At 51.3% G+C, this 55,319-nt stretch carries 61 protein-coding genes and 1 tRNA gene (2 of these 62 cut by a window edge); 22 read left to right on the top strand and 40 right to left on the bottom strand.

The annotated features are described in order from the left end of the window. The 13 genes from GA565_RS19815 to GA565_RS19760 all read right to left on the bottom strand — a co-directional run. Positions 1-83, bottom strand: partial view of a GPW/gp25 family protein gene (locus GA565_RS19815; protein ID WP_226951002.1) — the start only. It extends 274 nt beyond the left edge of the window; 83 of the gene's 357 nt are visible here — the first part of the coding sequence; its start codon is at positions 81-83; its stop codon lies beyond the left edge, outside the window. Next, positions 80-634: a phage baseplate assembly protein V gene (locus GA565_RS19810; protein ID WP_152200291.1), complete on the bottom strand. Its 555-nt coding sequence runs from the start codon at positions 632-634 to the stop codon at positions 80-82. Before GA565_RS19810 ends, GA565_RS19815 begins: the two co-directional genes overlap by 4 nt. Continuing rightward, complete coding sequence (locus GA565_RS19805) at positions 631-1,275, bottom strand: phage virion morphogenesis protein (protein WP_152200289.1); 645 nt, start codon at positions 1,273-1,275, stop codon at positions 631-633. The genes GA565_RS19810 and GA565_RS19805 overlap by 4 nt, the downstream gene beginning before the upstream one ends. Next, the gene (locus GA565_RS19800; RefSeq protein ID WP_152200288.1) at positions 1,275-1,763 is read right to left on the bottom strand and encodes a phage tail protein; all 489 of its coding nucleotides are present in this window, start codon (positions 1,761-1,763) and stop codon (positions 1,275-1,277) included. Before GA565_RS19800 ends, GA565_RS19805 begins: the two co-directional genes overlap by 1 nt. After that, on the bottom strand, positions 1,750-1,914 hold the full coding sequence (locus GA565_RS24670) for a hypothetical protein (protein ID WP_193311940.1): 165 nt from the start codon (positions 1,912-1,914) through the stop codon (positions 1,750-1,752). Before GA565_RS24670 ends, GA565_RS19800 begins: the two co-directional genes overlap by 14 nt. Beyond that, a complete protein-coding gene (locus GA565_RS19795) occupies positions 1,889-2,311 on the bottom strand; it encodes a hypothetical protein (RefSeq protein WP_152200286.1) in 423 nt (140 codons plus the stop codon). Before GA565_RS19795 ends, GA565_RS24670 begins: the two co-directional genes overlap by 26 nt. Continuing rightward, entirely contained in the window at positions 2,308-2,847 is a 540-nt protein-coding gene (locus tag GA565_RS19790; protein ID WP_370518111.1) for a lysozyme, read from the bottom strand. Before GA565_RS19790 ends, GA565_RS19795 begins: the two co-directional genes overlap by 4 nt. Positions 2,848-2,849: 2 nt before the next feature. Then, a complete protein-coding gene (locus tag GA565_RS19785; protein WP_084982890.1) occupies positions 2,850-3,143 on the bottom strand; it encodes an HP1 family phage holin in 294 nt (97 codons plus the stop codon). Further along, complete coding sequence (locus tag GA565_RS19780; protein ID WP_152200282.1) at positions 3,134-3,343, bottom strand: tail protein X; 210 nt, start codon at positions 3,341-3,343, stop codon at positions 3,134-3,136. Before GA565_RS19780 ends, GA565_RS19785 begins: the two co-directional genes overlap by 10 nt. Further along, on the bottom strand, positions 3,343-3,831 hold the full coding sequence (locus GA565_RS19775; RefSeq protein WP_152201648.1) for a head completion/stabilization protein: 489 nt from the start codon (positions 3,829-3,831) through the stop codon (positions 3,343-3,345). Before GA565_RS19775 ends, GA565_RS19780 begins: the two co-directional genes overlap by 1 nt. Positions 3,832-3,930: 99 nt before the next feature. Then, a complete protein-coding gene (gene gpM / locus GA565_RS19770) occupies positions 3,931-4,740 on the bottom strand; it encodes a phage terminase small subunit (RefSeq protein ID WP_152200280.1) in 810 nt (269 codons plus the stop codon). A gap of 66 nt (positions 4,741-4,806) precedes the next feature. Beyond that, positions 4,807-5,841 carry a phage major capsid protein, P2 family gene (locus tag GA565_RS19765; protein WP_152200278.1) on the bottom strand — a complete coding sequence of 345 codons (1,035 nt, stop codon included), beginning with the start codon at positions 5,839-5,841 and terminating at the stop codon, positions 4,807-4,809. Between the two features lie 43 nt (positions 5,842-5,884). After that, complete coding sequence (locus tag GA565_RS19760) at positions 5,885-6,727, bottom strand: GPO family capsid scaffolding protein (RefSeq protein WP_152200276.1); 843 nt, start codon at positions 6,725-6,727, stop codon at positions 5,885-5,887. Positions 6,728-6,876: 149 nt separating this feature from the next. Here GA565_RS19760 and GA565_RS19755 point away from each other — a divergent pair, with 149 nt between their 5' ends. The 3 genes from GA565_RS19755 (at position 6,877) to GA565_RS19745 (ending at position 10,791) form a co-directional block, all read left to right on the top strand. Next, positions 6,877-8,589: a terminase large subunit domain-containing protein gene (locus GA565_RS19755; RefSeq protein ID WP_152200274.1), complete on the top strand. Its 1,713-nt coding sequence runs from the start codon at positions 6,877-6,879 to the stop codon at positions 8,587-8,589. A 2-nt stretch (positions 8,590-8,591) separates the two neighbouring features. Continuing rightward, positions 8,592-9,656 carry a phage portal protein gene (locus GA565_RS19750; protein ID WP_152200273.1) on the top strand — a complete coding sequence of 355 codons (1,065 nt, stop codon included), beginning with the start codon at positions 8,592-8,594 and terminating at the stop codon, positions 9,654-9,656. Positions 9,657-10,080: 424 nt separating this feature from the next. Further along, complete coding sequence (locus tag GA565_RS19745) at positions 10,081-10,791, top strand: hypothetical protein (protein WP_152200271.1); 711 nt, start codon at positions 10,081-10,083, stop codon at positions 10,789-10,791. A gap of 85 nt (positions 10,792-10,876) precedes the next feature. Here GA565_RS19745 and GA565_RS19740 read toward each other — a convergent pair whose 3' ends face one another. The 6 genes from GA565_RS19740 to GA565_RS19715 all read right to left on the bottom strand — a co-directional run bounded on the left by GA565_RS19740 (position 10,877) and on the right by GA565_RS19715 (position 15,879). Continuing rightward, entirely contained in the window at positions 10,877-13,198 is a 2,322-nt protein-coding gene (locus GA565_RS19740; protein WP_226951001.1) for a replication endonuclease, read from the bottom strand. Continuing rightward, complete coding sequence (locus GA565_RS24845; RefSeq protein WP_226951000.1) at positions 13,188-13,589, bottom strand: hypothetical protein; 402 nt, start codon at positions 13,587-13,589, stop codon at positions 13,188-13,190. The genes GA565_RS19740 and GA565_RS24845 overlap by 11 nt, the downstream gene beginning before the upstream one ends. Then, a complete protein-coding gene (locus GA565_RS19730; protein WP_152200269.1) occupies positions 13,586-14,404 on the bottom strand; it encodes a Dam family site-specific DNA-(adenine-N6)-methyltransferase in 819 nt (272 codons plus the stop codon). Before GA565_RS19730 ends, GA565_RS24845 begins: the two co-directional genes overlap by 4 nt. 198 nt (positions 14,405-14,602) lie before the next feature. Then, on the bottom strand, positions 14,603-14,953 hold the full coding sequence (locus GA565_RS19725; protein ID WP_152200267.1) for a hypothetical protein: 351 nt from the start codon (positions 14,951-14,953) through the stop codon (positions 14,603-14,605). A 219-nt stretch (positions 14,954-15,172) separates the two neighbouring features. Next, entirely contained in the window at positions 15,173-15,463 is a 291-nt protein-coding gene (locus tag GA565_RS19720) for a hypothetical protein (protein WP_152200265.1), read from the bottom strand. Then, positions 15,460-15,879 (bottom strand): hypothetical protein, encoded by a 420-nt coding sequence (locus GA565_RS19715; RefSeq protein WP_226950999.1) that lies wholly within the window; start codon positions 15,877-15,879, stop codon positions 15,460-15,462. The genes GA565_RS19720 and GA565_RS19715 overlap by 4 nt, the downstream gene beginning before the upstream one ends. Before the next feature lie 107 nt (positions 15,880-15,986). Here GA565_RS19715 and GA565_RS19710 point away from each other — a divergent pair, with 107 nt between their 5' ends. The 4 genes from GA565_RS19710 to GA565_RS19695 all read left to right on the top strand — a co-directional run bounded on the left by GA565_RS19710 (position 15,987) and on the right by GA565_RS19695 (position 19,083). Continuing rightward, positions 15,987-16,268, top strand: coding sequence for a helix-turn-helix transcriptional regulator (locus GA565_RS19710; protein WP_152200264.1), 282 nt, complete (start codon positions 15,987-15,989; stop codon positions 16,266-16,268). Between the two features lie 84 nt (positions 16,269-16,352). Then, positions 16,353-17,402, top strand: coding sequence for a tyrosine-type recombinase/integrase (locus GA565_RS19705; RefSeq protein WP_152200262.1), 1,050 nt, complete (start codon positions 16,353-16,355; stop codon positions 17,400-17,402). 89 nt (positions 17,403-17,491) lie between these two features. Further along, on the top strand, positions 17,492-17,890 hold the full coding sequence (cueR, locus tag GA565_RS19700; protein WP_152200260.1) for a Cu(I)-responsive transcriptional regulator: 399 nt from the start codon (positions 17,492-17,494) through the stop codon (positions 17,888-17,890). 185 nt (positions 17,891-18,075) lie between these two features. Further along, entirely contained in the window at positions 18,076-19,083 is a 1,008-nt protein-coding gene (locus GA565_RS19695) for an alpha/beta hydrolase (protein WP_152200258.1), read from the top strand. A gap of 77 nt (positions 19,084-19,160) precedes the next feature. On the opposite strand, the gene GA565_RS19690 is transcribed toward GA565_RS19695, so the two are convergent. From GA565_RS19690 to tesA, 5 genes are all read right to left on the bottom strand, one after another. Further along, a complete protein-coding gene (locus GA565_RS19690) occupies positions 19,161-19,613 on the bottom strand; it encodes an NfeD family protein (RefSeq protein WP_152200256.1) in 453 nt (150 codons plus the stop codon). After that, positions 19,613-20,521 carry an SPFH domain-containing protein gene (locus GA565_RS19685; protein ID WP_055776938.1) on the bottom strand — a complete coding sequence of 303 codons (909 nt, stop codon included), beginning with the start codon at positions 20,519-20,521 and terminating at the stop codon, positions 19,613-19,615. The genes GA565_RS19690 and GA565_RS19685 overlap by 1 nt, the downstream gene beginning before the upstream one ends. A 287-nt stretch (positions 20,522-20,808) precedes the next feature. Next, positions 20,809-21,666, bottom strand: a complete 858-nt coding sequence (locus GA565_RS19680; RefSeq protein ID WP_152200255.1) for a co-chaperone YbbN — start codon at positions 21,664-21,666, stop codon at positions 20,809-20,811. 73 nt (positions 21,667-21,739) lie between these two features. Next, entirely contained in the window at positions 21,740-22,516 is a 777-nt protein-coding gene (locus GA565_RS19675; RefSeq protein ID WP_152200253.1) for an SDR family oxidoreductase, read from the bottom strand. Between the two features lie 35 nt (positions 22,517-22,551). Then, positions 22,552-23,199 (bottom strand): multifunctional acyl-CoA thioesterase I/protease I/lysophospholipase L1, encoded by a 648-nt coding sequence (tesA, locus tag GA565_RS19670; protein ID WP_055778198.1) that lies wholly within the window; start codon positions 23,197-23,199, stop codon positions 22,552-22,554. Here tesA and ybbA point away from each other — a divergent pair. After that, positions 23,167-23,853, top strand: coding sequence for a putative ABC transporter ATP-binding protein YbbA (ybbA, locus tag GA565_RS19665; protein WP_152200251.1), 687 nt, complete (start codon positions 23,167-23,169; stop codon positions 23,851-23,853). The two genes, tesA and ybbA, sit on opposite strands and share 33 nt — an antisense overlap. Continuing rightward, positions 23,850-26,282, top strand: a complete 2,433-nt coding sequence (gene ybbP, locus GA565_RS19660; protein WP_152200249.1) for a putative ABC transporter permease subunit YbbP — start codon at positions 23,850-23,852, stop codon at positions 26,280-26,282. The genes ybbA and ybbP overlap by 4 nt, the downstream gene beginning before the upstream one ends. A 73-nt stretch (positions 26,283-26,355) precedes the next feature. Here ybbP and purK read toward each other — a convergent pair whose 3' ends face one another. From purK to ppiB, 4 genes are all read right to left on the bottom strand, one after another. Further along, a complete protein-coding gene (purK, locus tag GA565_RS19655) occupies positions 26,356-27,420 on the bottom strand; it encodes a 5-(carboxyamino)imidazole ribonucleotide synthase (RefSeq protein WP_152200248.1) in 1,065 nt (354 codons plus the stop codon). Then, positions 27,417-27,926 (bottom strand): 5-(carboxyamino)imidazole ribonucleotide mutase, encoded by a 510-nt coding sequence (purE, locus tag GA565_RS19650; protein ID WP_055776955.1) that lies wholly within the window; start codon positions 27,924-27,926, stop codon positions 27,417-27,419. The genes purK and purE overlap by 4 nt, the downstream gene beginning before the upstream one ends. A gap of 194 nt (positions 27,927-28,120) precedes the next feature. After that, entirely contained in the window at positions 28,121-28,843 is a 723-nt protein-coding gene (gene lpxH / locus GA565_RS19645) for a UDP-2,3-diacylglucosamine diphosphatase (RefSeq protein WP_152200246.1), read from the bottom strand. Between the two features lie 12 nt (positions 28,844-28,855). Beyond that, positions 28,856-29,350, bottom strand: a complete 495-nt coding sequence (ppiB, locus tag GA565_RS19640; RefSeq protein ID WP_055776963.1) for a peptidylprolyl isomerase B — start codon at positions 29,348-29,350, stop codon at positions 28,856-28,858. A gap of 303 nt (positions 29,351-29,653) precedes the next feature. Between ppiB and cysS the strand changes: the two genes are divergently transcribed. After that, positions 29,654-31,042 (top strand): cysteine--tRNA ligase, encoded by a 1,389-nt coding sequence (cysS, locus tag GA565_RS19635; protein ID WP_152200245.1) that lies wholly within the window; start codon positions 29,654-29,656, stop codon positions 31,040-31,042. Positions 31,043-31,130: 88 nt separating this feature from the next. Here cysS and ybcJ read toward each other — a convergent pair whose 3' ends face one another. Together ybcJ and folD are read right to left on the bottom strand one after the other, a co-directional pair. Next, positions 31,131-31,349 (bottom strand): ribosome-associated protein YbcJ, encoded by a 219-nt coding sequence (ybcJ, locus tag GA565_RS19630; RefSeq protein ID WP_009638470.1) that lies wholly within the window; start codon positions 31,347-31,349, stop codon positions 31,131-31,133. Positions 31,350-31,360: 11 nt separating this feature from the next. Further along, the gene (folD, locus tag GA565_RS19625; RefSeq protein ID WP_152200243.1) at positions 31,361-32,227 is read right to left on the bottom strand and encodes a bifunctional methylenetetrahydrofolate dehydrogenase/methenyltetrahydrofolate cyclohydrolase FolD; all 867 of its coding nucleotides are present in this window, start codon (positions 32,225-32,227) and stop codon (positions 31,361-31,363) included. 479 nt (positions 32,228-32,706) lie between these two features. Between folD and GA565_RS19620 the strand changes: the two genes are divergently transcribed. Next, positions 32,707-32,783: transfer RNA gene (locus tag GA565_RS19620), tRNA-Arg, on the top strand. Between the two features lie 143 nt (positions 32,784-32,926). Here GA565_RS19620 and GA565_RS19615 read toward each other — a convergent pair. From GA565_RS19615 to GA565_RS19605, 3 genes are all read right to left on the bottom strand, one after another. Beyond that, positions 32,927-33,277, bottom strand: a complete 351-nt coding sequence (locus tag GA565_RS19615) for a DUF1304 domain-containing protein (protein ID WP_152200241.1) — start codon at positions 33,275-33,277, stop codon at positions 32,927-32,929. Positions 33,278-33,439: 162 nt separating this feature from the next. Further along, the gene (gene tolA, locus GA565_RS19610; RefSeq protein WP_193311939.1) at positions 33,440-33,952 is read right to left on the bottom strand and encodes a cell envelope integrity protein TolA; all 513 of its coding nucleotides are present in this window, start codon (positions 33,950-33,952) and stop codon (positions 33,440-33,442) included. Positions 33,953-34,088: 136 nt separating this feature from the next. Then, positions 34,089-34,991, bottom strand: a complete 903-nt coding sequence (locus GA565_RS19605) for a LysR family transcriptional regulator (protein ID WP_152200237.1) — start codon at positions 34,989-34,991, stop codon at positions 34,089-34,091. Positions 34,992-35,119: 128 nt separating this feature from the next. Here GA565_RS19605 and GA565_RS19600 point away from each other — a divergent pair, with 128 nt between their 5' ends. From GA565_RS19600 to GA565_RS19585, 4 genes are all read left to right on the top strand, one after another. After that, on the top strand, positions 35,120-35,383 hold the full coding sequence (locus GA565_RS19600; RefSeq protein ID WP_226950998.1) for a DUF2798 domain-containing protein: 264 nt from the start codon (positions 35,120-35,122) through the stop codon (positions 35,381-35,383). Between the two features lie 629 nt (positions 35,384-36,012). Beyond that, complete coding sequence (locus GA565_RS19595; RefSeq protein WP_152200236.1) at positions 36,013-36,402, top strand: GtrA family protein; 390 nt, start codon at positions 36,013-36,015, stop codon at positions 36,400-36,402. Beyond that, positions 36,368-37,285 carry a glycosyltransferase family 2 protein gene (locus GA565_RS19590; RefSeq protein ID WP_152200234.1) on the top strand — a complete coding sequence of 306 codons (918 nt, stop codon included), beginning with the start codon at positions 36,368-36,370 and terminating at the stop codon, positions 37,283-37,285. The genes GA565_RS19595 and GA565_RS19590 overlap by 35 nt, the downstream gene beginning before the upstream one ends. After that, complete coding sequence (locus GA565_RS19585) at positions 37,282-38,757, top strand: glucosyltransferase domain-containing protein (RefSeq protein WP_152200232.1); 1,476 nt, start codon at positions 37,282-37,284, stop codon at positions 38,755-38,757. The genes GA565_RS19590 and GA565_RS19585 overlap by 4 nt, the downstream gene beginning before the upstream one ends. A gap of 40 nt (positions 38,758-38,797) precedes the next feature. Here GA565_RS19585 and GA565_RS19580 read toward each other — a convergent pair whose 3' ends face one another. The 5 genes from GA565_RS19580 to GA565_RS19560 form a co-directional block, all read right to left on the bottom strand. Continuing rightward, positions 38,798-39,664: a DeoR/GlpR family DNA-binding transcription regulator gene (locus tag GA565_RS19580; protein WP_152200230.1), complete on the bottom strand. Its 867-nt coding sequence runs from the start codon at positions 39,662-39,664 to the stop codon at positions 38,798-38,800. A gap of 130 nt (positions 39,665-39,794) precedes the next feature. Further along, positions 39,795-40,748 carry a D-ribose ABC transporter substrate-binding protein gene (locus tag GA565_RS19575; protein WP_152200228.1) on the bottom strand — a complete coding sequence of 318 codons (954 nt, stop codon included), beginning with the start codon at positions 40,746-40,748 and terminating at the stop codon, positions 39,795-39,797. A gap of 55 nt (positions 40,749-40,803) precedes the next feature. After that, on the bottom strand, positions 40,804-41,865 hold the full coding sequence (locus GA565_RS19570; protein WP_193311938.1) for an ABC transporter permease: 1,062 nt from the start codon (positions 41,863-41,865) through the stop codon (positions 40,804-40,806). A gap of 49 nt (positions 41,866-41,914) precedes the next feature. After that, positions 41,915-43,462, bottom strand: coding sequence for a sugar ABC transporter ATP-binding protein (locus GA565_RS19565; RefSeq protein WP_152200226.1), 1,548 nt, complete (start codon positions 43,460-43,462; stop codon positions 41,915-41,917). Next, positions 43,459-44,112 carry a DUF2291 family protein gene (locus tag GA565_RS19560; RefSeq protein ID WP_152200225.1) on the bottom strand — a complete coding sequence of 218 codons (654 nt, stop codon included), beginning with the start codon at positions 44,110-44,112 and terminating at the stop codon, positions 43,459-43,461. Before GA565_RS19560 ends, GA565_RS19565 begins: the two co-directional genes overlap by 4 nt. 559 nt (positions 44,113-44,671) lie before the next feature. Between GA565_RS19560 and GA565_RS19555 the strand changes: the two genes are divergently transcribed. From GA565_RS19555 to GA565_RS19535, 5 genes are all read left to right on the top strand, one after another. Beyond that, a complete protein-coding gene (locus tag GA565_RS19555; RefSeq protein ID WP_152200223.1) occupies positions 44,672-46,252 on the top strand; it encodes an FGGY-family carbohydrate kinase in 1,581 nt (526 codons plus the stop codon). After that, positions 46,245-47,783 carry a glycerol-3-phosphate dehydrogenase gene (locus tag GA565_RS19550; protein WP_152200221.1) on the top strand — a complete coding sequence of 513 codons (1,539 nt, stop codon included), beginning with the start codon at positions 46,245-46,247 and terminating at the stop codon, positions 47,781-47,783. The genes GA565_RS19555 and GA565_RS19550 overlap by 8 nt, the downstream gene beginning before the upstream one ends. 14 nt (positions 47,784-47,797) lie before the next feature. Next, the gene (locus GA565_RS19545) at positions 47,798-48,730 is read left to right on the top strand and encodes a sugar phosphate isomerase/epimerase (protein ID WP_152201632.1); all 933 of its coding nucleotides are present in this window, start codon (positions 47,798-47,800) and stop codon (positions 48,728-48,730) included. A 79-nt stretch (positions 48,731-48,809) separates the two neighbouring features. Continuing rightward, positions 48,810-49,244, top strand: coding sequence for a 6,7-dimethyl-8-ribityllumazine synthase (locus GA565_RS19540; RefSeq protein ID WP_084983012.1), 435 nt, complete (start codon positions 48,810-48,812; stop codon positions 49,242-49,244). A 23-nt stretch (positions 49,245-49,267) separates the two neighbouring features. After that, on the top strand, positions 49,268-50,224 hold the full coding sequence (locus tag GA565_RS19535; RefSeq protein ID WP_152200219.1) for a sugar-binding transcriptional regulator: 957 nt from the start codon (positions 49,268-49,270) through the stop codon (positions 50,222-50,224). Positions 50,225-50,235: 11 nt separating this feature from the next. Here the strand turns inward: GA565_RS19535 and GA565_RS19530 are convergent, their stop codons facing one another. Both GA565_RS19530 and GA565_RS19525 read right to left on the bottom strand, forming a co-directional pair. After that, a complete protein-coding gene (locus tag GA565_RS19530; RefSeq protein ID WP_152200217.1) occupies positions 50,236-50,634 on the bottom strand; it encodes a DUF4440 domain-containing protein in 399 nt (132 codons plus the stop codon). Positions 50,635-50,647: 13 nt separating this feature from the next. Further along, a complete protein-coding gene (locus GA565_RS19525) occupies positions 50,648-52,015 on the bottom strand; it encodes an MFS transporter (protein ID WP_152200216.1) in 1,368 nt (455 codons plus the stop codon). 104 nt (positions 52,016-52,119) lie between these two features. On the opposite strand from GA565_RS19525, the gene GA565_RS19520 reads away from it, so the two are divergent. Together GA565_RS19520 and pqqU are read left to right on the top strand one after the other, a co-directional pair. Continuing rightward, positions 52,120-53,013: a LysR family transcriptional regulator gene (locus tag GA565_RS19520; protein WP_152200214.1), complete on the top strand. Its 894-nt coding sequence runs from the start codon at positions 52,120-52,122 to the stop codon at positions 53,011-53,013. Between the two features lie 775 nt (positions 53,014-53,788). Continuing rightward, on the top strand, positions 53,789-55,319 hold the 5' portion of the coding sequence (pqqU, locus tag GA565_RS19515) for a TonB-dependent receptor PqqU (RefSeq protein WP_370518068.1). It continues 650 nt past the right edge of the window; the window shows 1,531 of its 2,181 coding nt (coding positions 1-1,531); the start codon lies at positions 53,789-53,791; its stop codon lies beyond the right edge, outside the window.

Below are 55,319 nucleotides of genomic sequence, written 5' to 3'. Positions count from 1 at the left end.
TCGGCAATCGACTGCCGCAGATGCGCTTCATCCTCGCAAGCTTTGCCGGTTGTGCTGTTCATGCCTTTCCAGTTACTGGTCATACCGGGCCCTCAGAAATGTCAGTGCCTTTTTTGACCCCTTTATGTGCGTGATCGTCAACTACGATGCCGTTGGAACTCATCGCGCCACCGCCCTGGATAACCTCGCCATTAATCACTACCTCGGCGGCATTGATGATCAGGCGCGCCAGTTCCAGGGTGAGCGTACCGCTGGCCGACAGCAGCGCGCCTTTAATGCCTTCGCACCGGCGCATGCCGCTGGCAGGGTCATAGCTTTCCCTGGCCCCGTCCGGGTACGTGGTGACGCGTGACGTCAGGCCCGAATCAGGAGGAAGCGCGTCGCTGGCGTACAGGCTGAACGCAATAAACGCGTTTTCCAGCTCCCCGCCAGGCGAAAGGATCACAACCTGTTCGCCCACAGAAGGTGCCCACCACGTCACGCCGTCGCCCGCGCGCTGTGCGCCCCAACGTATCCAGTCGGTTTCATTTGCACCCGTCTTTACCCGTGCAACGTATTTCACAGGGTCAACCTCACTGACCGTGCCGACGCGGATCAGGTTCATCAGTAATCTGTACAGCTCGGCGATTGTCATTGCGTTGCGCCTTCTAATGCGCTGAATACGGCGTCAGCGATGGATTCAATGTCTTGCTCCGTCAGGCCCAGTAACTGCCTGGCGGGATACTTGGCGCTCGCACGGTGAGCGACCTGGTCAGTCAGGCCATACTGGTGAACTCGGGCAATCTTGGCCGCACTCCCTTTAAAGCCCACCACGACCGCATCCGGGTAAGCGTCAGCCCGCAGGAATCGCGCGGCGCGCAGCTTGCGAAACATCGGATTCTTTGACGTTTTGGCTGTTGTTTTCCTGGCTAAATCAATACTCAGATAGCGCTCAATGTCGGCACGCAGAAAGGAGCGAATACCGCCCTTTTCTTCATCAAAGCCGGTGATCATTCTGTCCCCGTAGCGCCCCTTGCTGTGACGCCAGTTCCTTAAGCGCCTGACTTCACCGTCACGTATAAAGCTGACCCCGCCCTGGGTGCCCAGCGTCTTCTTTTTACGGGCTTCAAAGGCCGTGCCGTCGGGGTTTTTCTGCTGGCCGATGCGCTTTTGCTGGCTGCGGCGAAGGTCACCCGCGATACGGCGGGCCATGGCGCGGCGCGTAGTCGGTTTTGTCACCCCCACGACGTCACGCAAAAGGGCGTCAAGCTCATGAAACAAGGGGGTCTCAGACATTACGGACCCTCCGGCAGCGTTACTTCATCGCCGTCAGCGGCCTTGACCAATATTTCGGACCACTGACTGCCCGGCTCGTCTTCAAAATGCCTCGGCTGGTCGCGGTGCGTGACCGTCACCTTGCCGTCAGGGTCTTTAGTCACGATGACCAATTCGCTGGCCTTGATGACATACAAGATATCGGCGGTATCGTTATTCAGGATCTCCGCCTCGAAGCCAATCCCGTCTTCACGTTTGGCCGGGTTAAACAGCAGCTCCGGCTGATGGACATATGCCCAGGCGAGTATCGGGAGGGTGAGGTCATCAATATTGCCGGGGTAATCCATCGCCAACACGTTGAGGTCATACACGTAGGTAAACGATGGCGACGGCCCGCCGGTGGAAATCACCTGCGCCTTTTTGACGTAGACCTCTAATTGGTCGGGGTTTTCACGGAAAAATTGATTGTGTGCGACGATTTGCGCGCGCAGTAATTCAGCCTTTAACATATTCCCCTCCCGTTTGGGTTCGCCGTTTTTCGAGAGTAACCACCGCCGCCTTGTCCTTGTTCGCACTGTCCAGCGCGTCGAGCAACGCATCGGCCCATATCACCGCTTCGCCGTAGGTCAGATGCTCACCGCTTAACGGCGGGTAGGGCACCGGCGTGGGTTGCAGGATTTCCGCCGGTAGTGCCAGGCACTGCGCGGGCACGGTCACGCGCTGCACGGTCGAGCAGGCGGCGCTCAGCAGCAGCAGGCACAAACACGACAGCGCAGCGGTCACCCTGCAAATCATTGCGCAGCGCGGTGCGGCGCGTTTCACCTTCCTGCCTGTCACGTTCTTTTTCATCGGCTCGGCCTTGCGTTATGTCGTTGAATATTTTCAGCGTGTACTGCACGTTTTTAATCACGGCCTCGGTACTGTCAGCCCGCGCATTCGCCTGCCTGAGCGCCTCGTTTGCGTCAGCCGCGCGATGCCACAGAAACCCGCTGGTCACCACGGCCAGCACGGCGATAACTGACATCAGCAGCAGCGGCGACAGCCTGACCGGCATCATGTCACCGGCTCCAGGCACATCACGCGTTCGGCTTCGCGGCGCTTAACCAGCCCTGGGAGCTTTCTTCCGCCGCCGTTCACAAAATCGGGCAGGCGGTTACACATGGCAGCCCAGCTGCGCGCCTGTGCATGCTTCCAAATTGTGGTGCGCTGGCGCACGCCCCGGCTGTCGGTAAACCACATCAGCCCAAGACACCCCATGTTGAATGCCGCTGACGCCATGGCGTCGAACTGGTTCTGGTTCATCTCGTCGCCATGGAAATTTTTATTGATGCAGCGCTCGGCGCGTTGAAGGTCTTCTACCCACATCGCGGCGATTTCCGCATCACTGTAGAGATGCGACACACTGATGCCGGACGTCGAACCAATCCCCGCCGTCAGCACGTTGGCCGGGCAAAGGTAAGGGTCACGCCGACAGCCTTCCGCGTCGCCAATCAGCTCAAGCCCGCGCACGCTGGTGCGCACCTCTCCGGCGTACTTCACGCCCACAATGCTGATGATTGCCGCCACGAGGCAGGCCGCCGCTTTTTTCTTTATGCTCATGGCGTTGACCGCCTCTTTTCAGTTCGTGCCATATCCTGCAAGGTGCACACCACGTCATTCATGTTGTGCTGCGTCGCCCTGGCTGCCAGATCTTCAAGAATGGCCGTGCGTTTTTCTTCTTCCTTCTCGACCCGCCGCTTATGGCTTTTGTTAAGGCGATAAGTCAGCACGCCTAAAACAATCCCCGCCAGCATTGACCACTGCGCCAGTGACACGATCCCAATCGTGGTCAGAAACGCCGAAGGCAGGTAAGACAGAAAGGCCGTCAGGCGCTCCATGCTTAATCCCATAGCTGTACTATCTCCGCTTTGTTTTCCGTGTCGGCGGCAAGCTCAGGCAGGGTGATAACCTGACCGGCCATGAGTAACGGGCCGCGTTCGCAAAGCCCCGGATTGGCACTCAGCACGGCCTCTGTCACGCCCGCCGTTTTGCCGTAATGGCGATAACACACAAGGTCCAGCGTATCCCCTTGCAAGGCCATGACGTCCATCAGACCAGCTCCGCCAGTCCGCGACTGAGGTTCTGGATATCGCGTATTGCCCAGTTACCGTCCCGCCATAGCGTGTCAATCTGCGAGGTCAGCGCCTGGGCATGCTTCTCACCCTGTGCCGTGGTGTCAAAATCCCGATAGCCTTCGGTTAACAGCGCCTTGGCGATGGTGTACACGGCGCGGCGATAGCGAAAAACCAATACCGTTGTGTCGTTAATCACCTCTGCGGGCACGTCTTCAAGGGCGGCGTAGCCTGCCTGGTTGAATTTCCAGTCAGCCAACTGCTGATTCACGTACACCACCGCCTCGGTGGCCGACTCATTGAGCCGGTCAGTCGTGACCAGGCCGTTAAGCCGCATCCTGAGACGCAGGTCAGCCAGGCGTATTTCGGGCCAAAAGGGGCCGCTGGTGACTTTTGCGCCGCCGTCGTTGATGTCATCGGCGTTCCCTTCGAGGGGGTTAATTGCTGCTTTGGCTACCAGGCTCATACGTTCACTCTCAACAGGTCGGGCGGTGGACGGCATGAAGTCCTACAACGAAGTTGATCACTTCCGCCGTGCCGCCCTGGTGCGCGGGGGCACATTCTTTTACTCAGCAGCGCTGTCCGTCTTCCGGGCTGCTGGCTTTTTAGGCTTCGCCGTGGCGGTTTTCTTGGCCGTTGGCTGGCGTTTTGCTTTTGCCGGTACTGCCTTCGGCTCCGGCTCCGGTTCTGGCTCCGGTTCCGGCTCGGGTTTTTCCTCGGCCTTTTTCAGCAGTCGTGTAAGCAGCTCAATGTCACGCTTGACGCCAATGTCGCTGAATTCAGCAATGGCTTTTTGCAGATACTCCAGGGCTTCTGGCTGGGTGGCTTCTGTCGTGCGCAGCGTGTAACCGATGGCTTTCCACAGCTTGGCACGGACCGCTTCCGGGGCATCTTCATTGGCCGTCAGACCGTCGAGCGCCTTCAGTAAATCCACATTCACCGTCGCCACGTTGGGCGCGGCCTTAAAGGCGGCGAGCACGGGGTCACAAATTTCGTCCATCAGCGTCACGGCGGCGGTGCGGTTGAACTTGTCCGGCATCGAAAGCTTGTGGCGAATGACGTATTCCCCGATGCGCAAGGCCTCGGCGATGTTTCCGGCGTCAATATGCCAAAGCATGACGCGGGTCAGCACGTCGTCTGCCTGGCCGCTGTCGGCGGCAAGCGTGCCGTCTACCCAGCCCTGATAGTCAGGCAGCAATTTTTGCTTTTCTTCGGCCTTGGCCTTGTTTGCCTGAATGCCCTTCAGGCGGTTCTGGTCGATGCGCAGCCGGTGCAGGATTTGCTCATAGGCCGTCTGGTCAGCCAGCGTGCTGGCCCCGTTGCCACGGTTTTGCGCCATGACGTTTTCAAAGTGCTTTCTTGCCGGTGTCAGCATGATGTTTCCCCCGAAGGCCGGGGAAAACGCCCCCGGCATGGTGTTTATGATTTACTTGCCACCGGCTTAAGCTGCTGCCCAGGTGATGTTTTCAATCAGGCAGCCGAAGCCGTAATCTTCAATGACAAACGCATCATTGGACGATTCGTAGGTCGTGACGCGGTTGAACTCCGGCTCCTCCTTGAGCATCCGGCGCTGTTTTTCTTCCTGCCAGTAAATCGACAGGTTAGAGAGCGAGGTGATGAACATCGCGTGGTCCGGGAAGAACGGCGCGATAAAGGTCGGCATATTGCCAATCTGTTTGCGGGACAAAATCAGCTGACCGGCCAGCGCTTCGCTGTTCGGGTTGTTCTCGCTGATGCCGTTAATCAGCGGGAACTCGCGGGAGGTGACGATATTACGGCCACAGACCACCACCAAATCCGGCGAGGACTTGTACCATTCATCCAGCAGCGAGCTGGTTGCGTCATAGGCCAACGCATCCAGACTGCCGTACATGCCTTTGGCAAGGATTTTGTTGGCGTCGTCGCGACTGGTCAGCGTGACGTTTTTCATGACCCGCGCGGCCGCGTTGGTGCGGTACTTTTGCAGCCAGCCGATATTGACGTCTTGCAACAGCGGGTTGGCGGTTAAATCCGACTTATCGGCACGGCGGGTGCCGTTAAAGCCAATCATGATGCGGTCAAGCGCGCGGCGTTTGATGATCTGATTAGTAATACGCTGCTGAAAGTCCGGGAACTTTGCCCACATATCCAACTGCGAATACGGAATATAGGTGTCGTAGTTGGTCTGTTCGCAGCGGTATTTGTCATCGTCCAGGGTAAGAATGGAGCGCGGCTCCCGGCGGTCGGTATTACCTGAATTTGCACTGGCCACCGGCCCGCTGATACCGAGGCCCAGCTTCTGACCTTCCTGCTCAGGCACGCCGACCACGTTGATCTTTTGCAAAAACTCGCTAGACAGCTGCACCTTGTCTTCCAGCGTTTGCGAAATGCTCGGCGCGATAGCAAAGTGTTTATCCACGTGCTGCGCGGATACGCCGTTAAGCTGCGCCTGGCGCTGGTTGTACAGGTCCCATTTCAGGCGGGTTTCGTTCTTCATGATATCTTTCCTTACGCTCAAATTCGGTTAATGGCTTGCGGTCTTAGCAGTCAGCCAGAAGGGTCTGATCGGCACCGTTGGCACCGCCGTGTGACGGTGGACGTTGGTTGAAATTGCCGTCCTGTTTTTCCAGCTTCGCCGTCAGGGCGGCCAGGTCATCCGTGACTTTTTGCAGTGCGTCTTTGTCGGCAAACTTGACCTGTTGCTGACCAAAAACCTCAATACGTTCCAGCGTATCGGCCTGCGACTGTGCAACCAGTTCCACCGCGTCGCGGATCTCTGCGGCTTCGGCGGAAAACTGGCGCTGGCCTTTGTTTAATAAACCCTTAACGAGAGAGAAGAAGTTTTTACCGGTTTCGGTAGCAGGCGCATCGGCTTCAAATTCAATAACGACCTCTGTCGCGGCACTGAACAAACAGGACGGATGCGTTTTACGGTCGGCCAGCGGGTTAACCTGGCTGCTGGCGCAGAACTGAAGCATTTCAGTGCCCAGGCTTGCCGGTGAGTCAGTGAACGCCAGGCCCATCAGGTACGCGACGCCGGTATCGGCAAACGCAGGGTTAATTTCAATGCTGCTGTAGATTTTTTGGCGTGACTTATTCAGCTCGACCAGCTCGTCGGTGGCGTCAATCTGCGCATAGAGACCCAGCTTGCCTTTTAATGGGCCATCGCTGGTGTCATCCTCAGCCTTGAGTGCCAGCACATCCCCGTACATGCGAAATACGCTGTCAGGGAAAAGGCTTCGCATGTGCTCAAGATTGCAGCGCGCCCCAAAAACCTGCGGGTTATAGCTTTTCGCCATTTGCTCAATGTGCTGGCGTTCCAGCGTTCGGCCGTCACATGTCGCTCCTTCTACCGCCACGCGGAAATATTTAGACTTTGGCATCGTTCAAACTCCGGTTAATTAGTGGTGTCTTCACCCTGTGCCCCTATATTCAATCGCGCAGCAACTCCGCGCCACATATAGGAATTGTCAGCGGCCAGCGACAATCTCCGGTGATATTCCTGCCCCCGCGCACGCGATAGCCTGTACTCATGAAAACCACGACCGATCCCCGCATCGAAGCCAAAAGCCTTTACTGGCAGGCTTACAGCATCCCCCAAATCGCACAGCGGCTTAGGGTGAGTGCCAACACGATTTACTCCTGGCGACGTCGCGACGCCTGGGACGCTGCCACGTTCATTGAACGCGCGGTGGAGCGGACCGAGGTTCGCTATCTGCGGCTGATTGAAAAGGAGGACTTAAGCGCCCAGGACTACAAGACGATTGATTTACTTGGGCGACAGATGGCCCGGCTGTCGCGCGATGAGCGCAAAGAAAAGCAGCTTGAGAAAAAGGAGAAGGCACCTAAAAACCACTTCAGCGCGGAGCAGGTTGCCGAGCTGCGCGCCCTGGTGATGGAGTCGCTCTATGAACATCAAAAGCGCTGGTATAAGCAGAGGAATCTGCGTAACCGCTTCATTCTGAAATCGCGCCAGATTGGGGCCAGCTGGTACTTTGCACGCGAGGCGCTGCTCAGGGCGCTGGAAACCGGCACGAACCAGATTTTCCTGTCGGCCTCCCGCGCCCAGGCGTTCCAGTTCAAGAAATTCATTATTTTTCTGGCGCGCAGCATTGGCGTAGAGCTGAAAGGCGGGGATGAAATTATTTTATCCAACGGGGCGACGCTGTATTTTCTCGGCACCTCAGCGGCCACCGCGCAATCCTATACCGGCGATCTCTATTTTGATGAGGCGTTCTGGGTCGCTAACTTCCTGAATCTGCGAAAAGTGGCGGCAGGCATGGCGACACACGTCGGCTTGCGGCGTACCTATTTTTCAACGCCGTCCAGCGAAGAGCATGAAGCCTATGAGTTCTGGTCCGGGAACCTGTTCAACAGCGGGCGAGGCAAGAAAGACAGGGCGGAATTAGACCTTAGCCATAAGGCACTGAAGGACGGGAAGCTGTGCGGGGACAATATCTGGCGCCAAATTGTGACGGTGCAGGACGTTATCGATCAGGGCTTCACGCTGATTGACCTGGAAGAGATCGAGAACGAAAACAGCCCGGATGAATTCGATAACCTGTATCGCTGCATCTTTGTCAAACAGGGGGAAAGGGCATTTAACTATAACGCGCTGATAGGCTGCGGCGTGGACGGTTACAGCGGCATCTGGCCGGACTGGAACCCTTACGCCCCGCGCCCGCTGGGCAACCGCAAGGTATGGATAGGCTATGACCCTAACGGCAACAGCGACAAGGGGGACAGCGCCGGTCTCGTCGTCCTGGCTCCGCCCATGGTGGCCGGTGGCAAGTTCCGTGTCATTGAGCGCCATCAGCTGCGCGGCATGGAGTTTGAAGAGCAGGCGAACTTCATCAAACAGCTGACCCATATTTATGACGTCCAGCATATCGATATAGACGGGACCGGCATTGGCGAGGCGGTGTATCAGCTGGTTGTGAAGTTTTTCCCGGCGGCACAAAAGCATACCTATACCCCGGCAGTTAAACGCCAGTTGGTACTGAAAGCACAAATGGTTATTCGCGCCGGACGCTTTGAATATGACGCGGGGATGATGGATGTCGTGACCAGCTTCATGACCATCAGAAAATTTATCACGCAGGGCGGCCAGACCTCCTATGCCTCTGACCGCAAGCGCGGCAGCAGTCACGGTGACCTGGCGTGGGCGACCATGCACGCCCTGCAAAATGAACCGCTGGGCAATGATGCCGGCAGCGGTAATGACAGTTTCGTTGAGGAGTTTTAACCATGAGCCGCCGTCGTAAAACCGCCAATAAAGTCAGCCTCAGCACCGCAGGCGAAACCCTGCACCCCGGCGACGCGGTGCAGCAACCGATTGATGAAATTCAGTCTTTCAGCTTCGGCGAACCGACGTCAATCATGGACCAGCGCGATCTGCAGGACTGTATGGAGTGCGCCAAAAATGGGCGCTGGTACGAGCCGCCCATCAGCACCTACGGCCTGGCGCGCATGCTTGAAGGTGCCGTGCACCATCAGTCGCCGCTGATTTTTAAGCGCAACGTGATTATGTCCTGCTATAAACCGCACCCCATGCTGTCACGCCAGGATGCCAGCGCGTTCATTATGGATTACCTGGTGTTCGGGAATGCTTACCTTGAACTCAGAGAAAACCGCCTGGGCCAGCCGCTCAGACTTAAGCACACGCTGGCGAAGTACACGCGACGTGGCGAGGACCTGGATCAATATTGGTTCGTGACCTACTACAACGAAGACTACGCATTTCCGCCCGGCAAGGTTTATCACCTGCGCAGCCCCAGCATTCATCAGGAAATTTACGGTACGCCGGAATACATGTCCGCCATGCAGTCCATCTTGCTCAACGGTGAGGCTACGCTGTTTCGTCGAAACTATTACATCAACGGCAGTCACGCCGGGGTGATTGTCTACCTGACCGATCCCGTTGCCAACAGCGGCGACGTGGAGAAGCTTAAACGTTCATTGACCGAAGCGCGGGGCGGCGGGGCGTTTAAGAATCTTTTTGTTTACGCGGCGGGGGGAAAGAAAGACGGCTTGCAAATTATGCCGTTCAGTCAGATAGCGGCGAAGGATGAATTTACCGGCATTAAGGATGCGACCCGCGACGATATGCTCGCCGTGCACCGCGTCCCACCTCAGCTCATGGGAGTGATACCGAACAACGCCGGGGGGCTGGGTGACATTGAAAAGGCGGCCAAGGTGTTTGCCATCAATGAACTGTACCCCATACAGGAAGTGCTGAAGGACCTGAATGACTGGATCGGCTTTGAGGTTTTCAGCTTTACCCCTTACGCCCTGGCAGAAAACAGCAACTGATCGGCCTTCAATAACCCGAACCTCACCCCTTCTACAAGCCCCTCAGCGCCATGCTGCGGGGCTTTCTCATTTCCTAGGTCAAGGCATGGGCACACCGCTCAAAACATCAAATCGGGCCGATTTTCGGCCAAAAAAACGATTTTGGAAGAATACCCTATGTACCCCCCTCAGCGCGCGACTGCTCCCCCGCCTCGCCCGCGCATAAAAAGGGTGCCTTTTTTTGCACTTTTGCAGTCCGGCCAATCCCGCGCCGTGCCTGGCCTTAATGATGATCTAGCAGTTGTATAAAATTGTGCAAATGGATGCAAATTCGCGCAGCAATTTGCATCTCACTGATCCCATGGCTTAACTGCTACCTACCACGCACCACTGATTAAGCATATATTGTGATAAATCTAATTATTAGAAAAAGGATGGGAAAGCTATGAATCAGGAAGATATCTATGAATTATTGGAAGAGGCTAATAGCTATTTAACTAAGGCTCAGAGGGCGAATCGCATTACCAAGCCAAAAGTGAAGACAATACTTGAACATCTGCGTACATCACTTGAGTACTTAACTCATGATATAAATGATAATTTTTCTAAGCCAAGTAAAGGAAGATTTTTTTTCCCCTACGGAAAGGATAGAGCAGAGTTTGATTTAAGTCTAAAGAGAAATATGCCATTACTAGAAGATGAGTATCCGGCTATTTACTTATTAATTAATAAGTTACAGCCTTTTTCGTGCGGTAATGATTGGCTTACAACCATGTGTAACTTAACGAACCAAGTAAAGCACGTAAAACCGATAGGGATTCTTGAAAAAGAAGTTTCTGAAAGCGTACTTATTTCTGCTGGCGGCATGAACTTGGTTGAGTTTAGGGGAAGTGGTTTAGGTAATGAATTTTCAGGAAGTTCATACAATGGACTTGCCCTTGATGACTTAAAAATCAATAACGGGGTTGTTGAAGTGACAAAAAAAGGCTTAATGACGACGGATTTTAAAGTAACGAAAAAAAATGAGTTATCAATTGATGGAATTGACTATCCCCTATTTCAGTTCCTGAGAAAGTGCCATAACAACATTAGAGATTTTATACCTGAGGTTTATGAGCAACTTAATAAAGCCTCGCAAAGCGATGATAAGATCTAAGCCAATTACTTAAACCCCTGGACATGAAGAGCGTAAAGCGTGAAATTTGCTGGCCAACCTCGAGCTGGCCAACCTTGAATTATGACTAGCTATTTTTTTGAATATGCTTCTTCAATATCTCCTGCTGGTTAGTTTCGGGCTGCGGCCCGTATTTTTCCATTAGCTTCTGGAATCTTTTAAGCGGGTTTGGTGCTTGCGGCGCAGAATAAAGCTCGCCATCGCTTCGCCCCCTGAAATATTCCTGACCAGCGCGCAGTACCTGGCCGCTGAGTAAGGCTTTAATCTCTCCCAGGCTAAGTTCGTAGCCATATGCAATGCGCGAAGCATCCTGCATTTTCTCTATAACTTCGGGGTTTATTCTTGGATTGATGCCAAGGCTAAGCGCGCGGCAGCGTTTTTTCTCTTTTTCCTGGCTTGCTGCGTCTCTAACTCTTCTCACCAGCTTGCGGCGTTCCTTCGGTGTCAGCTTTTCTAGGTTAGAAACGGGCATGTCATTTTCTGTTCTGCCATCCTGTGGCCCGATCCCGGGCCCCGTACAGTTATTGACAGAACTCCAAGGCGTCGCGTTCGCGCCGCTCAAATCAACGGCCAAATCAACGGCACGCTTGGGCACTATCTTCCACTCAACCAATCGGGTGATGATCGGGCAATGACTCCCGACCTGTGTGTCATAAACGCCGCGAATTCTCACGACTTCCTCGCCGAAGGCTGATAGCTCTTCGCCGGACTCATACCAGTTCTTGACGGCCAGTGCGGCCCGCTTCACGAACGGCCCGCCCTGTGCGTTGGTGTAACCGGCCCAATCGCCAACGTCGGCGGCATCATGCGCAGCGGCAAATTCCACTGATAAGCCAATAGCTGTTTCGTGATCGTCTAGGCGGCGCAACTCGCGATAAACCGTGACCGGTGCACCGCCGATAAATTGAAACTGACGGATACGCCAGCGTGCCGCCCAGGCAGAAACGGATGCGGCCATTTCCCGCAGTGGCTTGCCTGACTCGTCGTCTGTTTCGTCGTCCAACGCGAAGCCGTCGATGTTCTTAGAAATGTATTTGGCTATATAACCCGTGGCGCTGCCTTTGTCTGGGTCGATGGGTTCAACATGGAAACGTGCCTTGCGTGCTCTGTCATTTCGTAATTCATAGGCGTCTTCGTCCATAGCGTAATCAGCGATGACTTGTCGAACAGTGTCGACATGCTCAGGTTTCATAAACATCAGCATGTGCCAGTGGGGTGTCCCGTCCTGGTGCGGCTCCGCAACACGTATGCCAAAAATACTAATTTCTTTGCGGGCCAGCTTGGCGCGGATCTTCGCCCAGATATTGCATATATATTTTTGTGTCCCAGATGGGCTAGTGCCTTCCCACTTCGGGTTACGGTGCCCGTGAACATTAGTGGCGTGGTAGCGGGAAGGGGCCGTGATGGTATAAAACTCACCGGCGTAGCCCAGTTCTTCACAGATATTTTCAAAGCCACGAATACGGGTCATTAGCTCACAACGACGAATAGCCGGATTTGATACGCTGGCATCATATTTATCAATCAGGCTGATACGATTACCTTCCTCGTCTTCTAGCTCCATCGACTTTAAAAACTCACGCGTGCGGCGTTTCTGCTCTCTCCATTCTAGGATCGCTTTCCGGCTGGCGTATGCACTGGTTTTCTTGCTGACCTGACCAAAGGCGATATACAAATGTTCACGCCAGATTGCAGCCTGGCGGCGGAGCTTTCTTTTCCACCAATCTGGAGAGTAAAGGCGGGCAATAATCGGCGTCATGTCATCAAGGGATAACTTCTTTTTGTCCTTTAACGGCAAATCTTGCCCAAGTTCACGCGCGATAGACTTCACGCGACTGAACATAGCGGCGGCGGTTTTGAAATCAGAAAGACTTTGCTCTTCGGCTTCGGTACTTACCTTGCTCAATTCGAGAGCAATAAACTGCGCAATATCTTCGGCCAGTGCGTCGATTTTTTCCGTGCTTAAATCCGGCAACTTGTTATACCTCCAGTGAAAATTTATGTTGTCAGCGGTTTGCTTATCAAGGCGATATCTAGAATTAACGAGATTTAGACGTGGAAATATGCGCTCAACGAAATTTTTCGTTAAGTACATATTTGCCCGTTTAACTCCGTTGGAATGCTCAAGACTGGTAATCGTGCCCATAACCACGCGCTGGATAAAATCAGGCTGCTGGTCGAGCTTTTCATAGGCGCGAGTAGTTTCTGCAATCTGAGCGTATAACTCATGATCGGATGCATGCTTTTCGGCATAGGTGGGAATTTCAACAGGGCGCACCGCTTCGCGTTCGGCGTTCCACGAATAAGCCCACTCACGTTCTGCGGGCTTAGTGTCACGAAATGCAGGCGGAGGCGTGGGGGCTTTACGCCCCCGATTATCATGCATCATCTAATTCGATTTCATTATTGCAGTGAGGACAAAAACCGTCATTTTCAGCACGCTGGCCTAAAGTCAGGCTTTCTTTGCATGACCAGCAGCTAATTACTTTTGGTTCTTCATTACCTGGCTTCGAAAGATCCCCAGATAACATGTCGTCCCAGGCTTGTGCCTCATATTCGTTAGGAAACTCCCCATAAAGCCACGTCTTTTCTGTCGCTATGATTGGTGCTTCTACAAGCTCGGTAGCGTCAAAGATTTCTATCGACTGAACCAGCGGGAGAATGCGGCGTTCTAATTCCTTCTTGATTTCCTCTGGAGTTACTGGAGCGCCTATATTTTCAAGACCAGCACAAAAATCACTGATTTCGTGAGCGATCAATGATTCAACAGTTACATTCATGCTGACGCCCTCATAGTTGCGATAATTTCGCGCGCTTTATTACGACCGTCAGATTTGCAACTGATGGATCTGCGAGCATCGATTTGATTAATTTCAAAGCCACCATAAATTTCTAAGGCTTCGGAGGAGTAGCTGTTTGATGCAACGATATGACAACCACGGGCAGCAGCATCACGCAGCGTGTCAGCCAGGCGTTGCTGGTCGTCGATTGAAAAACCAGCCGTGTGATAGGCCGTGAAATCGGCAGTCTTGGACGTAGGTATGTATGGCGGATCGCAATAAATGACATCCCCAGAATTAGCCATTTCTATGCACTCGCTAAAATCCATGCATAGGAATACGGCTTTATCTGCTTTATCCGCAAAGGTACGGATCTCGGCAGCAGGAAAATAAGGGCTTTTGTATTTCCCAAACGGGATATTAAATCCGCCCGACTGGTTATAGCGACACATACCGTTATAACCGTGGCGGTTCAAATAAAGGAATATTGCTGCACGGTAAAACTGATTGCTTGATCTGTTAAATTCATCACGCAGTTGATAATAAGAGATAGGGTTATTTTCATTGTTAAATAGGCTGGCTGCATAACTAATAAAGCGGCTTGGGTTACGCTTTATCATGTTGAACATATTGATTAGGTCGCCATTAATATCACCCAGCACATAAGAGTCATAATCAGTATTTAAAAACACTGTTGCAGAACCCGTAAAAGGCTCGATCAGGCGCTTACCCTCCGGCAAGTGGCGGCGCAACTCGGCAATAACAGAGGCTTTACCCCCAACCCATTTGAGAGGAGAACGCACAATACTACTCATATCAGCCCCCAGACAATTGCAAGGGTAGCTAATGCAGTTGCTATCCAAATGCCGCCACATGCGAGAATTACAACAGCAAAAGTCCGCCGTGGGTATTTCTTCAAAAAATAGCTAAGTGAGTAATTAATCATCTGCTGTTCCTGAATTTTGAATGAGTGAAACCCGACGTAATAAAACGCCGCAAATAACCGTTATGGTTTAAATGTTAATTCTACAATCTGCGATTGGGATAAACGCTGGCAAATTCCTACCGAAATGACTGATTTCATTTAACGCATCAATAATTAAAACCCGCTGCTCTTCGGTGAAGTCAACATAGTTTTTATCAGCGTCATTTTCACGAAATGGTTTTTTATCTCCATTCTTGATAGCAATCCTGTTAGCGCGAAATAAAATCATCTCTCGGTTAGTACGCCCAACCTCTTCACCATGGATTTCCTGTAGAGGATTCATATTAAAAAAACGCGCTGCGTTATTGCTACTAATCTTGGCTTTAGTGCGCCAATCAATAGAAAACTCCTTAAACGGCATTTTTGCTAATTGTTCCATGGAAACCACCTTAGAAAAATATACCCATCAATTTCGCAAACCATCGGGGCCGCTGATTTAGTTGACCTGGTGCGCGACTATAGGGAGCATTAGGATCTGCAACAAATTTACGGCCTGTTGGTAGTTCCATCCAGAAACCACTATTAGCCCATTTTGCGGGGCGCTGGTGATTAACCAGTAATGAAGATAGAGATGGGGACTGTGCTGCAATAACCATTATCAAGCCTCAATTTCTACAGGGAAAAGTTCAGGTTTTTTGCTGTACTGCTTCCAGAAGGTGGCAGCATCACGAAGTTGTTTAGCCTCTTTGCTTCCGGCATATGCTGCGGCATCTGCAAGCCTGAAAAGTTGCTCGGAACCCCATTCAATTTCTGCTGGAGAATCGGCAGGGCAACGAGATGATGCTCGCGCCTGGCGCATTGCGTACATACGCAAAACTTTATTTGCTGCAAGGTAAAATGGCGCAGAAGCGAGGCCATTTATAGGCGCTGTAAACATTGACCGGCTCACGCACGAACCTCCTTACTTCCCCTAGCAGAACTTTTTCTGAAAGTAGCCTTATCACGCATTAATCGGTCAATGTGATAACGCTCGTCTGAGGTAATGATTGCGCGGCAGTGGCGGAGGGCGTCTAAATACTCTTGCATCATGATGAAACGCTTAGGCCGCTTCGAACCTGGCATTCCTTCGCGGTGTACAGGGATTTGGTTTCTATCCATCAAATGCTGAACTGATTTGAGAGTACGGCCAGTGAGATACGCGAACTCCTCGGCACAAACAAATATCTGATTAGCTAATTCATCACGATGCATATCGCGGATTTTATTAGTTTGCTTTTCCGTCATCCTGCACACGCGTATTGCCCGTCCAGAGTCAACAGGAAACTGCCTTTCGTAGTTAGTTTCGATTTCGCTGATTTTTTTCATTGTGCTAAAGTTCCTTAGTTGGCCCCCGTTGGGGCTAATTCGGTACAGGTGATGCTTTGTCGTCACCTGCTCTTTGTTTCCCCATAAAATACGAGAACTCCCAAAGTATGTCAATTGCGCAAAGTGAGAAACTGAAGCTCATTAGAGATTCAGAACGCCTAAAATCAAAGGAAATAGCTGAAATCATTGGAGTTAACTACAGCACTTATAACGGTTATGAGTTGGGAAAAACAAAGATGTCTCTTGAATCGGCAATTCGACTCTTCGGACACCCACGTTTTCATAAATACCAGGATTGGTTTATGTATGACCGCACGGACGCAGCGAAGGGGCAAATTGCTCCAGCGCTAGCGCTTTATATGCCAAGCAAAACAGACTCACCCCGTTAAGGGATGAAAATTGGTTAGATATTTACTACCTATGGGCTGAAGACCTGCTGGTAGAAATTTCGCAGTACATCGGAGGGTTATCTTATGTCGATTAAGAAACTCGAAGATGGTCGCTTTGAAGTAGACGTTAGACCACGGGGACGCGACGGAAAGCGTATCCGTAAGAAGTTCGACCGCAAGGCAGATGCTCATTCTTTTGAAAAGAGCATAATTGCTAAGTACCAGAACAAAGACTACCTCAGTCGTCCGGCAGATAAGCGCCGTATGAGCGAGTTTGTAGAATTATGGTGGATGCTGCTTGGCCGTAATTTGCCCTATGCCAACCGCAGATTAAACACCATAAACGGAATCTGTCGTGATATGGAAGATCCGATGCTTTACCAGGTTGATTCAAAGTGCATAGTTGCTTATCGCGCTTACCGCCTGGAGCAGGGAATAAAGGCCTCGACTATCAACCATGACTTATTTGCTTTAAGTGGAGTTTTCAAAACCATGGCAAAGATTGGTGAATATCACGGTGAAAATCCAGTTTCCACATTATCCCCACTCAAGGAAGTTCGGTCCGAGATGTCTTATCTTACCGCCCGTGAGATTGACACCTTATTATCCCAGCTGGTAGGTGATTACTACCGAATAGCAGTGTTATGTCTTGCAACGGGTGCTAGATGGGGGGAGGCTTACAGTCTTAAGGCAGAGAACATCGTGCACAATAACGTTATGTTTTCGCACACTAAGAATGGTGATAAGCGAGTAGTCCCTATCTCCCAGGATATTGCTGATATCGTCAAAAATCGTGAGTCTGGCAGGTTATTTCGCGTTAGTTACAGCCGATTTAGAAAAATGATGAAGGAAGCAAAACCAAATCTACCTGACGGGCAAGCGGCTCATGCTTTGCGGCATACTTTTGCAACGCACTTTATGATGAAGGGGGGAAATATAATCACACTACAGAGGATTCTTGGTCATTCGGATGTGTCGCAGACAATGACTTATGCACACTTCTCACCGGATTACCTGGCCGATGCCGTGAATTATAATCCTTTGACATCTGCGTCCGCGCTGTGTCCACACCCTAATGACACGTCCACATTGCGTCCACACCTTTGCGGTTCTGAGGGGGTGAGTGGGGTGTAGCGGGGCTTTAAATTCTTGATTAACCACAGTCACATAAGTGGCTGTGGCATTAATAAACCTCCCAGCAAGGGGAAGGTCAAGGGGACAAAATGAATATTAGCGATGTGGCAAAAAAAACCGGTTTAACCAGTAAAGCGATCCGTTTTTATGAGGAGAAAGGCCTGGTTACAGCGCCCATGCGCAGCGAAAATGGCTACCGCAGCTATGCCCCCAAACAGATTGAAGAACTCACACTTTTACGTCAGGCGAGACAGGTAGGGTTTAATCTTGAAGAGTGCCAGGAGCTGGTGGCATTGTTCAATGACCCGCAGCGACACAGTGCTGATGTGAAAGCTCGAACGCTAGAAAAAGCGGACGAGATTGGAAGGCACATCGAAGAACTTAAAGAAATGCATCAGAGATTACTGCTGCTTGCTGAGTCTTGTCCCGGGGATGAAGGGGCATTTTGCCCAATCATCGATAATTTGAGCGGGTGCTGTAAAAAATAGTTTTCAGGTTGCAGCGTAAATAAAGTTCATAATTTTCAGATAATTAGTCCGTCATTCTTCTAAATTTAATAGTTTGTGTATTTATATAGCGCGCAATTTAATTGCATATATTTAAGTTGTGCGCTATTAATTATCACAACAAAAAAACACCCCATACCCCATTTAAAACCTTAGAAGGAATTATCATGAAGACGACGTTGACTTCCGCAGCTCTTGCCATGTCGCTGATTTCTGCCAGTGCCTTCGCCGCACCGGTGTTGGAACCCGCCACCCAAAGCTTTGTAGATTCTCTTGCTGGCTCCACGCCAATTTATAAATTGACACCAGCGCAGGCGCGTAAGGTATTAGAAGGCGCTCAGGCTCATCCAGCACATTTGTTGAACGTTGAAATTCAAGACAAAGTGCTGCCGGTCGGGCCTAAAGGCCACACGTCGATTCGAGTCATTCGTCCGCAAGGAATGACAGGAAAACTGCCGGTTATTGTCTACTTCCACGGAGCCGGTTGGGTAATGGGAGATAAAAATACCCACGATCGTTTAGTCCGTGAGTTGGCCGTAGGCAGTCGTGCTGTTCTGGTATTTGTCGATTATGATCGCTCACCGGAAAACCGCTATCCTGTTGCGATTGAAGAAGATTATGCCGTGACAAAATATGTTGCCGAGCATGCCGATGAGTTCAACATTGACGCGTCTCAACTGGCGGTTGCCGGTGACAGTGTCGGGGGTAATATGGCGGCGGTGGTAACCTTGTTGGCTAAAGAAAGAAAAACGCCGGCCATTAAATCACAATTGCTGTTTTATCCGGTGACCTCGGCTGATTTCAACAACGGTTCTTATAATCAGTTCGCAGAAGGGCCGTGGTTGACGCGTGAAGGGATGAAATGGTTCTGGAATCAATATGAGCCAGACGTAGCCAAACGTGCCGATCCGCACATCTCGCCGTTAAATGCCTCGATTGAACAGCTCAAAAATCTGCCTCAGGCGTTGGTCATAACCGATGAAAACGACGTGCTGCGCGATGAAGGTGAAGCCTATGCGCGTAAACTGACTCAGGCCGGTGTGCGAGTCACTGCCACCCGCTATGCTGGCACCATTCATGACTTTGTCATGTTAAATGCTCTGGCTGCGACACCTGCTGCAGAAGCCGCCACCGCGCAGGCTGCGCAGTTCCTGAAAGAAACGCTGTATAAATAGAAAAATTTGAGTCGGTCGGGAGTGAATAACGGCAGACACTGTGCCTGTCGTTATCCATAAATAGCGCCCCTGGATCCTTAAGGGTAGCGGACCACCCGCAGTGTGTTGCCCTCAACGCCGGTGACGGTGACCTCTTCTCCGGCGTTCAACGTTTCTGCGCAGCTGACTCGCCAGGTGCTGTCACCGATGCGGATCCGACTATAGCCATTTTCGGGTTGCTCGAGCAAATGCCCATGCAGTCCAACCATTTGTCTACCGCGCTGATTCAAACTTTCGTTTGCAGTGGTGTCATCAGGCTTACGTTTTAGCCAATTGGCCCACAGTAGCGCAGCGACAATGGTCAGCACGGCAAAAGCTACGCCTTGCCACTCCCATGAAAGCGGCACTACCCAAACCAGTAAACCTACCAGTGCAGCGGCCACACCGCTCCACAGCAGATAACCGCTGGCACCCAGCAGCTCGGCGGCCAGCAACAGCCCACCGAGTGACAGCCAAAACAGATGTGGACTTGCCATCAACTGCTGCAGCATTATTTTCCGCCTTTAGTTTCTTTCAATAGTTCAGCAATACCGCCAATCGAGCCCATCAGGCTGGTCGCATCCAACGGCATCATGATGACTTTACTGTTATTGGCCGAGCCTATTTTGGTCAGCGCTTCAGTATATTTCTGTGCAATAAAATAGTTGATAGCCTGCACGTCACCGGCGGCAATAGCCGCAGACACTACCTGTGTTGCCTTCGCCTCGGCTTCGGCGCTACGTTCACGTGCTTCTGCCTGCAAAAATGTTGATTGGCGCTCGCCTTCAGCCTTGAGTATTTGCGATTGCTTTTCACCCTCGGCGCGAAGGATCGCAGACTGGCGCACCCCTTCGGCTTCAAGAATGTCGGCGCGTTTCGTTCTTTCTGCTTTCATCTGCGCATTCATGGCAGAAATAAGCTCGGCCGGTGGGCGCACATCGCGAATTTCAATACGGGTGATTTTTACCCCCCACGGATTGGTGGCTTCATCGACAATGTGCAGCAGGCGCGCGTTAATATTATCGCGCTGGGAGAGCATCTCATCTAGCTCCATTGAACCCAGAACGGTGCGGAAGTTGGTCATGGTGAGGTTCATGATCGCCTGTTCGAGATTGCTTACCTCATAGGCGGCGCGGGCCGGGTCGATGACCTGAATAAAGCACACTGCATCGATGGCAACGTTGGCATTATCGCGCGAGATTATCTCCTGAGAGGGGATATCCAGCACCTGTTCCATCATGTTTATTTTGCGGCCTACGCGGTCCATAAAAGGCACCACCAGATTCAGACCAGGCATCAGCGTTTTGGTATAGCGGCCAAAACGTTCGACGGTCCATTGAAAGCCCTGAGGCACGATTTTGACGCCAGCAAATACCACGATCAGCGCTAATACGACCACAACGGGTATAAAAGTCAGCATGGTTAAAACTCCTGTAATGATATGTCCCGAAAATTCGGTAAAACCGTTCCCTGTGCTACGGGCAAGCCACCGCAGCGGTTAAATCATCGCATATTTAGAACAGAGGGGCGTAACTTAAGAATAGTTCAGAGACAAATTGATTTGCTGGAGACGTCTCGCAGAAACGACACGCTGTTTTCGAGAGAGAGGAAAACAGCGTGTATTGAGTCAATATCAGGTGTAGACAGTAGGGCTGGGTAACGGCGAGTGCGTCATCAAGCTCTATTTTGAGTAAAGCAGAAAATATATTAGTAAAGCAGCGAGTAGAGCTGGCGACGATATTTAGCGGCTAAGGCGTCACCCGTGCCAAGCGCGGCTAAAATGTCCATCAGCGTTTTACGCGCAGTACCGTTTCCAGCGGCTAAATCTTTTTTCAGATGGCCAAGCAGCAGCTCCAGCGCCTCTTCATTGCGGCCCACCTGGTGTAACTGCAGTGACAGCTGCACCGCCAGCTCGACGTTTTGCGGATCTTGTTCAATTTGCTGCTGCAACAGCTGAATTTCAGGGGTATCGGCCGCCTGTTTCAGCAGGTCGATTTGCGCAACCAGGCCCTGATAACGGGTATCGCGGTCCTGCAGCGGAATCGTTGCCAGCACCGCTTCTGCATCCTCGCTGCGGTTAAGCAAAATTTGTGCCTCAGCCAGGCTCAGGCCAATGTCGCTGCGTTGATTACTGAGGTTCCAGGCGTCTTTAAGCAGTGGCAGGGCTTCAATGACCTTGCCCTCCTGCATCAGTTCGGCGGCCTGAGCGGCTTTAAGTTCTTCTTCTTTAGGCAATACTTTGCTGAGCAGTTCGCGGATCACTTCTTCCGGCTGCGGACCCTGGAAACCATCAACCGGTTGGCCTTCCTGGAATAAATAAACCGCAGGAATAGAGCGTAAGCCAAACTGAGAGGCGATGGCCTGCTGTGCGTCGCAGTCCACTTTTGCCAGAACAAACTGTCCCGCATATTCTGCCGCCAGTTTATCAAGGATTGGACCGAGTACCAGACAGTGCTGGCTGCGTTCAGACCAGAAATAAAACATGACCGGGACCGTCATTGACTGGTCCAGCGTCTGATGCAGGTTAGATTCGTTGATATCAATCGATAAAGGTTGTGCAAGCATGAATTCTTTTCTCTCTCGTCCGTTCCGTTTGGAGAATATATGGGGGCAATTTATTCTCCTTCAAGCGAAAATTTTAACTATTGCCTCTGAGCAGCCTATCCAGCAGACGGCTGGGGAGCAGGCGTTTCAACACCGGGATTGCGTGGGCCATTAAGGTCACCGGATACCGTAATCGGGCACGCGGACTCTCTAAAGCATGGCGCAATTTTGGCAAAACGGCGTCAGAAGTGAGAGTAAATCGTTCTGCCAGACTCGGGTTAACCACCGGTTTATCAGACTGCGTCTGCCTGACGTTCTGAGTAAAGTTGCTGTGCAGCGGGCCCGGTTCAATCAGGCTGACCTGAATTCCGCTGCCGTGCAGCTCCATTCGCAGCGTATCGGACCACGCTTCGAGCGCAAACTTGCTGGCAGCATAGACGCCGCGATTGGGCGTAGTTATTAGTCCCATGACTGAGCTAGTCTGAATAATCCGCCCTTCGCCGTGCGGCAACATTGCAGGCAGCAGCAGCTGGGTTAGCTGATGAGTGCCAAAGAGATTGGTCGAAAATTGCTGTTCAAACTGCTCACGGCTAACGGAATGCAGAGGACCATAAACGCCATATCCGGCGTTATTAAATAATCCATACAGTCGGTTTTCGGTGAGTTCAATCACGTTGGCTGCGGCCTGCGCGACGCTATTTCTATCGTCTAAATCCAGCGCGATGGTTTCAAAGCCCAGCTGACGAAGGTTGTCGATATCCTGTGTTTTCCGACAGGCCGCCAACACGCGATAACCGCGATTTCTGAGATCCTGAGCAGCGACCAGGCCAATTCCACTGGAGCAACCGGTAATCAATACGGCTTTTTGCATAACTTTACCTGTTGAAGGCCCCTAATATTTGAAGATTATGGTTTACTCATTGATGGAGCAACCAAAGGTGCCAGTTTGCCGGACATCCAGTCGGCAATAAAATTCTGAGCCGCTTGATTCGGGTGAAGCCCGTCATCCTGCATCCATTCCGGTTTAATCGCTACCTGTTCCATAAAGAAAGGCACTAACGGAATATCCGCCTGTTTCGCAAGCGCGGGATAAATCGCGTAAAACGCATCGTTATAGCGTTTACCATAATTGGGCGGCAGGCGTATTTGCATCAAAAGCGGTTCGGCGTTGGACTGTTTAACCCGCGTCACGATTTGATTCAGCGTCTGACTGATGGTGGGCGGAGCGAAACCGCGCAGGCCGTCATTGGCGCCCAGCTCAATCAATACCCAGCGTGGATGATGCTGCTCAAGCAGCCCCGGCAGACGAGCCAGACCCTGCGCGGAGGTATCACCGCTGATGCTTGCATTAACTATGTCAGGCATACCGCCACGCTTTTTCCACTGCTCGTTGAGCAGCGTGGGCCACGAGGTGTTTGCCGGTAAACGGTAAACCGCACTTAAACTATCGCCTACAATCAGCAGCGTATCAGCAGCAACGGCGCGAAAACTTAACATTCCCATCAACAGAAGGAAGGGAAGATGCCAGCGGAAAACGTACTTGAAGTTCATCATCTTAGTAAACACGTCGGTCAGGGGGAACATGAGTTATCCATCCTGTCCGGTGTTGAGCTGGTTGTCAAACCCGCTCAAACTATTGCGCTGATCGGCGAGTCGGGTTCGGGGAAATCAACATTACTGGGCATTCTTGCCGGGTTGGACGACGGCAGCAGCGGCGACGTTACGCTACTGGGTAAACCGCTTACCTCGCTAAATGAGGAGGGACGAGCCGCGCTGCGGGCCAAAAATGTTGGCTTTGTGTTTCAGTCATTTATGTTGGTGCCAACTCTGAATGCCTTAGAGAACGTTCAGCTGCCTGCCTTACTGCGCGGTGAAACCGATGCCAGCAGCCGGGAGCAGGCGGTGCAATTACTGAACCAGCTTGGGCTAGGCAAGCGCCTGCACCATTTACCGGCCCAACTTTCCGGCGGTGAGCAGCAGCGGGTTGCGTTGGCGCGCGCGTTTATCGGTAAACCGAAACTGCTGTTTGCCGATGAACCTACCGGTAATCTTGACCGTCAGACCGGTGAACGCATTGCCGATCTGCTGTTTTCGTTTAATCGTGATAATCATACGACGCTGATTCTGGTGACCCATGACGAACAATTGGCCGCGCGTTGTCAAAGGCGACTGCGGCTGCGTGACGGAAAACTGTGGGAGGATGCATGATTTGGCGTTGGTTCTGGCGTGAGTGGCGTTCACCGTCGCTGCTGATTGTTTGGCTTTCCCTGACGCTCGCCGTGGCCTGCGTGCTGGCGCTGGGCAGCATCAGCGACCGAATGGATAAAGGTCTCAGTGAGCAAAGCCGCGACTTTATTGCCGGTGACCGTGTGCTGCAGTCTGCGCGGCCGATCACTGAGGCCTGGATCGCCGATGCGCAGCAGCAGGGTTTAAAAGTCAGCCGCCAGCTGTCGTTTATGACTATGACCTTTGCCGGTAATACGCCGCAGCTGGCGTCGGTGAAGGCTACTGACTTGGCGTACCCCCTTTATGGCAATCTCGACACCCAGCCGGCGGGCATGAAACCGCAGCCAGGTACGGTGCTGGTCGCGCCTCGACTTTTGGCGCTGCTTAACCTGAAAGTGGGGGACAACCTCGACGTGGGCGATACTACGCTACGTATCGCAGCCGTTATAAATCAAGAGCCTGATTCGGGTTTTAACCCGTTTGAGACGGCACCCAGAATTATCATGAATCTGGACGACGTGCCGAAAACCGGTGCTGTCCAGCCCGGTAGCCGCATAACGTATCGCTACATGTTTGCCGGTTCAGCACAAAGTATCCAGACCTATGGTCAGGCAGTGAAAGGTCTGCTGCGTCCGGACCAGCGCTGGTACGGTATGGAAGAGTCCGACGGTGCGCTCAGCCGTTCACTGCAGCGTTCACAGCAATTTTTAACGCTTTCGGCCCTGTTGACGCTCATGCTGTCTATTGCCGCCGTGGCGGTGTCGATGAGCCACTATTGCCGCAGTCGCTACGATTTGGTGGCGGTGCTGAAAACGTTGGGGGCAGGGCGTCGGGCACTGCAAAAACTGATTATCGGCCAATGGGTGGCGGTGCTTTTACTTGCTGCTGTGGCGGGCAGTTTTATCGGGCTCGGATTTGAAGCCCTGCTGATGAAAATGCTTGCGCCGGTTCTGCCGGGCAAATTGCCAACGGCGGGCCTGTGGCCATGGGTATGGTCGATGGGGGCACTGGTGGTCATTTCGCTGCTGGTGGGTCTACGGCCCTATCGTCAGTTGGTTGCTACGTTACCGCTGCGCGTACTTCGCCAAGATGTGGTTGCCAATGTTTGGCCGTTACGCTATTTCTTGCCGGTAATTACCCTGGTGGTCGTCGGATTACTGGTGGCATTAGTGGGCAACAGCGCTCTGCTGTGGGCGCTGCTCGGCGGTATTGTCGTGCTTTCACTGTTACTGGGTGGCATTGGCTGGTTGAGCCTACTGCTGCTGCGCCGCCTGACCGTGAGTCATCTGGGATTGCGTTTAGCCATTAATCGCCTGCTTCGACAGCCGTGGGTTACGCTTAGCCAACTGGCCGCGTTTTCGATGTCATTTATGCTTTTGGCCCTGCTGTTGGTGCTGCGTGGTGACTTACTCAGTCAGTGGCAGCAACAACTTCCCCCTGACAGTCCGAACTATTTCTTGCTCAATATCACCAAGGAGCAAGTACCGCAGGTCACCGATTTTCTACGCCAGCATAAGGTTGAGCCCGATACTTTCTATCCTATCGTGCGCGTCAGGCTGACCAAAATTAATCAGCAGGACGCCACTAGCCTGATTAAACCGGGTGATTCAGGCCGTGAAGCCATCGACCGTGAACTTAATCTGACCTGGATGCAGGGATTGCCCACGCACAATCAGGTTATTGAAGGCAGTGGATCGCCGAAGGTCGGCGAGGTATCGATCGATCAGGGTATTGCTGAAAGGTTGGGCATTAAACTTGGTGATACTGTGACGTTTAGCGGCGACACGCAGGATTTCAGCGCCAAGGTTACCAGTATGCGCAAAGTCGATTGGGACAGCCTACGACCCAACTTTTACTTTATTTTCCCGCCAGGGGCGCTCGATGCACAGCCGCAAAGCTGGCTGACAAGCTTCCACTATCAGCAAAGTGGGCCCATGCTGGTTGAGTTAAACCGTCAGTTCCCAACCCTTAGCCTGTTGGATATTGGCACTATTTTGCGCCAAATCGGTGACGTGCTTCAACAGGTGAGCCGTGCGCTGGAAGTGATGGTAATACTGGTTATTCTCTGCGGCGGTTTGCTATTACTGGCTCAAATTCAGGTAGGTATGCGCCAGCGTCGGCAGGAATTGGTCGTTTATCGCACGCTAGGTGCCAGTAAAAAACTGCTGCGCAGCACGCTGTGGTGTGAGTTTGCGGTGCTGGGATTGGTCGCGGGCATTGCTGCTGCAGTGGGGGCAGAAGCGGCGCTTTGGCTGCTGCAGCGTAAAGTATTCGATTTCCCTTGGCAGCCAAACATGGTGTTATGGTGGTCGGTGCCCATCACCAGCGCTGTGTTGCTGTCGCTGTGCGGCAGTTGGTTAGGCGTTCGGTTGTTACGAGGCAAGGCGCTGTTTCGCAGTTATCAAGGTTAATGATGGTATTAACTAATAGATTTCAAGCTGCAGGTAGCTAACGCATCTGCAGCTTGAAAGAGGCAGAATATGACTAAAGCTTCTCTAACGCCCAGGCTATTCCGCTGGCATATTCCGCTGGCAGCAAAGGAACAAGCGCCTGCAGATTATCTTTGAGCAGCAGAGGACTTGCGTCGTTGAGGTTAAGGTGCCCAACTTTGCGACCGGTGCGCACTTCTTTGTCATACCAGTGCAGATGCACCAGCGGTTGACTCAGCCAGGCAGTGTTTACATCGGTACCAATCAGGTTCACCATCACAGATGGCGTACTGACAACCGGCGTTGGTAAGGGCAGCGCGAGAATCGCCCGCAGATGCAGTTCAAACTGGCTGATGGATGCGCCATTTTGCGTCCAGTGGCCGCTATTGTGCACGCGCGGTGCCAGCTCGTTAATCAACAAGCCTTCAGGAACAATAAAACATTCCATCGCCATCACGCCAACATAGCCCAGCTCGTTCATAATGGCTGACAGCATAGACTCAGCCTGCTGCTGTTGCGCGGTATTCGGCGTCGGTAAGGCCACGCTGGTGCGTAAGATACCGTCCTGATGCAGATTGTGGGTCAAGGGATAAAATACCGTCTTCCCATCGTGCCCGCGCGCGCCAACCAGTGAGACTTCACCAGAGAAATTAATACCCTGCTCGACGATACACTCACCGTAGCAATCCTGTGGCAGAGTAGCTTCTTCACCCTGACGGAAACGCCACTGTCCACGGCCGTCATAGCCGCCAACGCGACGTTTAACGATCGCCAGCTCACCCAGGCGGGCATAAATATCCGCCCATTCTGCGGTATCGGCCAGCAACTGCCACGGAGCGGTAGCTAAACCTAATTGGTCAAGCAGCTGCTTTTGGGTCAGTCGGTCGGCCAGACGTGGGAAAATATCACGATTCACAAAGCCGGTATGGCTTGCCAACTCACGAGTTAACGCAGTTTCTGGCCAGCGCTCAACTTCAGCGGTGATCACGCTATTTTGAAAAGGAACAGCTTCAGGTTCGGCGTCGATACCCACCGGATAAACGGCGATGCCCAAGGGTTCTCCTGCCTGACGCAGCATGCGGCCTAACTGACCGTTTCCGAGTACGCAGACCGGCTTCATGCTTCCTCCCGCGGGTCGGGATTATTCAGGACTTCGTCAGTTTGTTCTTTGCGCCAGGTGGCTAATGCACCCGCAATGCGGCTGTCATGCAAAGCTAAAATTTGTGCGGCGAGCAGGGCTGCATTCGCTGCGCCCGCTTTACCTATAGCCAGCGTACCCACCGGAATACCGCGCGGCATTTGTACGATGGAATAAAGACTGTCAACGCCGCTCAGAGCGGCGCTTTGTACCGGCACGCCCAGCACAGGAACCAGTGTTTTCGCCGCGATCATACCCGGCAGATGCGCAGCACCACCGGCACCCGCGATGATCACATCCAGTCCATTTTCAGACGCTTGCTCGGCAAAGCTGAACAGTTTGTCCGGCGTGCGATGAGCGGAGACTACCTCGACATGAAAAGGGATATTCAGCGTTGTGAGGACGTCTGCAGCGAACTGCATGGTAGCCCAGTCACTTTTAGACCCCATGACGATAGCGATTTTTGCCGGGGTAACGTTGGATGTCATGCCTGTAAAGCTCCTGTGATTATGCAAGCGTTGTCAGGTGGCGGTACAAACAAAATGTTTACCTGACCGAGAGGGCGCAAATAATAGCACGGCAAAACCGCAAGGAAAACGGTTGCGTCGCCGGAATCTGGCGAAGATTCAGCAATCACTCAATGTAATCAAGGGGAAATAAATTCCTTGATTAATGGTATTGCTTAAAACGGGAAGGTAATAAGCTCTACGCCATCGGCGGTCACTTTCACCACGGAGCCTTCCTCGTGCCAGGCCCCGAGCACGGCGCGGTGACCTAACGTTTCGCCAAGTTCAACGTTGTGAATGGCCGGTCGATGAGTATGGCCGTGGATCATCCACTCAACGCCGTGAGTCTGCATTTCTTGCACCACCGCGTGCTGATTAACATCCATAATTGTCAGATCTTTATGGCTGTTTGACGCCTTGCTTCCGGCACGCATTTTGGCGGCAATCTGCAGTCGCCATTTGAGCGGAAGCATGAGGAAAAGTTTTTGAATAAGAGGGTTATGCACTTTTTTGCGAAACTTTTGATAGCTCACGTCGTCAATGCACAGGGTATCGCCGTGTAAAATCAGCACTCGACGCCCATAAAGTTCCAGCACCTTCTTTTCCGGCAATAACGTCATCAGGCTGTCGCGGGCAAAACGCCGACCCAGCAAAAAATCCCGATTACCGTGAATAAAAAAGCAGGGAACGCCCTGTTGATGCAACGCATTGAGAGCACTGGCGATTTCTGCATGCAACGGTTGGGGATCATCGTCACCGATCCAGGCTTCAAACAGGTCACCTAGAATGTAGAGCGCTTCGGCCTGTGGCGCATCTTCGCGCAAAAAACGCAGAAAACCGGCAGTAATTGCCGGTTCCTGTACGCAAAGATGGATATCTGCGATAAAAAACGTTGTCATTCCTGCGTCGCGTTATTCGCTAACGGTAACGCTTTTGATGATTACGTCTTCTACTGGTACGTCCTGGTGCATGCCGCTGCGGCCCGTTTTAACTGATTTGATTTTTTCAACAACGTCCAGACCGCCGGTCACTTCTGCAAATACGCAGTAGCCCCAGCCCTGAGCGTTTTGACCGCTGAAGTTCAGGAAATCATTATCAGTCACGTTGATGAAAAACTGTGCGGTGGCGGAATGTGGATCGTTGGTACGCGCCATTGCCAGCGTGCCGCGGGTGTTTTTCAGACCGTTGTTCGCTTCGTTCTTGATAGGTGCATCGGTGTTTTTCTGGTTCATACCAGGCTCAAAACCGCCGCCCTGGATCATGAAACCGTTAATCACACGGTGGAAAATAGTGTTGTCGTAGAAACCTTTACGGCAATAGTTCAGGAAGTTTTCAACGGTGACTGGCGCTTTGTCAGCAAAGGTGTTGATAACGATGTCGCCGTGATTGGTGTGAAAAGTGACCATAATAATCATCCTGCTTTTGTTAGTGTTTACTCATTGATGAGGCAGTACTATAGCCTTTTCTTATACCATAACTCAAAAGTAGCCGTCAGCCCCTTGTGTTTAAGAGGGCCATTTAAGACAGAATGACGAACACATAGACGGTTTAATTGTTATATTATAACAATATTGACGTGGCTAATATGCGTATCGCGCGGCTTATAACGTTTCAGCAGCGGGCTTTTCGTTATATTATGAGCGGTATACGTGTAACTATTTGCCATTGAATCACACCATAATTACCCACAACACAATTGGAATAGCTCGATGCTGAAGATTTTTAACACCCTGAGTCGCCAAAAAGAGGAATTTAAACCAATTCATGCCGGAAAAATCGGTATGTACGTGTGTGGGATTACCGTTTACGACCTCTGTCACATTGGACATGGGCGTACTTTTGTTTCTTTTGACGTCGTGGCGCGTTATTTACGTTATTCAGGCTATGCGCTGAAATACGTGCGTAATATCACCGACATTGACGATAAAATTATTAAACGTGCTGCCGATAATGGCGAGGGTTTTAACGATCTCACCCACCGGATGATCGCTGAAATGCACGCCGATTTCGACGCATTAGGGATCCTGCCTCCGGATCTGGAGCCGCGCGCGACTCACCATATTCCCGAGATCATTGAGATCGTCCAGCGTTTGATTGACCGAGATCACGCCTACGTGGCCATCAATGGAGACGTGATGTTTTCGGTGGCGAGCGATCCTGAATACGGATTGCTGTCTCGTCAGGATCTCGACCAACTTCAGGCCGGTGCACGCGTTGAAGTGGCCGATGTAAAACGTAATCCGATGGATTTCGTGCTGTGGAAAATGTCCAAAGAGGGCGAACCAAGCTGGAATTCGCCTTGGGGTAACGGTCGTCCAGGTTGGCATATTGAGTGTTCGGCTATGAACTGCAAACAACTGGGTTCGCATTTTGATATTCACGGCGGTGGCTCTGATCTGATGTTCCCGCACCATGAAAATGAAATTGCCCAGTCAAGCTGTGCGCACGATGGTCCTTACGTCAATACCTGGATGCACTCGGGTATGGTAATGATTGACCGCGAAAAAATGTCTAAATCGCTGGATAACTTTTTCACCGTTCGCGACGTGCTGAAATACTACGACGCCGAAAGCGTGCGTTATTTCCTGATGTCGGGCCACTATCGCAGTCAGTTAAACTACAGCGAAGAAAATCTAAAACTGGCACGTACTTCAATGGAGCGTCTTTACACTGCACTGCGTGGAACCGATGCGAGCGCCTTGCCGGCAGGCGGCGAAGCCTTTGAAGCGCGTTTTCGTGCCGCAATGGATGATGATTTCAACACGCCGGAAGCCTACTCGGTGCTGTTTGACATGGCGCGCGATATTAATCGCCTGAAGGCTGAAAATCCGGCCGCGGCCAACGGCTTGGCGGCTGAATTACGTCGTTTGGCGGGCGTTTTGGGGCTGTTGACACAAGATCCGGAGCAGTTCCTGCAGTCCGGAGCGCAGGCTGACGGCAATGGCGAAGTGACTGAAATTGAAGCGTTGATCAAACAGCGTAACGACGCGCGTGCCAGTAAAAATTGGGCCATGGCCGACCAAGCTCGCGACCGTTTAAACGAGATGGGTATCGTGCTGGAAGATGGGGCCGCGGGCACCACCTGGCGTCGTAAATAAATCTACAGATTTACAGTTCGGTTTTTCCCCATAAAAAAACGGCGGTTAATTGCTTAACCGCCGTTTTTTGCGTTATCAACTGGGCTGATTACGCGGAGGCTTTAACCACCATTTTGCTACTGGCGAATTCAACCTGCTGATCGGCCAGAATTTTGCAACGTTTGCGGGTTTCGACCTTCCCGTTGACCTTAACCTGACCTTCGGCAATCACCGCTTTAGCTGCTGCGCCGCTCTCACACCAGCCCATAAATTTGAGCAGATCGCAGAGTTCAACGTGCGGGTGAGATTCGAGAAAAAAAGTTTCCATGCCATCCTGTCTTAGTGAGTATTCACGTCGTGATATTCCTCGCAAGCCTGCAAGGTATTTTGAATAAGTGTAGCAACAGTCATAGGACCAACGCCACCTGGAACCGGCGTAATGAAAGATGCGCGTTCAGAGGCCGCTTCAAATTCCACATCGCCGACTACTTTACCACTTTCCAGACGGTTAATACCGACATCAATCACGATAGCACCCGGTTTGATCCATTCCCCTGGAATAAAGCCCGGTTTACCGACCGCGACTACCACCAAATCAGCGTTCTCGACGTGGTGACGCAGATTTTTGGTGAAGCGGTGCGTGACGGTCGTGGTGCAACCGGCTAACAGCAGTTCCATGCTCATCGGACGGCCCACAATGTTAGATGCACCAATGACCACGGCATTCAGGCCGAAGGTGTCGATATTATAACGCTCCAGCAGCGTCACAATGCCGCGCGGTGTGCAAGGGCGCAGCTTTGGCGCACGTTGGCACAGACGCCCGACGTTGTAAGGATGAAAACCGTCTACGTCTTTGTCCGGATGAATATTTTCGAGTACTTTTACGTTATCGATACCGGCGGGCAGGGGAAGCTGCACCAGAATGCCATCGATTGCGTCGTCGTTATTCAGTTGGTCGATCAGCGCCAGCAGTTCACCTTCAGTGGTGGTCGCAGGCAAATCGTATGAACGGGAAAGAAAACCAACCTCATCACAGGCTTTGCGTTTGCTGGCAACATAAATTTGTGATGCTGGGTTTTCGCCGACCAGCACGACAGCCAGTCCAGGTGCGCGTTTACCCTGCGCGAGGCGTTGCTTTACTTTTTCACCGACTTCGCTTCTGACCTGCTGCGCAATCGTTTTACCGTCAATAATCTTTGCTGCCATCTGGGGAGAAATCCATCTTTTAAAAAATGCGGGGGATGCGCCTATTTTGTCAGAACATGCGGCTGCTGTCAGGCGCTGAATGGCAATAAGCTGAACAGATAATAGTCAGGTAGCTGGTATTTTTAACACTAAACCCTAAAAATGCCTGACAGGCCGGTGAGTTAATCATTTTATTACTAATGCATATGAGCCTGCGATTTTCGCAGAGCAAATAAGGAAACGCAGTTATGACACGTAAAGTTGGCACTGTCGGTGCCGGCCATGTGGGTGCGGATAGTGCTAATAATCAGTAAGCGAAAATTCATGACGCTGAGCGCTTTCATATTGAAATTTATTTAATTTCAGGTGGATCAGCTGTCATTTAGAGATAAATTACGGCTAAATTGCTCAGGCATTAAGCAGTAAGCGCGAAAGCCATTGACTCGACACCGGTGGCCCGTATAATCCGAGTCCGCTGTACTGCCTTTTAGCAGTTTAATGCGCCCTTAGCTCAGTTGGATAGAGCAACGGCCTTCTAAGCCGTAGGTCACAGGTTCGAGCCCTGTAGGGCGTACCATTAAGATTCAATGAGTTACGCTATACGCAACCCCGCCTGATTTTCCCCTTGTGTCGTATTTGTGTCGTCATCACCTAAAAGTGAGTCAGCGTCTGTCTCAACCCATAAAAACTGAGATCCGTTATTCCTACCCGTAAATCAACTTATTGAAGAAGCAGAGCTGCAATCGCAATTAATGCAGGCAACGCCTGAACATAAAGTATTTTCCTGGTGGCGGTGATGGCCCCATAGATACCGGCGATGAGCACGCAGCTTAGAAAGAATATCTTAAACTGAAATCCGCTTTCACCTAACCACACGCCATAAAACAGCCCCGCCGCTAAAAATCCATTGTAGAGGCCCTGATTCCCTGCCAACACTTTTGTTGCAGCAGAGAAATCGGTGCTGAGCTTAAACGCTTTGCGGCCTACGCGGGTGTCCCAGAGAAACATTTCAAGGATGAGGATATAGACATGAATAATCGCGACCATCACTATGAGAATGCTTGATAACATATTGGACCTCATCGACGTGAAAAACGGTTTGATGCAAGTATATGTGTCAGCTAAATTTCTGCCATTCCAGAGTATTACCCTTGCGAGGCAGAGGGGCTGAATTCTGCCTATGATCAGATTACTTATTTCAGGAAATATTAATGGCGGCGAGTCAATGAATAATTATTTTTTGTTGTTTACAAAATTGAAATCCATCGCGAAACTTTTGAAATTTTCATATACGGCGGCGTTAGGGAATTTAGGTAACTTAGCCGTTTTAACAGCGTTAGTCGCTGCATTACAGAAAGCTAAAACTCCACTCATGGTTTTCACCCCTGGCACTGCACCTTCGGGCGACAAACCAATTTTAAGCGAGCATCGCTTTCCCGGATAGAGTGATGCATCTGTGAATTTTGCTTGTATAGCCCTAGCTATGCCTATTGTATAATCAGACGATTGCTGGCTTATCATGCTCGCTTCATCTTGCTTTGTTTGCGGAGTCATTTTAGTTGATTGAGTGGAGGATGAAATCTTTTTGGAATAGTCACTGAACATTTGAGCTATTGCTTCATTTTCAGCCGGTGATGCTGGCGTTGAATTTGCCGATTGATTTAACGATGTCGGCACGGTAGTGCGCGTTTCACAGCCAATGAGTGCAGTCGTTGAAGCGAGAGCTATAACAATATTTATTTTCATCAAACGTCCCTGTGATGTTGTGTACTCAATGGATGAATTTAGTTTCATAATATCTTATGAAATCAATCAACCTATTATTGACTCCTTTGCGACAATGATACTCAAGTAAGTTGCCCATCATTTTATGCCCACTTTTTCAAATCTTATCCTCAAGAAATTCAATAAATGCTCTGACCTTGGCGTTTAGAGCCGAACGTTCGGTGACGCAGGCATAGATATTCATCGGTAAAGCTTCGGCACAAGCGGTATCGTCAGTATTCGAATTAAACAAGGGGATCAGTTTACCGCTGTCGATCAGGGGCTGCGCTATAAAGCTCGCAAGTCGGGCGATACCTCCTCCGTTTAGCGCTATTTGCGTAATAATATCGATGTCATCACTGACGAATCCGGGATTCATTTTAGCGTCAAAGCGTGTGCCATTAAGCATGAAGGACCAGGGAAGAAAACGGCCATCCGTTGGATAGCGAAACACCAGACAGGCGTGATTACTTAGGCAATCGGGGGTGTTGGGTATGCCAGCGCGTTCAAGATAATCAGGCGCCGCGCAAAACACGAAAGGAAGTGAGGCGATGCGGCGGGCAATAAGCTGATCGTTTAACTGTGCCTCTATGCGAATGCTGATATCGACAGACTCCAGTCGATGATCAACGTTGCGATCCGTGCTGATTATTTCGATTTCAATGTTCGGATAGGCATCTTTAAAGGCTGGCATATGCGGTGCGAGCACGTGTCTGCCAAACGCCGCCGTAGTGGCAACGCAAAGTCGCCCGTGGGGCTTGGTTTCAAGGGCGGCGGCCTGTGAGGCGAGATCAATATCCTGAGGTATATGGCGCACTTTTTCAAAATAACGGGTGCCGCTGTCGGTAAGCGTCATGCTGCGTGTGGTGCGTGAAAGCAGGCGCACGCCCAAATGTGTCTCAAGACGAGAAATACTCTGGCTAACCGCCGCAGGGCTCATACCCTGTGCCCGGGCTGCTGCTGCAATACTGCCGTTCTCAACGACACGAATATAGGTCTTGATCAGCCCCAAAATGTCCATCACATCCTCAATGGTCGATTCGTAATTATTACTTAATAGTGATTAAAGCATAGCGACACTACCGACGTCTTGATTGACTTGTTAGGTTAGTCGCTGTTTTTTCAATCATAGTTGAATAGGACCGATCAATGATGCAAAGAATTTTCAATAAAACGGCAAAATTTCGTTTCCCAAAGCACGTCTCTCCTTATATTTTTGCTCTGTATATGGCAACTATCATGGCGTTTCTTATGTGCCTGGTGATCACTTTAGCCGAATTTGGAATAGATGAGCATTACATGAGAAATGTGATGAATGCATATCAAGTGGCCATGCCTTCAGCATTCTTTTGTGTGCTTGTCGTGCGTCCCATTGTTGCATGGCTGATAGGGTGGACCGTGCAAGGGCATTAAAGTAGGGCGTTAAGCTGCGGACAATTTCTGGACTCTTCCCCTGAATGAGCTGGAAGATACAGTGAAGCCCCTATTCGGGGCTTCTGCTTGATTTAAATAGGACGAAAATGCACTAATTATCATAGGAACAAGATGTTATAGGGATTTTTTAAGCAAAAATCAGGCCTCGTTAATTAATTACCTGTTGAAATTAATTAATGAGAAACTGTCGAGGATTTTAGGTAATGTCATCCACTGGGTCTTTTGAATTGCGACAGTCAGGTCACATTGAACCGTTTCACCTCACAGAATTTATAAAGTATTAATTTAAAATGGCATATCTCTGCTGTTTTTTACTTTTACGTTGATCTTTCTAAGCAGATTCCTAACCCTTCCTCCACTAAAAAATATCTTGCTAGTCAATTTGGTAGGTGTTCTTGACTGCGGGGGCTTTACCGTCATAATCTTAACCCTCACAAAAAAAATACATTATCCGTGCATTTTTCTGCGTTTGTTTTTACCTATAACTTACTTCAGTACCGGGTCATTTCCATCAACGGTGGAAAGGTCGTGGCCATAGGCGCAACAGAGCGCGGTTACCTACCGCAAGCCAGTTGCAATGGAGTAAATCAAAGGTTAGGGGAAGGTCTATGTTTGCGTTATTTATACGTTATGTTGGCGTTGGTGTTTTTAACACGGTAATACATTGGGTTATATTTTCGTTACTTTACTATTTCGGTCAAACACAGGCTGTAAGCAATATCATTGCATTTATTGTCTCTGTGACATTCTCGTTCTTTGCTAATTCAAAATTCACTTTTGAACAAAAAGCCACGTCAAAAGGCTACATAATCTTTGTTGCGTTTATGGGCGTGCTCAGCGCACTGTGCGGATGGATCTCGGACAAATTACACATCAATCCAATAATAACGCTTGTAGAGTTCTCCTTGGTGAGTTTGATTTTCGGGTTTTTATTCTCAAAATTAGTTGTATTTAGGAAAAAAGATGAAAATATCGTTAGTCATCCCCGTATTAAATGAAGAAGAAGCGATACCTATTTTCTACAAGACAGTAAGGGAGCTGGAGGCTTTAAAAAAATATGAGGTTGAGTTGGTGTTCATCAATGATGGAAGCACAGACTCGACTGAAAACATCCTAAATATGCTTGAAACAGCCGATCCTCTGGTCAACGTTTTTTCCTTTACTCGTAACTTTGGCAAAGAGCCTGCACTTTTCTGCGGTCTGGAAAAAGCGACCGGTGATGCAGTAATCCCTATTGACGTCGATCTACAGGATCCTATCGAAGTCGTTCCATTACTGATTGAAAAGTGGGAGCAGGGAGCTGACATTGTGCTTGCTAAAAGAATGGACCGTACCAGCGACAGCCTGCTTAAAAGAAAAACGGCAGAGTGGTTTTACACCTTACATAACAAAATTAGTAATCCACAAATTGAAGAAAATGTCGGTGATTTTAGATTGATTTCACGCTCTGTTGTTGAACATATTAAACTTTTACCTGAGAAAAATCTGTTTATGAAGGGGATCCTTTCATGGGTAGGGGGTGAGACAGCAATCGTCGAGTATAAGAGAAAAGCGCGTGTTGTCGGCGGAACAAAATTCAACGGCTGGAAGCTTTGGAATCTTGCTGTTGAAGGGATAACGAGTTTTTCAACGTTTCCCCTTAGAATATGGATGTATATTGGCGTTCTCATTTCAAGTTTTGCTTTTTTATTTGGCATGTGGATTATTTTAACCACGTTGTTTTATGGCAACCCGGTGAGAGGATATCCCTCACTTCTCGTATCTGTACTGTTCTTGGGCGGGGTGCAGTTAATTGGGATTGGCATCTTGGGTGAATATATTGGCAGAATTTACAATGAAGTTAAAAACAGGCCGAAATTTATATTGAGAGATAAGAAATGATCAGGTTAAAAGACAATAGCGCTTATGTATTTATTACGTCGTTAGTGGCTTACTTATTTGTCTATGGATTTGAAATAAGTCACTTTACCCTTTCGGTCGACGAAGAGTATATGAATAATTCATTGCATACTCTTTCATTGGGGAGGTGGGGCCACACTCTTCTGCATATGTACGTTTTACCTGAGCCCTGGCTACCTTTCTTTTCAATAACGACAGGTATCATTTTCCTGGCGTTATCCAATATATTTATCTGCAAGTATCTTAAGCTGGACTTGGTCCATTCGGTTATTTTCTCGATTTTGCTCGTTGGTATGCCACAGGCGGCGTTCCAGCTTGAATTTGGTAACCAGGCTGACACCTACGGAATTTCAGTCTTTTTGACCACTGTGTCAATTTTGTTTTTTGCCGAGAAGTCGCTGAAAAATAGTATCATTTTCGTGTTAGCCAACGCATTTGCCATCTCTATTTACCAATCGTCAATCGTTACACCAATAACTATTTTCCTGTTAAAAGAGATGTTTGACTACTTCCGCAATGAGCCTGAATATAAAACCAGTCTTGGTAATTCAATTAAGAGTTTGATTCGACTCTTAGCCCTGCTCATCGCTTCCTACATTGTTTACAAAATTATTCTTATTCTCGTGATGAAGGCTTTTGGGGTCAGTCAGTCCCCGTATTTAGCTGATTTTATCGGCTGGAATTTGGGTGTTGCCCACGGAATTAAGTTTGGTTTTGGCAGTGTCATAAAATACACCTCATTTATCTTTGCGCCTTATGGGATGAAGCATTTCTCATTCGTCTTGCCTGCACTGTTGGCAATACTGATCATTGCGTTCAAGAGAAAAAGACTCGAGATCTTCCTTTGTGGCTTCTTGGCATTAATTTCCGTATTTGCAATAAATATAGGTATTGGCTCTAACCTTCCACCACGAACGTTAATTGAAGCACCGATGGTCTTTGCTGGGTTAATTACCTTTGTCATTTTCGCCACGCAAAAACGTGACGTCGGAATCATCTTCTCTGTCGTGATACTGTTCTTCGCCTGTCTCTTTTCCAGTAAACTTTTCTACAGCGATTACGCGGCGCGTGAAGCGGATTCCTACGTAGCTCAAGAGATTGTTAGCAGAATACATGAAAAGGTCGACGGCTTTGACGAAACCAAAACCCCGGTATTCTTTACAGGAACTTTCACGCCTCAGAATGTCTGGAAAATAGAAAACTCTGATGCGTTCGGTTTCTCATTCTTTGAAGGCAAAAGATATCGCATCCTTAACTACTTGAAAGTCATTAACCTTGCCAACTTTACGCAACCACCTGATGATAAAGTCAGTGAATTAGTGGCTTATTCCAAGAGCATGAGCACTTGGCCATCCAGCGGCTCAGTTGCACTCACTGACGGTATCGTGATTGTTAAGTTGGGGAGTGACAACACAGAAAACGAAGACTTCAAGATTGATTTAAGAAACCGTTAGCGGTGACTGATTGCCGCCCATGAATATGACTTGGGCGGCGCTAAAGGTTTGCATGCTGCACCGATTGCGGTTTCATCGGGGCGACCACTACGTTGATGTTTTTATCCTTCATGCGCTGAATAATCGGCAGCGGTGTGCCCTGATTGACGATGACCACGTCAAATTCCGAAAGGTGAGCAAAACTGTGCAGGGCGCGGCGTTCGAATTTCGTGTGATCAACCAGTAAAATGCGCTTTTGGGCGGAATCAAACATGGCACGTTTGGTTTCAACCATTTCGGCCGACTGGTGAAATACCCGGTCGTCAATAATGGCCGACATGCTGACAAAAAACATGTCTGCTCGCAGGTTATTGATTTCATTGCGAGTCATCTGGCCCATAAAGGCATTACACCAGTTATAAAACTGACCGCCAAGGCCCATCAACGTGATGTCGCGCATCTCCTTTAGTTCGGTCATCACGGTCAGTGAGTTGGTGATAACGGTGAGTGGTGCTTTGGAAGGCAGAAAGCGGGCCATTTGCAAAACGGTGGTGGAATCATCAAAAAATATTGCCTGTCCGGGTTCAAGATAGCCTGCGGCAACCTCGGCGAGCGCGCATTTTTCTTCAAGCTGGCGGGTGGAGCGATAGACGTCGCTGGATTCAATCAGGCTCGTGGGTGTGGCTGAGACGACGCCGCGCGATTTTCTCAGCAGGCCGCGCTCGACCAGTTCATCAATATCACGGTGCGCGGTCATCAGGCTGATACTGAAACGCTCGGTGATGTCTTCAATGCGCATGGCGCTTTCTGCCATCACCGCTTCAACAATAAGCTGACGACGCGCAAGTTGCCGTGCCTGACGGCTGTCGCTTGGCAGGGCTTCTGCCATAAAAACGTCAACAGCATTATTTTGTGGTGCCTGGGCCATAGTGATATCCAAAAGACGAATTATCGTAACCCCATCATTTAACTCACCAGTTGGGGTGTCCTGTTGCAAAACGGCCTATTACAACGCTGATTTCCCGGTTTGGCAAATCAGCGTTTCGGTTAGGTGTAAATTATTCTGACAGTACAAACGGTGAGGTATATTTCGCCGCGTTTTCTTTAGTGATCAGCACGCAGTCAAACAGTTGCTTTTCCTGAGCCGCGCCGGTTTTACCAGTTTTCAAAAAGGTATCGGCTTCATCAATGGCTTTTGCAGCAAACACCGCCACAGGCTGCATCACCGTATAGGCCAGCGTGCCGGCTTTGACGGCGTCAACCGCATCAGGTGAACCATCAAAAGCGCCCACTTTAACCTGATCCAGTTTACCGGCCTCTTTCAGCGCGGCGATAGCGCCCAGTGCCATTTCATCATTACCGCTGATAACCCCTTTGATATCCGGGTGAGCCTGCAGCATTGACTGCATTTTGTTGTAACCTTGAGTGCGGTCCCAGTTGGCGACATCTTTCGCGACCTGTTTCAGGTCAGGATACTGCGACAGTACCGTGTCGTAACCGTTGGCGCGAGTTGCCGCGTTGTTGTCGGACTGAGAACCGAGCAGTTCTACATAATTGCCAGAATCACCTACTGCTTTAACCCACTGCATGGCACCCAGTGCTGCACCTTGCGCATTGTTTGAAACCAGCTGGGCTTTTGCCAGCCCGCTTTGGTTAAGCTCGGCGTTAATCACAAATACCGGGATACCGGCAGCAATGGCTTTTTTAACTGAACCGACGGAGCCGTCGGCATTGGCCGGGTCAAGAATAATCGCTTTAGATTTGTTGGTGATCGCCGTATCAATCAGCTGGCTTTCGGTGTTGGTATCGCCTTTATGGGCGCTGACCGTGGCGGAATAGCCCAATTTCTCGGCCTGTGCTTTGGCAACCTGACCTTCTGTGTACCAGTAAGGGTTGGACGGGTCGTTGACGATAATCGTCATCAGCCCTTTAGCCGCCCACGACGGGGTAGAGAACACCGTCATGGCGGCGACGGCGGCAATCATGATGAAACGTTTGCTGTTATGGAACATGTTGGATACTCCAGTGTTGTAGGGGTAGAGTTTTTCTTTTTTTATCAACCACAGACTACTTGCTGCGTCGCCCGTATTGCAGGGTGTTAAGCAGTACGGCCAGTACAATAACTGCACCGGTGAACACGGTTTGCCAATAGGCTGAAACGCCGATGATCACCAATCCATCAGAAAGAAAACCGATGACAAACGCGCCCAGCAGCGTACCGCGAACGTTGCCGCGACCGCCGGTCAGAGCCGCACCACCGATAACCACGGCGGCGATGGCGGTCAGTTCATAGGTCGTGCCTGCCGTTGGTCCAGCCGAGGTCAGCTGAGAAGAGAGCACCAGTCCTGCAATAGCCGCGCAGACGCCGGAAAGGACATAAACGGCAATTTTGACTTTTTTAACCGGTACGCCAGAGAGGTCGGCGGCGCGTTCATTGCCACCGGAGGCATACAGCCAGCGGCCAAACGCTGTACGGCTGAGTAAAAATCCGCAGGCCAGGGCAATGACTAACAGCGTCAAGACGCCAATCGGGATAGTAAAGATGCGGTTAAATCCGAGCCAGTCGAAACCGGTATTGCCCAGCGCGGCTTCACCCGAGAGCTTGTTGTAGGTCAGACCATTGGTCATCAGCAGGGCGATGCCGCGGGCAACATACAAAGAGCCGAGGGTGGCGACGAAGGCCGGCACGCGGAAAATGGCGATCAGTACGCCGTTGATAAGCCCGACGATGGCGCCCAGTGCGAGGGTCAAAATCACCACCGCCCACACCGGGAAGTAAAGAATGACGCCAAAGGCTTGCAGGTTGACGCCCTGCATCAGAAAGCCGGCGAACACGCCAGTCAGGCCAAGCGTTGAGCCAACCGACAGGTCGATGCCGCCGTTGAGGATAACCAGCAGCATGCCAATCGCGGGCAGGCCGAAGATAGCAACGTGAGACGCCATGGTCAGGAAATTGGCGGACTCAAAATAGTTCGGCGACAAGAATGAGAAAACCACAATAATCAGCAGCAGGGCAAAAAATGCCCGCCCCTCAAGCAGCAGCTTGGCCAGACTAAAGCCGCGCGAATTGGCCTTTTTTTTCACCGCCGGCGCATGCGGGGTGCTTAAAGCATGGGTTCTGTCGTTCATGATAATTCGTTTCCCATATTGGGTGAGATGAGATCTGTCGTGTTATGTGTCAGGCAACAAGCGATTCGCCTGAAGCGGCCATGATCTGTTCTTTACTGACGTTGGCATCGAAAATGGCGGAAATATGTCCTTTGCTCATGACCACGATTCGGTGTGCCACGCTCAGGCATTCACCCACTTCCGAGGTCGAATAGAGTACCGCCAATCCTCTGCGCGCGTTTTCTGCCAGCAGTTTGAACACCTCCGCCTTGGCGCCGATATCAATACCGCGGCTGGGTTCGTCGAGCAAAATAACCTTGGGATGGGTGGCCAGCATTTTACCAATCACCACTTTTTGCTGATTGCCTCCGGAGAGTGAACCGATGGTGGCTTCTCCGCCGGAGGTTTTCACCGTGACGTTGCGAATCGAGTCATTAACCAGCTGTTTTTCCCGTTTGGGGGAAAGCACCAACCGGCGCACAAATTCGCCGATGCTGGCTAAAGTGAGGTTTTCTCCTACGGTCATGGTCTGGATCAGACCGTCGCGCTGGCGATCTTCGGGCACCAGCGCCAGCCCGTTTTCGATACGGTCAGCGATGCTGAGTCCTGAAATTGGCCGGTTATTCAGTGTAATGGTGCCTTTTTCGGCGGACATGCGCCCGGCGATGCACTCCATCAGTTCGGTGCGCCCCGCGCCCATCAGGCCGTAGATACAGACAATTTCTCCCGCCCGCACCTCCAGCGACAGGTTATCGACCACTTTGATCCCGGTCGGGCCTTTCACCGTCAGCTGATTTACCGCGAGCGCAACGTTGCCAAACTCATAGCCGGTCGGCGGAGAGCCCAGATCGAAGTGCTCCCCCACCATGTTGCGTACGATCCACTCGAGGTTTATCTCTTCGCGTTTGGCGTAGGCGGTCATCACGCCGTCTCGCAGCACCACGGCGCGGTCGGTAATTTCCAGCGCTTCTTCTAAATGATGCGAAATATAAACGATGGCGACGCCGCGGCTGGTTAAATCACGAATAATTTTGAACAGTACTTCGACCTCGGTGGCACTCAGTGCAGAGGTCGGTTCGTCCATAATCAGGATGCGTGATTTCACCGACAGCGCGCGGGCAATTTCCACAATCTGCTGCTGGCCCAGGCGCAAGTCTTCTACCAGTGTCAGCGGATCGATATCCTCTTCAAGTTCCTCCATTAGCGAACGCGCGATGCGCTCCTCTTCGGCGAAATTAACCCCAGTGATGCCGTGAATTTCTCTGCCGACGAAGATGTTGTCGCGCACGTTCATGTTCGGCGACAGATTGAGTTCCTGATGAATTATTGAAATGCCGCATTCACGTGCCTGATTGGTCGAGGCAAACGTAATCGGCTCGCCGTTGAGAATAATTTGCCCTGAACTGGGTGTTACCACGCCGGAGAGGATCTTCATCAGCGTTGATTTACCCGCGCCGTTTTCGCCAAACAGGGTCGTCACCTGGCCGCAGCGAATGTCGAAATCGACCTCTTTCAGCGCGTGCGTTGATCCATAGACTTTACTGACATTGCGTGCCGACAGTACAACCTCACCTTCTGTGCGCGAGGTGTTGGCTTCGGCTGAGTTTAGGGTTTTCATTGCACCGTCATCCCTACAGGCGTAACCAGCCAGTTTTTCGGATTAAGCAGGCGGAACACGCCGGTAACCTTGACGGTTTTTCCCGTAAGGTGCTGATTATCAATGCTACCCAGCACCGCTTTTTTCATCGCCCGATTAATCCCGGATCCCGCGTTCTGGTACTCAATCTGATTTTTGAAATCGCCAAACTGAATAGTGCCGCTGGCATCGCGCAGGTCAGTGCCGTTTATTGCTGGGCCGGTCTGCAGCCGGACTCTAATGTCATCGGGCAGTCCGGCAACTTTCAGTGGATAAACACCCAATTCGCCTTCTCCTACGACGCCAGTCAGCGTGATAGAAAACACCGGCATTGGGTTGCCAACGCCGTATTTTGTCGCCGCCGCATTGGGGTCAGCGGCGATCGCCGACGCCAACGTTGAGGCATCAACTGCGCGTGCTTCGACGTTTTTCTGAATTTCAGGAAATGCTTTCTCGCCGTATTTATCCGGCGAGAAAGCCTGCTCGGCTATGTCTTCTGCAGAACCGATTTTGACCACTTTAGTATTCAGGCCAATGGCGGCGGCTACGGCCAGCGTCACGAGCAGGGCGATACCGAGCCTTTTTAGGGTTCTGGGCATCACCTGGTTTGAAAGGGTGCTTAGCGTCGTCATTGCGTTGACCTCATGGTGTCTTTTTTCGCGCTCATTAGGGTGTTATCCCACAGTTAGTGTGATTACTACCCTATCTTTACGTTATCTTCTGCGCTGCTCGATGTTATAAATATGATAACAAGTAGCGTTAAAAATGTGATAGCCAATAAATCTTGTCAACCGGTTTAGCCGATTTATTTCTGGTTGGAGATCTGGATCTCTTTCCTGACCTGTAAACGACGTTTTGTTGCTATTTTGAACATCTTGTCGCTGACTGATTTTGTGGGTTTTTTATTTAAATTATTGTTTGTATTATTAATTTATAATTATCACTGTGCGAGGTGATAAGAGGGTTGTGAAATCAACTTAAAAAAGAGTTCCGCCTATCCGCCGCGAATTTCCCTGGAGCTGGTCTATAAACAATAATGATTTTCACGTTAGATGTGATCAATTATGCAACAAAATTGTGATCAAACACGCTTACTCAATTGAAAAATTTTATTTTCAGTGAAAATTAATTCATTCTTCGTGTTAGGTTAGTGATATGTTTGGTTTGCCCTTCTACTTTCGGGAGTGATAAATGGATAACCGCGACATTATTCTCGGCATTGACTCCGGAACCTCGGTAGTAAAGGCCGTCGCGTTTGACCTTGAGGGTCAACAATTGGGCTGTGCCTCGGTAAGAAACACCTATCAGCGCGGTGAGGACGGCTCGGCACTGCAGTCAATGGACAGAACCTGGCAAGACTGCGTCTCGGCCATTCGACACTTGGCCGATGAGATTGAAAACCTCTCCTCGCGCGTGGTGGCGTTGGCTGTCACAGCGCAAGGCGACGGGACTTGGCTGGTGGGCAAAGACAATCGTCCGGTCGGTGATGCGTGGATCTGGCTTGATGCCCGCGCGGCTGAAACCGTTAAGGCGCTGGAGCATTCTGCACTTTCGCGTCAGCGCTTCGAAGCCACCGGCACGGGCCTCAATACCTGCCAGCAGGGCGCGCAGCTCGCCTATATGAACGGCAAAAACAGTCCTCATCGTCAGCAGCTCGAGCAAGCCGAAGTAGCGATGCACTGCAAGGACTGGCTGTATCTCAATCTCACCGGGGTGCGTGCCACCGACCCTTCAGAAGCCAGCTTTACCTTCGGCAACTTTCGTCATCGCGGTTATGAAGACGTGGTTATCGAGGCGTTGGGCCTCAGTGACCGCCGTTATCTGCTGCCTGAAATTGTTGAAGGCACCCAGGTTACACATCCGCTGACGGCAGAAGCGGCCGAGGCGATTGGGCTGCTGGCCGGAACGCCGGTTTGTCTGGGCTACGTCGATATGGTAATGACCGGATTAGGGGCTGGGGTTCATACCGGGCATAAAAACACCGCCTGCTCGATTATTGGCTCTACCGGTGTTCATATGCGCTCGGTGCACTCTTCCGAGGTATTTCTAAATCAGCAACAAACTGGCTACGTCATCACGCTGCCTTCGCCGCATCAGGTGACGCAGGTGCAAACCAATATGGCGTCAACGCTGAATCTGGACTGGTTGCTGAACATGACGTTGTCTTTAATAGAGGAGTTTGGCGGCACGGCAGATCACGCCACGCTGGTTAAGCATCTCGACAAATGGCTAGCGACAACGCATCCCGACGGCCTGATGTATCACCCTTATATCTCCCTCGCCGGGGAGCGCGGCCCTTTTGTTAATGCCGATGCGCGCGCCAGTTTTATTGGGCTGCGCTACAGCCACGGCTATGCCGATTTACTGAGAGCGGTAATAGAAGGTATCGGCATGGCCTCGCGCGACTGTTATCAAGTCATGTCTGACCTTCCTCCCCGCGAACTGCGTCTTTCCGGCGGCGCGGTGCGCTCGGCCAAGGTGCGGCAAATTATGTCGGCCTGCATTGGTGCGCCGGTGCGCGTTAGCACCCGCGACGAGGCCGGTGCTGCCGGTGCGGCGATGATGGCCGCGGTGGCTATCGGCGCCTATCCGAATATGGACAGTTGCATCGCCACCTGGGTTACGCCGCTGCTTAGCGCTGCCGAAGCCCCGCCGGCCGAGTTGAATGAACATTATCGTCGGCTTTTTGCAACCTATCAGCAAACGCGTCTCACTTTACCGCCGGTGTGGACTGAGCTGCAGTCAATTCATAAAGGAGTAAACAATGAGTGAGTCAGGCTTGTTGGATGTTTTCGTTATTGGCGGCGGGATTAACGGTGCCGGTATTGCCCGCGATGCTGCCGGGCGAGGACTGTCAGTTATGATGTGCGAGAAAGACGATTTGGCACAGGGCACTTCTTCGCGCTCCGGCAAGTTGGTGCACGGCGGCCTGCGTTATCTCGAATATTATGAATTTCGCCTGGTTCGTGAGGCGCTGATTGAGCGCGAAGTGTTGCTTAATTCTGCCTGCCATATCATTTGGCCGATGCGCTTTGTGCTGCCACATAGCCCGCAGGACAGGCCCGCCTGGCTGGTTCGTCTGGGACTCTTTCTTTATGACCATCTCGGAGGCCGCAAAAAACTGCCCGGTACCCGTTCACTGAATCTTGAGCGTTGCCCGGAAGGGGCGCCGCTGCTTAACCGCTATCAACGGGGCTTTGAGTATTCCGACTGCTGGGTGGATGATGCCCGACTGGTCACCCTAAATGCGTTGGATGCCAAAGAGAAGGGCGCAACGATTGCCACCCGTACCACCTGTGTGTCTGCCAAGCGCAGCCCAGACCGCTGGAATATTACCCTGCGTGATGAAAACAGCGGTGAGCTGCGTCAGGTGAGCGCCCGCGTGCTGATTAACGCCGCGGGTCCGTGGGTGTTGGACATCGTTAATCAGGTGACGCACACCACCAGTTCCCGCAAGGTGCGGCTGGTGAAAGGTTCCCACATTATTGTGCCGAAGTTCTGGGAAGGTCAGCAGGCCTATCTGGTGCAAAACCATGATAAACGAGTAATATTTATCAATCCCTATGAGGGAGACAAAGCGCTCATTGGCACCACCGATATTCCCTATCAAGGTCGCGCAGAAGACGTGGTGGCCGATGAAAGCGAAATTCAATACCTGATGGATGCGGTGAATCGCTATTTTAAAGTGAAACTGCGCCGCGAGGACGTGATTACTCACTTCTCAGGCGTGCGTCCGCTGTTTGACGACGGCAAAGGCAATCCTTCGGCTGTCACCCGCGACTACGTCTTTGACTTGGATACCCAAGGCGGCGCGCCCTTGCTGCACGTTTTTGGCGGCAAAATTACCACCTTCCGCAAACTGGCCGAGCATGCCATGCAGCGCCTGACGCCCTTTTTACCCCATATGGGACCGGACTGGACGCGAGAGGGCGTATTGCCCGGCGGTGAAATTGAGCACGCTGATTTCGACACCTTCAGTCAACAGCTCCAGCAGGATTACCCTTGGTTGCCGCAGGCGTTACGCAAGCATTATGGTCGTCTTTACGGTGCGCGAACCCGCGACATTATTGGCGGCGCGACGTCGCTTTCGAGCCTTGGCCGTCATTTTGGCCGTCAGTTTTATGAGGCCGAAGCGCGCTATCTGGTGAAAACCGAGTGGGCGCAACGCGCTGAGGACATCCTCAAGCGTCGCACCAAACACGGGCTGCACCTTACACCAGAGCAAACTGCGGCTTTTGAACAGTGGTTTGAACAGACGCTGGGTGCACGACCGCCGGTGATTTTGCAGGCCAATGTCGGCTGATTAAGGGGGCAATGATGGCACTCACTCTGTCTTTGAACACCAATCCGCTGGTTAACCGCTTTGCGCAGCCGGAGGATCTGATTTACACCGTCGCGCGAGAAATCCGCATTCGTGACCTGCAACTGACCCACGAATTTATTAATCCATCCTGGCCCGCTGCAACCTTGCGCCGCCTGGCGCGCCGAATGAATGCCGCGATGGCGAGCACCGGCGTGCGCGTCACGTCGGGCATGACTGGCCCTTACGGACGGCTCAATCATTTTGGTCATCCCGATGCTGACGTGCGCCGCTATTATCTGGATTGGTTTAAAACCTTTGCTGATATCACCGCCGATTTGGGGGGCAAATCGGTCGGTTCGCAATTTGCTATCTTTACTTATCAAGATTATGACTATCCCGCACGACGTGAAGCACTGCAAAATATCGCCGTTGATTGCTGGTGCGAAGTGGCGGAGCATGCCAAAGCCGCAGGCCTGGAGTTTCTTTTTTGGGAACCGATGAGCGTGGGCAGAGAGTTTGGCGAAACCCTTCAAGCCAGTTTGAGTCTGCAAAAACGGCTGACCGAGGCGTCAATGGCGATACCGATGTGGATGATGGCTGACATCGATCACGGCGATGTCAGCTCTGATAATCCCGAGGACTATGACCCTTACGCCTGGGCCGCTGCCGTACCTCGCTTCTCGCCAATTATTCATATTAAGCAAAGTATGTTAGATAAAGGTGGTCATCGCCCCTTCACTGCGCAGTATAATGCTAATGGCCGAATTCAACCCGAGCCGTTACTTGATGCTTTTGCCCGCGGGGGAGCAAAGGACAACGAAATTTGTCTGGAGCTAAGTTTCAAAGAGCGTGAGCCCAGCGACAGGCAGGTTGTCGCACAGATTGCCGAAAGCGTGGCTTTCTGGGCACCGCATATTGATGCCGGCGGCCAGCATTTATCACTATAACGGCTGTGTTATCGTGGATGATAAGGGCGATTCCCTTGATTATAATGATGAATATTATTGAACCTTTACTGGAGTTTTTATGACCGCCCCTATTAAGATTGCCTACATCAAAGCCAACTGGCACGCCGATATTGTTAACCAGACGCTGGTAGGTTTTAAACAGTATTTGGAAACCCATCAGCAGGCGTATGAGCTTGAAGTGTTTGACGTCCCCGGCGCATTTGAAATGCCTTTGCTGGCCAAGCGTTTGGCCCAGCGTGGCAACATTGATGCTGTAGTTTGCGCCGCTTTGGTGGTTGACGGGGGCATTTATCGCCATGATTTTGTTGCGCAGGCAGTGGTTAGCGGCCTGATGCAGGTTCAGCTAGAGACCGACGTGCCGGTGTTTTCCGTTTCACTGACCCCACACAACTTCCAGCCAGAAAAAGAGTTCACCGAGTTCTACCATACGCACTTCGTCAAAAAAGGCGCAGAAGCAGCCAAGGCCGTTTGCATGGTTCACGCTATTAAATGATCGCGACGGTTTTGAGGTAATCCATGAAACATTCTTCCTCGCAGGCGGACGCTGACGACTCCCTTGCACTACGAGCCGCTTGGCTGCACTACGTAGGAGGACTGACTCAGGCAGACGTTGCAAAACGTCTGGGGTTACCTTCCCTAAAAACCCATCGAATGATCGCCCGCGTGGTGGCCGACGGTGCGGTAAAAGTGACCATCGACGGCGATATCGTCGAGTGTGTCGAGCTTGAGGATCGGCTGCGAGACAATTTTGGCTTGAGCTTTTGTCGGGTTGCGCCAGATTTGGCCGAAAGCGGCCTGCCGGTCAGAGCATTGGGCATGGCGGGCGCAGACTATTTGCGCAGCCTGCTGGTTTCCGACCAACTGACGACCTTGGGACTGGGGCATGGCCGCACGTTGTCTTCTGTGGTGCATCAACTGCCGCGCATCGATGCGCAACGGGTACAGTTTGTTTCGCTGTTGGGCTGTCTGACGCGCAATTATGCACTTAATCCGCACGACGTTATGCACCGCATCGCCGAAAAAACCGGTGCACACGCCTACATCATGCCAGTGCCATTTTTAGCCAATACCGTTGAAGACAAAGAAGTTCTCCTGTCGCAACGCGGGGTGAGAGAGGTTTTCTCGATGGCCGAAAGTGCCGAAGTTAAACTGGTAGGCATTGGTACGGTTGAAGCCGCGGCGCAGTTGGTGGAAGCCGGTATGGTGCAAGAAGACGAAATGCAGGATATTTCATCCTCCGGCGGCGTGGGCGAGTTAATAGGGCATTTCTTTGACCGCCACGGCCGCGCCATCAATACCCAACTCACCGCCAGAACGCTGGCCGTGACGCTGGATACCAATCGCGCCGATAAAATTGTGGCGATCGCCGGCGGTGAAAATAAAATCGACGCGATCCGCGCCGTGCTGGCCAGCGGCCTGCTGCACGGCTTGATCACCGATGAAATTACCGCCAGTGCGCTGGTCAGAAAGTAATTAAATAACGGTTAGAGGGCGCTGCTGGTTTCATGCAGATGGCGCCACACAATGTTACCTTGCGCCGTGCGTTCAAACACCGCGGTGGAATAACGCCGCGTTGTGATGTCGGCAAGTCGTTGCTTTTCCTGATAACTTATCACAGCGCCGGTTGGCCATTCCGCCACCGTGCGCAGATCAAACACCTCAATCTCCAGTCCACTTTTTGCCGAACCATTGGCGCGGAAAAATCCGCACAGCCCGGCAAAGTCCAGCGCATTTCCCGCGATGCCAATCATGCTGTACTGCTCGCTGAAGCGGGCAATCAGCCGATCGCAGACCTCTTCAGGCACCTCGCCTTCGCCCAGCCATTGCTCAATTAAGCGATGGGCTTCAATGACTTCATTAAAGTACGGATTAGTGTGCGGCATAATATTTCCTGTTTTATGGAGTGAGCCTGGCGACAATGCGACGATTATCAATACGCAGGCAGAGCGCTATGGGGAGTAGGGTACTGAGTGCGGCGAGGGCAAAACAGCTGCGATAGGCGGCACTTGCCGGTTGCAGCGTCGAAAGCAGATTATACAACAACCCCATTAGCGTGACGCCGAGGCAAAAACTTAGCTGGCGATTAATATTCCACAGCGCGCTGGCATCGCTAAGTTGGGCATTGTCGATATCGATAAAGGCTGCGCTCTGCGCCGTGCTACTGCAAAGACTGCTGCCAAAGCCCATCAGGGCAAAGCAAACAATTTGAGTGATTCTGTCATCTGCCGCACCAATCAGCGTGAGTCCTGCCAGGCCGCAGCCGTTGATAATGCATCCTGCAATAAACAGCGGACGTGGACCAAGGTGATTGAATTTTTTACCGGTCAGGCTAATGGCCAAAAAGGCAGCCAGTGCCCAAGGCAGCATCAGTTCACCCACCTGCGTGGCAGGCATCCCTAGCTGGTTTTGCAAATACAGCATCGTCAGCAGACTAACACCTGTGAAAACGCCGGGCACCAGTTGATAAATAAGCATGGAAATTTTAAACAGCGGCAGTCTGGCAAGCCGCAGATTGAGCAGCGGGTGAGGCTTGTGCAGCGACCGGCGAATGAAAAATAGCAGGGTTGCTATCCCAGCCAGCAGTAACAGTGCACCGATAAGTTGGGTGCCGTTGCCGCCCAGCAGCGTCAGCCCGAGAAGAATCAGCAGCAGCGCGGCACAGGAGGTCAGTAATCCGCCCACGTCTAACTTCTCGGCAGGCAAAGCAGATTTTTCCCTACGCAGCCAAAGGGCCGCCAACAACAGGTTCAACGCCGCCAGTGGAACGGAGGCAAAAAACACCCAGCGCCAGCCAACGTTGTCGGCAATAACCCCGCCCAATGCCGGTGAAAGCGCAGGCGCCAGAAGCCCCACCAGCATAATTATCGCCGAAAGACGCGCACGTTGGCTTGGGGGATAAAGTGCATAAGTCAGCGTCTGTCCAATCGGGATCAGCAGGCCGCCGCCCAAGCCCTGCACAACCCGCCAGCCTATCAACGCAGCCAGCGAATGGGCGGTGCCCGCACCCATCGTGGCCGCCAAAAAGATCATTAACGAAAGCAACAAAAGGCGCCTGGCACCGAGTCGGCTGGCTAACCAGCGGCTGGCGGGGATAACCAGCGTAAGACCGACAATGTAACCGTTGCTTATCCACGCCAACTGCTCCACGTTGGCCTGAAAGTGGTGCGAGATTGCCGGATAGGCCACGTTGGAAATAAACATATTAATCAGGTCGATAAAGAATCCGAGCAGGTAAACGACAGCGACGCGCGTGCGATAATTCATGGGGTTCTCCGCAAATGAGCGCCGAGTGTAATCCACATAATCAGGCGGATAAACCGCACGTCAGCAGTTACACTGTCAAAAATATTTTGACAGTGGGTGGGGCAATGCTGAATTTTCAACGAGTAGAGATATTCGTCAACGTGGCGGCAGCGGGAAGTTTCACCGCCGCCGCCGGTGCGATGGGGCTGACCAAGGCGGTGGTGAGTTTTAATATCAAGCAGCTGGAGGCCGAACTCGGCGTCGCCCTGCTGCATCGTACGACCCGCCGCGTTTCATTAACTGGCGCAGGGGAGGGATTTTATCAACGCTGTTTACTGCTGCTGCAGGATGCTGAAAGCGTACTGGACGAGGTTCGCCACGACCATCATGGGCTAAGTGGCGTGCTGCGATTAACCACCACGCCTGAATATGGCGCGCGTAAAGTCGTGCCTGCACTGAGTACGTTTGCCGAAAGGCATCCTCAGCTGCGGGTGCAGTTAGTGTCGTCGTCCGCGCATAGCGATTTAATTTCAGACCGCTTTGACGTCGCAATCCGGCTAGGTCAACTTGCAGATTCCACCCATCACGCTACGCTTATCGACAGTTTTGATATTTTACCGGTTGCTTCACCGGCTTATTTACAGCGCTTTGCACCGCAGGGCATTCATTCGCTAGCGCAGTTAGCGCAGGCGCGATGGATTGCCCACAGTCGTTTATCGACGCCGCTGAGTTGGGTGGTGACCACGCCACACAAGCACAGTTGTCTTTTTAACGTTGAGCCGGGTGCATCAATCATGGCCGACAGCGCGGCGGCGCTGTTGTCGTTTGCCCTCAACGCAGCCGGTGTCGCGCTTTTGCCCGCCTGGCTTGTGGCTGACGAAATTGCGCAACAGAAACTGACGGTGTTGCTTGCGGATCACCACTTTCCGCGTCAAGGGATTTATGCGCTGTATCCCAATACGCGCTATGTGCCGGAGAAGGTGAGACTGTTTATTGAGCATCTTAAGAACAGGATTTAACGCACGAGAAGAAGTGTGATCCAGGTCACATTTCATCGGTATAACTTATCTATTTCAATTTATACATAGTTAATACCTATTAGCCCTGGGATATATCGCGATAGCGGGGAAATAATTAATGAAAATATCGTTGAAGAATTAGCGGTAAATAGGCCGTGTAAATAAGTGCGGCATTTGGCGCGATTAGTCGACAGTTGACGTTTTGTAAAGGCCGGTTAAGCGAAATTATGTCTAATAATTGCGCGTAAACAGGCGTGAGCGGTTACATTTTAGCGGCTTTTGCTTTGCATAATAACCCGTGGGTTGGTGTTGATAAATCAGTAGTCGGAATATTGTCGGTCGGGTAAATCCGTTTTATAACGCGGGTGATTTCGACATGTTTGGCCGGTTTTGTCCGCCTTTTTTGTTTTTATATAATTGATTTTTAATGATTTATTTAAAATAATTATTTCTGTGATACAAGTGTGAAAAGCCGTTTTTAAATAATGGTTTATAGATATGATTCATGTATTTTATGTGTGTAATCGATTACACTGATTGGAAGATACATATTTTATACGTACAGATAACTTTAAAAATCATGCACGTTAACTCTGCGTGCTATAATTTTTAAAATACGGCCATTCTGTAAAGTTCTGTATATACTCTCCGTTCGTTTAAATTTATATTATGCAGCTGCGTGACACCGTCTCTGGGGATTGCGTGCCTTGATTGACTTATTCATCTACGTTAAGGGCGCGTGAGCAGGCTTAACTTTAAAAATCGAAAACTTTCCGTGAATAACAAAACTTCAATTTCAACTTTTGTTTTATTGTCTATGTTTCAGCCGTTATCAGTCAGTTATGCGCAAACGTCCGCACCTGCTGATAAGCCGTCTGCCGCTGACAAAAAGGTTAAGTCCGATTCCCAAGGCAACACGCTGCTTATTGTTGCGCAACAGCAAAACGGTGGACTGTCGGAGCTCGATACGCCCGCTGCGGTGAGCGTAGTCAATGGTGACGATGTGCGTGACAGCCGGCCTCAGGTCAATCTGTCGGAAAGTTTAACCGGCGTTCCTGGCCTGCAGGTTCAAAATCGTCAAAACTATTCGCAAGATCTCCAGCTTTCCGTACGCGGCTTTGGCAGCAGCTCGACTTATGGCGTGAGCGGCGTGCGTATTTACGTTGACGGCATTCCGGCGACCATGCCTGACGGGCAGGGACAGACGTCGAACATCGACCTTAGCTCTGTTGATAAAATTGACGTTCTGCGCGGGCCGTTCTCAGCGCTTTACGGCAATGCCTCGGGCGGCGTCGTTAACGTCGAAACACAAACCGGCCAACAGCCGACCACGTTAACCGCCGGGACTTACTTCGGCAGCTACGGCTCATTTCGCAACAGCGTAAAAGCCTCAGGTTCGACCGGCGACGGCACCCACGCCGGTGACGTAAATTACACCATTTCAGCCTCACGCTTTACCACGCAGGGCTTTCGCGACCACAGTTCGGCACGTAAAAATTTGGGCAACGGCAAACTTGGCGTGCGCATCGACGATCGCAGCACCCTGACGCTGATGTTCAACAGTGTCTCCGTCGACGCGGGTGACCCAGGCGGGTTGACCGAATCCGAATGGAAGGCCAACCCGACGCAGTCTCCGCGTGCCGATCAGTACAACACCCGCAAGTCGATAGATCAGACTCAGGTCGGTTTGCGCTATGTGCGCGAAATGACGGACAACGACGAGCTGAGCATCATGACCTATAAGGGTGAACGTCACACCACGCAGTATCAGTCAATTCCCCCGGGGCCACAGGCGAGTCCAGCCTATCCGGGCGGGGTGATCGTGCTCGAACGTCGCTATCAGGGCATCGACACCCGTTGGAAACACGACGGCCAGTTAGGCGCGGTGCCGGTCACGCTGATTGGCGGTCTGGACTATGAAACCATGACGGAACGCCGCATGGGGTACAAAAACTTTATCGTTGAAAACGGCGTTAACGAGTATGGCGTCAAGGGTGACGAGCGCCGCAACGAAAAGAACAAGATGTGGAATCTTGACCCTTATTTGCAGAGCACCTGGAAACTGACCGACCGCTGGACGCTGAATGCGGGCGTGCGCTACAGCACCGTCAGTTTCAGCTCAAAAGATTATTACATCGTTCCCGGCAATGGTGACGATAGCGGCAGCACGCGCTATCACAAAGCGTTGCCAATGGGATCGCTGAGCTATGCGCTGACGCCGGCCTCAAATCTCTATGTTTCAGCGGGACGCGGCTTCGAAACGCCAACCATTAACCAACTTTCATATCGCCCCGACGGTTCTACTG

Source organism: Rouxiella sp. S1S-2 (genome assembly GCF_009208105.1).
In the GTDB taxonomy this organism is placed as follows: domain Bacteria; phylum Pseudomonadota; class Gammaproteobacteria; order Enterobacterales; family Enterobacteriaceae; genus Rouxiella.
This window is presented reverse-complemented; position numbering and strand designations above follow the sequence as displayed.

Excerpts from the sequence above, each read along its gene's own strand:
- GA565_RS19810 (WP_152200291.1), bottom strand. The coding sequence starts at position 634 with ATGACAATCGCCGAGCTGTACAGATTACTGATGAACCTGATCCGCGTC.
- GA565_RS19805 (WP_152200289.1), bottom strand. The coding sequence starts at position 1,275 with ATGTCTGAGACCCCCTTGTTTCATGAGCTTGACGCCCTTTTGCGTGAC.
- GA565_RS19800 (WP_152200288.1), bottom strand. The coding sequence starts at position 1,763 with ATGTTAAAGGCTGAATTACTGCGCGCGCAAATCGTCGCACACAATCAA.
- GA565_RS19795 (WP_152200286.1), bottom strand. The coding sequence starts at position 2,311 with ATGATGCCGGTCAGGCTGTCGCCGCTGCTGCTGATGTCAGTTATCGCC.
- GA565_RS19785 (WP_084982890.1), bottom strand. The coding sequence starts at position 3,143 with ATGGGATTAAGCATGGAGCGCCTGACGGCCTTTCTGTCTTACCTGCCT.
- GA565_RS19780 (WP_152200282.1), bottom strand. The coding sequence starts at position 3,343 with ATGGACGTCATGGCCTTGCAAGGGGATACGCTGGACCTTGTGTGTTAT.
- GA565_RS19775 (WP_152201648.1), bottom strand. The coding sequence starts at position 3,831 with ATGAGCCTGGTAGCCAAAGCAGCAATTAACCCCCTCGAAGGGAACGCC.
- gpM (WP_152200280.1), bottom strand. The coding sequence starts at position 4,740 with ATGCTGACACCGGCAAGAAAGCACTTTGAAAACGTCATGGCGCAAAAC.
- GA565_RS19765 (WP_152200278.1), bottom strand. The coding sequence starts at position 5,841 with ATGAAGAACGAAACCCGCCTGAAATGGGACCTGTACAACCAGCGCCAG.
- GA565_RS19760 (WP_152200276.1), bottom strand. The coding sequence starts at position 6,727 with ATGCCAAAGTCTAAATATTTCCGCGTGGCGGTAGAAGGAGCGACATGT.
- GA565_RS19755 (WP_152200274.1), top strand. The coding sequence starts at position 6,877 with ATGAAAACCACGACCGATCCCCGCATCGAAGCCAAAAGCCTTTACTGG.
- GA565_RS19750 (WP_152200273.1), top strand. The coding sequence starts at position 8,592 with ATGAGCCGCCGTCGTAAAACCGCCAATAAAGTCAGCCTCAGCACCGCA.
- GA565_RS19745 (WP_152200271.1), top strand. The coding sequence starts at position 10,081 with ATGAATCAGGAAGATATCTATGAATTATTGGAAGAGGCTAATAGCTAT.
- GA565_RS19740 (WP_226951001.1), bottom strand. The coding sequence starts at position 13,198 with ATGATGCATGATAATCGGGGGCGTAAAGCCCCCACGCCTCCGCCTGCA.
- GA565_RS24845 (WP_226951000.1), bottom strand. The coding sequence starts at position 13,589 with ATGAATGTAACTGTTGAATCATTGATCGCTCACGAAATCAGTGATTTT.
- GA565_RS19730 (WP_152200269.1), bottom strand. The coding sequence starts at position 14,404 with ATGAGTAGTATTGTGCGTTCTCCTCTCAAATGGGTTGGGGGTAAAGCC.
- GA565_RS19725 (WP_152200267.1), bottom strand. The coding sequence starts at position 14,953 with ATGGAACAATTAGCAAAAATGCCGTTTAAGGAGTTTTCTATTGATTGG.
- GA565_RS19715 (WP_226950999.1), bottom strand. The coding sequence starts at position 15,879 with ATGAAAAAAATCAGCGAAATCGAAACTAACTACGAAAGGCAGTTTCCT.
- GA565_RS19710 (WP_152200264.1), top strand. The coding sequence starts at position 15,987 with ATGTCAATTGCGCAAAGTGAGAAACTGAAGCTCATTAGAGATTCAGAA.
- GA565_RS19705 (WP_152200262.1), top strand. The coding sequence starts at position 16,353 with ATGTCGATTAAGAAACTCGAAGATGGTCGCTTTGAAGTAGACGTTAGA.
- cueR (WP_152200260.1), top strand. The coding sequence starts at position 17,492 with ATGAATATTAGCGATGTGGCAAAAAAAACCGGTTTAACCAGTAAAGCG.
- GA565_RS19695 (WP_152200258.1), top strand. The coding sequence starts at position 18,076 with ATGAAGACGACGTTGACTTCCGCAGCTCTTGCCATGTCGCTGATTTCT.
- GA565_RS19690 (WP_152200256.1), bottom strand. The coding sequence starts at position 19,613 with ATGCTGCAGCAGTTGATGGCAAGTCCACATCTGTTTTGGCTGTCACTC.
- GA565_RS19685 (WP_055776938.1), bottom strand. The coding sequence starts at position 20,521 with ATGCTGACTTTTATACCCGTTGTGGTCGTATTAGCGCTGATCGTGGTA.
- GA565_RS19680 (WP_152200255.1), bottom strand. The coding sequence starts at position 21,666 with ATGCTTGCACAACCTTTATCGATTGATATCAACGAATCTAACCTGCAT.
- GA565_RS19675 (WP_152200253.1), bottom strand. The coding sequence starts at position 22,516 with ATGCAAAAAGCCGTATTGATTACCGGTTGCTCCAGTGGAATTGGCCTG.
- ybbA (WP_152200251.1), top strand. The coding sequence starts at position 23,167 with ATGCCAGCGGAAAACGTACTTGAAGTTCATCATCTTAGTAAACACGTC.
- tesA (WP_055778198.1), bottom strand. The coding sequence starts at position 23,199 with ATGATGAACTTCAAGTACGTTTTCCGCTGGCATCTTCCCTTCCTTCTG.
- ybbP (WP_152200249.1), top strand. The coding sequence starts at position 23,850 with ATGATTTGGCGTTGGTTCTGGCGTGAGTGGCGTTCACCGTCGCTGCTG.
- purK (WP_152200248.1), bottom strand. The coding sequence starts at position 27,420 with ATGAAGCCGGTCTGCGTACTCGGAAACGGTCAGTTAGGCCGCATGCTG.
- purE (WP_055776955.1), bottom strand. The coding sequence starts at position 27,926 with ATGACATCCAACGTTACCCCGGCAAAAATCGCTATCGTCATGGGGTCT.
- lpxH (WP_152200246.1), bottom strand. The coding sequence starts at position 28,843 with ATGACAACGTTTTTTATCGCAGATATCCATCTTTGCGTACAGGAACCG.
- ppiB (WP_055776963.1), bottom strand. The coding sequence starts at position 29,350 with ATGGTCACTTTTCACACCAATCACGGCGACATCGTTATCAACACCTTT.
- cysS (WP_152200245.1), top strand. The coding sequence starts at position 29,654 with ATGCTGAAGATTTTTAACACCCTGAGTCGCCAAAAAGAGGAATTTAAA.
- ybcJ (WP_009638470.1), bottom strand. The coding sequence starts at position 31,349 with ATGGAAACTTTTTTTCTCGAATCTCACCCGCACGTTGAACTCTGCGAT.
- folD (WP_152200243.1), bottom strand. The coding sequence starts at position 32,227 with ATGGCAGCAAAGATTATTGACGGTAAAACGATTGCGCAGCAGGTCAGA.
- GA565_RS19615 (WP_152200241.1), bottom strand. The coding sequence starts at position 33,277 with ATGTTATCAAGCATTCTCATAGTGATGGTCGCGATTATTCATGTCTAT.
- tolA (WP_193311939.1), bottom strand. The coding sequence starts at position 33,952 with ATGAAAATAAATATTGTTATAGCTCTCGCTTCAACGACTGCACTCATT.
- GA565_RS19605 (WP_152200237.1), bottom strand. The coding sequence starts at position 34,991 with ATGGACATTTTGGGGCTGATCAAGACCTATATTCGTGTCGTTGAGAAC.
- GA565_RS19600 (WP_226950998.1), top strand. The coding sequence starts at position 35,120 with ATGATGCAAAGAATTTTCAATAAAACGGCAAAATTTCGTTTCCCAAAG.
- GA565_RS19595 (WP_152200236.1), top strand. The coding sequence starts at position 36,013 with ATGTTTGCGTTATTTATACGTTATGTTGGCGTTGGTGTTTTTAACACG.
- GA565_RS19590 (WP_152200234.1), top strand. The coding sequence starts at position 36,368 with ATGAAAATATCGTTAGTCATCCCCGTATTAAATGAAGAAGAAGCGATA.
- GA565_RS19585 (WP_152200232.1), top strand. The coding sequence starts at position 37,282 with ATGATCAGGTTAAAAGACAATAGCGCTTATGTATTTATTACGTCGTTA.
- GA565_RS19580 (WP_152200230.1), bottom strand. The coding sequence starts at position 39,664 with ATGGCCCAGGCACCACAAAATAATGCTGTTGACGTTTTTATGGCAGAA.
- GA565_RS19575 (WP_152200228.1), bottom strand. The coding sequence starts at position 40,748 with ATGTTCCATAACAGCAAACGTTTCATCATGATTGCCGCCGTCGCCGCC.
- GA565_RS19570 (WP_193311938.1), bottom strand. The coding sequence starts at position 41,865 with ATGAACGACAGAACCCATGCTTTAAGCACCCCGCATGCGCCGGCGGTG.
- GA565_RS19565 (WP_152200226.1), bottom strand. The coding sequence starts at position 43,462 with ATGAAAACCCTAAACTCAGCCGAAGCCAACACCTCGCGCACAGAAGGT.
- GA565_RS19560 (WP_152200225.1), bottom strand. The coding sequence starts at position 44,112 with ATGACGACGCTAAGCACCCTTTCAAACCAGGTGATGCCCAGAACCCTA.
- GA565_RS19555 (WP_152200223.1), top strand. The coding sequence starts at position 44,672 with ATGGATAACCGCGACATTATTCTCGGCATTGACTCCGGAACCTCGGTA.
- GA565_RS19550 (WP_152200221.1), top strand. The coding sequence starts at position 46,245 with ATGAGTGAGTCAGGCTTGTTGGATGTTTTCGTTATTGGCGGCGGGATT.
- GA565_RS19545 (WP_152201632.1), top strand. The coding sequence starts at position 47,798 with ATGGCACTCACTCTGTCTTTGAACACCAATCCGCTGGTTAACCGCTTT.
- GA565_RS19540 (WP_084983012.1), top strand. The coding sequence starts at position 48,810 with ATGACCGCCCCTATTAAGATTGCCTACATCAAAGCCAACTGGCACGCC.
- GA565_RS19535 (WP_152200219.1), top strand. The coding sequence starts at position 49,268 with ATGAAACATTCTTCCTCGCAGGCGGACGCTGACGACTCCCTTGCACTA.
- GA565_RS19530 (WP_152200217.1), bottom strand. The coding sequence starts at position 50,634 with ATGCCGCACACTAATCCGTACTTTAATGAAGTCATTGAAGCCCATCGC.
- GA565_RS19525 (WP_152200216.1), bottom strand. The coding sequence starts at position 52,015 with ATGAATTATCGCACGCGCGTCGCTGTCGTTTACCTGCTCGGATTCTTT.
- GA565_RS19520 (WP_152200214.1), top strand. The coding sequence starts at position 52,120 with ATGCTGAATTTTCAACGAGTAGAGATATTCGTCAACGTGGCGGCAGCG.